Genomic DNA, 57,671 nt, shown 5'->3' with positions numbered 1-57,671 from the left:
GGACAGGAGCTGGCCATTCACGAGAATGTCGAACCGACGTCCTGCATCCGCTTTGGCAAATACGAGGCGCAGTACCTTGGCTTCCTGCTTGGGGTCATTCAACTCGTAGCTGAACCATTTTGTCGCGTGACGCCAGTGGCGGCCGTTATTGATGCCGGCTTCGCTTCCTTCGCCCTTGAAGAAGTGGTCCGACTCCGGCTGCTGCTCGCCCGGCGCCACCTGGTCGATGGTGCGGGCGTCCAGCGCCAGCCGCTCCGCTTCGCGGGCGGCGTTCGCAGCCTGGAGCTGCTGCAAGCCGGCCGGGGTCGAGTGCTGCCAGTACATGGTGTAGCGCGATTCGTGCAGGCGGAAGAAAGGCACGAACTCGGTCTTCGCCCCATCCGCGCCGTGCACCACGCCCGGCGCCGTGAAGGTCAGCGGCTTGCCCTTGACCGGCTTGAACCTCCGGATGAAATCCTTCGAATCGCTGACGAACATCGGCGCCGCCTCGAGCGGGCAAACCTGGCCGTTGGCGATGTGTCCCATGCGCGAGTCGTCGGCCAGGAAGTTGAGTTTTTCGTCGGCGAACAGGCGGGTCTTCGCCGCCAGCACGACCGGACCGTGCAGGACGGCGTAGTAGTTCGATTTGTCCGGCATCTGCTCCAGGCGGGTCGTCATCGGCAGCTGCACGTCGACGCGGTCGCCCTTCTTCCATTCGCGCGCCACGCTCACGTAGCCGCCAGGCTGGCCGTCGACTTTCACCGTCTTGCCGTTGACCTTGACCTGCATGCGGCCGGCAGCTACCCAGGCCGGGTAGCGGATCTTCATCGTGAACTTGCCGCCCTCGTCCACCGTCAGGCGCGTCGTGTCGGCATCGGGGAAGCGCGTGCTCTGGGTGAGCTTGATCCCGCGTTCGCGCCAGTTGAGCGTGGACGGGATGAAGAGGTTGACGAAGAGCGCATCCCCTTCGTGGGCGTAGATGAATTCACCGTATTTGGCGTGGCTCTCGATGCCCGAGCCCACGCAGCACCACATGCCCTGGTCCACCTGCGAATAGACCCGATAGTGGTTTGGGCGCATCGGCGTGAAGTAGACGAAACCGCCGCCTGGCCGCTGGGACGACAGGATGTGGTTGTACAGCGCACGTTCGTAGTAGTCGCCGTAGCTGCCCTTCTGCTCCGACTGGAACAGCATCCCCGTGAGCTTCAGCATGTTATAGGTGTTGCAGGTCTCCGGCCCCTCGACCTCGCTGATCACCGGGCCGAAGTCCTTCTGGTCGTGGAAATGCTCCTTGACGCTGTTGCCGCCGATGGCCACCGTGCGATGTTCCACCACCGTCTGCCAGAAGAATTTCGACGCCTTGTCCAGGTCCTCGCGCCTGGCCAGGTCGGCGATGCGCTTGAAACCGATGACTTTGGGGATTTGCGTGTTGGCGTGCAGGCCGGTCAGCTTGTCCTCGCCCTTCTCCAGCGGGTCGAGAATGGCCTGGTGCGAGAAGCGCAGCGCCAGGTCCATGTATTTGCGCTCGCCCGTCATCTCCGCCACGTCGGCGAAGATCTCGTTCATGCCGCCGTGTTCACTGCGCAGCATCTGCTGCATCTGCTGCTCGGACAGGCGCGAGGTCAAGCCCAGCGCCCAGTCGGATAGCTGGATCAGCATGGCGCGCGCTTCCTCGTTGCCGGCGTAGCGGTAAGCGTCGCGCAGTCCGGCATAGACCTTGTGCAGGTTATACCAGGGCACCCACTTGCCGTTGACGGAGAAGTTGTCCGCCTCCAGCTTGCCCGCCGCGATATCGCGCCAGGCCTGGCGGCCGCCGGGGATGCCGCCGACATAGCCGTCGCCGTTGGCCTGCTGCGCGCGCTTGAGCTCCGCCACGAAGTAGTTCAGGCGGCGCAGCACCTCGCCGTCGCCGGTCGAGGCATGCATCAGGGCCAGCGCAGACAGATAGTGGCCGCCCATGTGGCCATCCAGGCCGGTCGACTCCCAGTTGCCGTAGCTGGGCTTGCGCGGCTCCAGGCCGGCTTCGCGCAGGAAGGGAGCGAGCAGCCGGTCCGGCTCCATCGCCATCAGGTAATTCAGGTCGGTGGTCTGGGCGTCGAGAAAGGGACCGGGCTTGAGCCTGACGTCCGCCAGCGGGAACAGGTCCGCCGCCTGCGCCCATGCGCCGGCGACCAGAAGGCTCAGGGCCGCGATCCGTGTCTTCATTTCTTCTCTACGCTCATGTAGCGATTCAGGTCCTTCTGGTCGACCGTCGGCCAGCCGCCCTGGTCCCACTTCATTTCCAGGACTTTCAGCTTCTGCTTGTACTTGTCCGCGGTCTCGTAGGCGTGCAGCACCATGTAGTCCTTGCCGTCGAAGGTGTAGGCGCTGTTGTGGCCAAGCGCCTTCCAGTCGTTGTCGCCCTGGATCACGAGCGAGCCGCCGCCCTTGGCCATGTCCACGCCATTGCGGTCGAGGTAAGGGCCGGTGACTTTCTTCGAGCGGCCGACGACCACCTTGTAGGTGCTGTTCTTGCCCTGGCAGCACAGGTCCCAGGAGGCGAACAGGTAGTACCAGTCGTTCTTGCGGAAGATAAACGGGGCTTCGATATGGCCCGCACCGGGTTCTTCGTCAGGGGTAAATGCCGGACGGTCGCGGCGCGCGACGGTGTGCCATTCCTGGGGTTCGGCCAGCCTGGTGCGGCTGGCGTCGAGCTTGACCAGCTTGAGGCCCGACCAGAAGGAACCGAAGGACATCCATGGCGTGCCGTTCTCGTCGTCGATGACGTGCGAGTCGATGGCATTCCACAGGTCGCGGCCCGGGATCGATTGCAGGACCATGCCCTGGTCTTCCCACTTGTAGTTCGGTGCGCGCGGGTCGAGCGTGGCGTTGGTGGTCACGCCTATGCCGGAGGTGTTCTTGCCGAAGCCGGAGACCGAGTAGTACAGGTAGTACTTGCCGTCGTGGTGGTAGATGTCCGGGGCCCAGATGTGGTCGTTGAAGGTCGGGGCGGCTTTCTTGGCCCAGGCCGGTTCGCCCGGGAAGACGCGGCCTTCGGGCTTCCAGGTCTTCATGTCGGTGGAGCTGTAGAAGGTGATGCCGGGGCCGGTGCTGAAGAGGTAGTACTTGTTGCCCTCTTTTGCCATGACGGGGTCGTGGACGCCGACTTGGGCGGCGAAGGCGGGGAGCACGGCGGCGAGTGACAGCAGAGCGGCGCTGATGCGAGGAATGAGTGACATCGCGTAATCCTGAGTAGGTGCACGTCGTTCCCGCGAAGGCGGGAACCCAAGTTGCCGCAGCTGTCGAAACGCTACGAACTTGGGTCCCCGCCTGCGCGGGGACGGCGATTTTTAGGCTAACGTTCTTCTATCATGCCTCAGCGGCGACAACAATCACCGCTTTCGCAGGCACCTTCAGCGTCAGCTTGCCATTGGCAGCCTTGGCGCTATACGGCGCCGGCTTGACCGCCTGCGGCTTCTCGAAGGTGTTGTGCGCGTCCATGGCATCGGAAGTCAGGATCTGGCCCGACACGCCCGAGACGTTCTGCCCCGCCACGTTCAGGGTGATCTCGCTGGCGCGGGTCGGATGCGTATTCACCAGGGCGATGTAGGTCTTGCCATCCTTGCCACGCGCTGCCGATGCGCTGATGCCTGGCACGGACTTGCCGTTGCTTGAATAGGCCACGTCGTTGTCCACCGCCACCGGCAGCGAAGTCGCATCCTGGAACGGGATGTACATCTTGTAGGTGTGGTAGGTCGGCGTCAGCAGCATCTTTTCCTTGTCGGTAATGATCATCGCCTGCAGCACGTTGACCATCTGGGCGATCATCGTCATGCGCACGCGCTCTGCATGCGCATGGAAGATGTTGAAGTTCAGCGCCGCCACGACCGCGTCGCGCATGGTGTTACGCTGGAACAGGAAGCCAGGATTGGTGCCCGGTTCCACGTCGTACCAGGTGCCCCATTCGTCGACGTAGAAGCCGATCTGCCTCGAAGGATCGTTCTTGTCCAGGATGGCGACGTTGCGGCGGATATGGCCGTCCATGCGCATGGTCTGCTGCATGGTGGAGAACCATTCGTTTTCCGGGAAGCCGGTGGCGGCGCCCTTCTTCTCCCACACGCCAGTCGGCAGGGTGTAGAAGTGGAAACTGATGCCGTCGGTGCCGCGTGCGGCTTCCTTGCTCAGCACTTCGGTCCACCTGGTGTCGTCATCATTGCCGCCGCTGGCGATCATCTTCGGACGTGCGTTCGGCGGCGTCTTCAGGAAGGTCGCGTAGTGGTTGTACAGGTTGGCGTAATACTCCGGCTTCATGTTGCCGCCGCAGCCCCAGGCTTCGTTGCCGATGCCGAAGAAGGCGACCTTGTACGGCTCCTTGCGGCCGTTCTTGCGGCGCTGCTCGGCCAGGGTCGACTTGGTGTCGGAGGTCATGTATTCGAGCCACTCGGCCATCTCCTGCGGGGTGCCGGAGCCGAGGTTGCCGTTGACGTAGGCTTCGGTGCCCAGGATCTCGACCAGGTCGAAGAACTCGTGGGTACCGACGGCATTGTCTTCCGCCACGCCGCCCCAGTGGGTGTTGACCTTCACCGGACGCTTGTTGCGCGGGCCGATGCCGTCGCGCCAGTGGTACTCGTCGGCGAAGCAGCCGCCCGGCCAGCGCACCAGCGGCACCTTCAGTTCCTTCAGCGCGCCGACCACGTCGTTGCGCCAGCCGCGGGTGTTCGGGATCTTCGATTGAGGACCGACCCACAGGCCCTCGTAGATGCCGGTGCCGAGGTGCTCGGCGAACTGGCCGTACACGTTCTTGTTGATGACCGGGCCGGGCTTCGTGGTGTCGACCGTGACGCTCACCTGGGCGAAAACCGGCAAGGCGGCCATGGCGAATGCGAGGATGGTGGGCTTGAGAAGATTCATGCGTGTGTCTCCTGATTTTTACTTGAATACGGCTACGAAGCCGCCGTGCGGTTTGATGCTGATGCTTGCTTTGCCGCCCCCGATCGGGGCCTGCGTGAAACTGCGCTCGGTGTCGCCGTCGGTGACGATCGTGCCGCTGCGTCCGTCCAGGAAGGACAGGTCGAGGTCCACGCTGCGCTCGACGCCATCGGCGTTGATGCCCGCCACATACCAGCTGTCGCCGCTCCTGCGGGCGATGATGGCGTAGCGGCCCGGGTAGCCGTCGATGAAGCGCACGTCATCCCAGCTGCGCGGCAAGTCCTGCAGCAGCGTTTTCACGTAGGGCGGCACGGTGGCCATGCCTTCCGGGCGTTCGGCGAAGTGCTGGATCCCGGACAGGAACAGCACCGATTCCGCCAGCTCGAAGCCGTTGCGGGTGGCGCGCTTGATGTTGGGGATGTCGCCGAATACCATCGGCGTGAAATCCATCGGGTCGAACAGGTTGCGGGCGAAGGGCAGCATGGCCGCATGGGCCGGCACCGCGTCCTGGTCGACCTGCTCGAAGGTCGTGAACTCCAGGCCGCGAATCGCCTCCACCGTCATCAGGTTCGGGTAGGTGCGCGACCAGCCGCGCGGCAAGGTGGCGCCGTGGAAGTTCACCAGCAGGCCCGCCTTGGCGGCGTCATTCAGGATATCGACGTAGTAGGCGATCATCGACTTGCCGTCGCCGGCGAAGAAGTCGATCTTGACGCCTTTCACGCCGATCTCGCGCAGGCGTGCGAATTCCTTCCGGCGCTGGGCGGGCGCCAGGAGCGCGCCCTTGGGGCTGTATTCGGTCTTGTTCCAGGCGCCGGAGGAGTTGTACCAAACCAGGATGCCGACGCCCTTCCCTTCCGCGTACTGCACCAGCTCGCGCAGCTTCTCAAACCCGATCTTGCGGTCCCAATCGGCGTCGACCAGGGTGTAGTCCCATTTCATGTCGGCGGCGTAGTCGACGAAGCGCTTCTGCACGTCGAACACCGTGGCGTCGTCCTTCAGCAGCGCCCAGCTCCACGAGGCGTGGCCGGGCTGGATACGGGCCTTGTCGAAGGCGACGGCCGGCGCCGCGAGATCGGTGCCGAGGGTGGACTCGACCAGGGTCTTGAGCGAACCCAGGGTGATGATGCGCCATGGGGTGGCCAGCTCGCCCTTCCCTTCAGCCAGCAGCGCGCCCTTGGTAAACACCTCCGGGGCGGCGGGAGGCGCAAGGCGGTAGACGCCGCCTGGCGAATCCGAGGCGAGGCGCGAGGCGTGGAAGCTGCCGTCCATGTTCGCTTCGGTCAGCGCGACCCAGGTGTCGCCAGTGCGGAACAGGGCCGGGAAGGCCCAGCCGGCGCCCAGCTTGGAGGGAGTACCGACCGGGATCTCGCGCTGGTAGTGCTCTTCGTAGGACGGGTTGGTGTTCATCCAGCCGGTCTGGGCGACCGACATCGGCTGCAGCCAGGCGCGGGTGGCAGGATCGAAGGCGAAACTGGTGGATTCGGAGATGAACTGCAGCTTCGGCGCGCGGACGACGTAGCGGAAGGCGACGCCGTCGTTGGAGACGCGGAAGCTCAGGTCCATGGCCTGCCCGGCCGCGTTGCGCACGGTGTGGGTCTGCTCGTTGGCGCTGTAGGTGATGCGGCCCTTCTTGGCGGTGGCAAGTTCGTAGCTGTCGCGCACGAGCTTGACCGGCGAGCTGGCGGAAAGCCGCAGCTTGCTGGACAGGTCGGCGCCCTGCAGCTGGAGGCCCAGCGCAGACGGCAGGATGACGGGTTTGCCGTCGCGGGAGACGGTGTAGGTCAGGTTGCCGTTGTTCGATACGGATACATCGACGCTGATATGGCGGTCGGGGCTGGTCAGGGGTGCGGCGTGTGCCTGTGCGGCGCACAGGGACAGGACTGCCAGCAGGATGCGGCTGCGTGCATTCATGGCGGACTCCGAAGACCCCGTCGTTCCCGCGCAGGCGGGAACCCAAGTTTCCGTGAGCTGCTGGGACACTTGGGTCCCCGCCTGCACGGGGACGACGGAGGTAGGTGGGCGGCAGCGACTACGACAAGGTCACTGCCGGGCGAAGGGAACCTGTCAGATCAGGTCCAGCCCGCATCCACCACGAAATCCTGCGCCGTGCACATCTTGCTATCGTCCGCGCCCAGGAAGAGCACCATGTTGGCGACATCCTCGGGCATCAGCTTGCCCGGCAGGCACTGCGCCTTCTTGATCTCTTCTTCCGCCGCCGCATCGACCCACAGTTCGATCTGGCGCTGGGTCATCACCCAGCCCGGCGTGACGGTATTCACGCGCACGCCGAACGGGCCGAGGTCGCGCGCCAGGCTGCGGGTCAGGCCGATCACGGCCGCCTTGGTGGTGGCGTAGACCGGATAACCCGCCCCCTTGGCATGCCAGGACATGGAGCTGAAGTTGATGATCGAGCCGCCGCCCTTTTTCTTCATGCCTTCCAGGACCGCCTGGATGGTGAAGAACATCGGACGCTGGTTGATGGCGATGCGCTCGTTCCAGTAGTCGAGCGAGACCTCCTGGATATCGTGGCGCTGGTCGTTGGCGGCATTGTTGACCAGGATGTCGAAGTCGCCCAGCTGTTGCGCCAGCTCGGCAATCGTGCGCTGCAGCGACGGGATGTCGGTGATGTCGCAATAGCGGAACACCGGTGCGCTGTGGCCTGCCTGGGCCAGCTTCGCGCACAGCGCCTCGCTGGCCTGCTTCGCGATGTCCACGAACGCGACCACCGCGCCCTGCTCCACGAACGCCGTCACGATCGCTTCACCGATACCGGTGCCGCCGCCCGTGACGAACACGCGCTTGCCCTGCAAACTGGGATACTTCGCCATTTGATCCATAACTGTCTCCATCTGTTCTTATTGTGCGGCCGTTTTTACTCTTTGGTCAACGCGCCGTCGCGGCGGCGCCAGGTGCCCAGCGGGTTACCGTCGCGCAGGACTTCCGGCAGCAGCTCGGCCGGCATGTTCTGGTAGCAGACCGGGCGCAGGAAGCGGCTGATCGCGCCGGTGCCCACCGAGGTGCTGCGGCCGTCGGCCGTCGACGGGAACGGCCCGCCGTGCACCATCGCGGTCGAGACTTCGACGCCGGTCGGGTAGCCGTTGGCCAGGATACGGCCGACCTTGCGCTCGAGGACCGGCAGCAGCGCCTTCGCGGCGGCGTAGTCTTCCGCATCGATCTGCAGGGTCGCGGTCAGCTGGCCTTCCAGCACTTCCGCCACCTCGCGCAGCTGGGCCGCGTCCTGGCAGACCACCAGCACCGAGGCCGGGCCGAAGACTTCCTCGTGCAATTCCTGGCGCTTCAGGAACTCTTCCGCACTCACGCGGAACAGCGCGGCGCCGCCCTTGCCCTCTTCGTGTTCCAGGCGCGCCAGGGTGGACACGGCCTCGTTCTTCGCCAGCGCATCGACGCCCTTGCGGTAGCTGTCGGCGATGTTCTGGTTCAGCATGACCGCGGCTTGCGTGGCGTGCAGGGCCTCGGTCGCGGCCTTGCAGAAGGTCGACAATCCCGGACCGTCGACCGCCAGCACCAGGCCGGGGTTGGTGCAGAACTGGCCGACGCCCAGGGTGAGCGAGGCGGCGAAGCCCTTGCCGATTTCCTCGGCGCGGTGCTCCAGCGCGTGCGGCATCAGGAACACCGGGTTAATGCTGCTCATCTCGGCATACACCGGAATCGGCTGCTTGCGCGCCGCGGCGACGGCCATCAGCGCGGTGCCGCCCGAACGCGAGCCGGTGAAGCCGACCGCCTGGATGGCCGGGTGGCCGACCAGCGCCTGGCCGATGCCGTTGCCGGTGCCGGTCAGCAGCGCGAACACGCCCGCCGGCAGTCCGCACAGCGCGACCGCCTTGGCGACGGCGCGCGCCACCAGTTCCGAGGTGCCCGGGTGGGCCGAGTGGGCTTTGAGGACCACCGGGCAGCCCGCGGCGAAAGCCGACGCGGTATCGCCGCCGGCGACCGAGAACGCGAGCGGGAAGTTACTGGCCGCGAACACGGCGACCGGGCCCAGGCCGATCATGCGCATGCGCAGGTCGGGGCGCGGCGGGGTGCGTTCCGGCAGCGGCGTGTCCAGGCGGGCGTCGGCCCAGGAGCCTTCGCGCAGCAGGGTGGCGAACATGCGCAGCTGGTTCACGGTGCGCATGCGCTCCCCTTCCAGGCGCACGCGCGGCAGGCCGGATTCCGCAATGCCGCGTTCGATCAGCTCGTCGCCGACGGCCAGGATCTGCTCGGCCACGGTGTCGAGGAAGGTCGCGCGTTCCTGGTCCGAGGTGGCGCGGAAGGTGTCGAAAGCTCCGCCCGCCAGGCGGCAGGCGCGGTCGATCTGGTCTGGCGAGACCATGTGGAAGCTGGGCTCCAGGTACTCGCGGCGGGTCGGGTCCCAGGCCTTGAACGAACCCGCGGCGCCGCGCTCCTGCACGCCGCCGATAATGGCTTCTCCGGTGATGCTCATAAGGTCTTCACTTTCGCAAATGGGGTGGCATGGACGGCCAGCTTGTTGCGCAGGGCCGGGCCGAAGGCCGGGGACGCGACTTCGAAGGTCTCGCCGGCTTCGACGACGATGTTGTCGGCCACGCTCAGGGTGGCGGTGCCGAAGAAGTGGATGTGCACGTCGCCGGGACGGTTGAACAGGCCGTACTTGAAGTGGTGGTATTCGAGGTTGCCGATGGTGTGCGACATGTTCTGCTCGCCGCTCACGAAGGCCTTCTGCCAGCGCACCTTGCCCTCCTTGTCCAGGATGCGCGACACGCCCTCCACGTGGGCCGGCAGCTCGCCGACCAGCAGCGCCGGGCCAAGGCCGCAGTTGCGCAGCTTCGAGTGGGCCAGGTACAGGTAGTTCTGGCGCTCGGTGACGTGGTCGGAGAACTCGTTGCCGATCGCGAAACCGAGGCGGTAAGGCTGGCCGTCGTCGCCGATCACGTACAGGCCGGCGATCTCCGGCTCTTCGCCGCCGTCGAGCGAGAAGTCCGGCATCTCGAGGTCCTGGCCGGTGGCGCGCACGATCGAGCCGTCGCCCTTGTAGAACCATTCCGGCTGCACGCCGGCGGTGCCCGGCGCCGGCTTGCCGCCTTCGACGCCCATGCGGAACATCTTCATCGAGTCGCTCAGGGTCTCGACATCGCCGCCGATCTTCTTGTGCATGGCGTCGCGGGTGTCGGCGCTGCCCAGGTGGGTCAGGCCGGTGCCGGTGACATAGCAGTGGGCCGCGTCCGGATGGTCGAGCGGCGGCAGGATGCGGCCGGCCCTGGCCACGTCCTCGTAGTTGAAGGTCTCGAGACCGGCCGAAGTGTCGGCCAGTTGCGCCAGCCCTGCTTGGGTAGCGATCGCGGCGCGCGCCAGGTCCAGGGTGGTGGCGTAGCCGTTGACGACGCGGATGATGTTGTCGTGCAGGATGCCGACGCGGCGTTCCTGCGATTCGGTCAGAAATTGTACGAGCAGCATGGCCCGGTCTCCTATCGGTGTGTGAGGTCGGGATATGCATCGAACGCGCGGCCGGGCAGCCCGGCGACGCGTTCGGCTCCCGCTGGATCAGTGAGAATGCTTGGGTACGGCCGAACCGCGGCTGCCCACGAGGAAGTCGAAGTCGCAGCCTTCGTCCGCCTGCAGCACGTGGTCGAGGTAGAGGCGCTGGTAGCCGCTGTGCTGGACCGGCTTGTTCTTCTCGGCGCGGTCGGCCAGGCGGGCCTTGATCTCTTCGTCGGAGAGTTCGACGTTCAGCGAGCCGCTGTAGCAGTCCAGCTGGATCATGTCGCCGTCCTGCACGATGCCCAGCGGGCCGCCGGCCATGGCTTCCGGCGCCACGTGCAGCACCACGGTGCCGTAGGCGGTGCCGCTCATGCGGGCGTCGGAGATGCGCACCATGTCGGTGATGCCCTTGGCCAGCAGCTTGGGCGGCAGGCCCATGTTGCCCACTTCGGCCATGCCCGGGTAGCCCTTCGGGCCGCAGTTCTTCATGAGCAGGACCGAGTTCTCGTCAACGTCCAGGTCCGGGTCATTGATGCGCTGCTTGTAGTGATCGAAGTCCTCGAATACGACGGCCTTGCCGCGGTGCTTCATCAGGTGCGGCGACGCGGCCGACGGCTTCAGTACCGCGCCGCGCGGCGCCAGGTTGCCGCGCAGGATGCAGATGCCGCCGTCGGCGATCAAGGGGTTGTCCAGCTTGCGGATCACTTCGTCGTTGTAGATAGGCGCGTCCTGGCAGTTCTCCCACAGGGTCTTGCCGTTGACGGTCAACGCGTCCTTGTGCGGAATCAGGTCGCCCTCGCCCAGGCGGCGGATCACGGCCGGCAGGCCGCCCGCGTAGTAGAACTCTTCCATCAGGAAGCGCCCGGAAGGCAGCAGGTCGACCACGGTCGGGGTGCCCTTGCCGATCCTGGTCCAGTCTTCCAGCTCGAGCGGCACGCCAACGCGTCCGGCGATGGCCTTCAGGTGGATCACGGCGTTGGTCGAACCGCCAATCGCCGCGTTCATGCGGATCGCGTTCTCGAAGTTCTCGCGCTTGAGGATTTTGGAGAGGCGCAGGTCTTCGTGCACCATCTCGACGATGCGGATGCCGGACATGTGGGCCAGCACGTAGCGGCGCGCGTCCACCGCCGGAATCGCGGCGTTGTGCGGCAGCGAGGTGCCCAGCGACTCGGCCATGCAGGCCATGGTCGATGCGGTGCCCATGGTGTTGCAGGTGCCGGCCGAGCGCGAGTGGCCGGCTTCGGCGGACAGGAATTCGTGCATCGTGATCTGGCCAGCCTTGGCCTGCTCGTGCAGCTGCCAGACGGCGGTGCCGGAACCGATGTCTTTGCCGTTCAGCTTACCGTTGAGCATGGGGCCGCCGGTGACGACGATGGTCGGCAGGTCGACGCTGGCCGCGCCCATCAGCAGGGCCGGCGTGGTCTTGTCGCAGCCCACCAGCAGGACCACGGCGTCCATCGGATTGCCGCGGATGGATTCTTCGACGTCCATGGCGGCCAGATTACGGGTCAGCATGGCGGTCGGGCGCAGGTTTGATTCGCCGTTCGAGAAGACCGGGAATTCGACCGGGAAACCGCCGGCTTCCAGGATGCCGCGCTTGACGTGCTCGGCGAGCTTGCGGAAGTGGGCGTTGCAGGGGGTGAGTTCGGACCAGGTGTTGCAGATGCCAATGATCGGCTTGCCCTGGAATTCGTGGTCGGGAATGCCCTGGTTCTTCATCCAGCTCCGGTACATGAAGCCGTTCTTGTCCTGGGTTCCGAACCACGCGGCGGAACGCAGTGTGGTCTTTTTCTTTTGCTCGGACATTCGTGTTTCTCCTCGTTTTTTTACGGCCTAGGGCTTTGCCACCACCCTGGTGTCTCCCGATCAGCGATGAAGAAGTCTAAAATGCGAGCAGATAACTTTCCAATCAATTTTTAGCCAACATCGATATCGTATTTGATATCAATACAGCCTGTTATGCGAGTAGGGTGGACGGGTTTCCCGTCCACGCGGTGATAGTTAGCGCTTGAACAGGCGAGCGAGCCGATCTGGCTGAGTTTGAACGCATGGACGGGAGACCCGTCCGCCCTACCGGTGGAGGAAGCGGTTCTCGGGCAGGCCGCGGACGTCGAGCGACTGGCTGAACAGCGCCCCCGAGAGTGGCGCATTGGCGCGGTCCCCGGCCGTCATGCCCAGGTGGGCCGAGGTGACATACAAGGTGGACAGGCCCGGTCCGCCAAAGGCCGGACAGCTCGGCTGCGGCGCCGCCAGTTCCAGCGTCCGGTCCAGGCGGCCGTCCGGCGCGAAGCGCATCACCTTCCCCGCGCCCCAGCGCGTGGTCCACAGGTAGCCATCGGCGTCGATGCACGAGCCGTCCGGCTCCCCGGGCGCGGCGTCGGCCGGCACGAAGCTGTGCGTGGCCCCGACTTCCCCGCTGCAGGGGTTGTAGTCGGCGAAGCGGATCTCGCGCGTGGCCGAATCCGCGAAATACATGCGGCGTCCATTGGGACTGAAGCAGATCGAGTTGGCGATCGCCGCGTTCCCGATCGGCAGGCGTTCCAGCGTCAGGTCGAGGTTCAGACGGTAGAAGCCGCCCAGGGCCAGCTTGGGGTTATCAATCTGGTTGAACATGCCGAACACGAAGCGGCCTTGCCGGTCGCAGCGGCCGTCGTTCAGGCGCGTGGATGGAATGTCCGCCTCGACGTCGCAGATGCGCGTCACCTTCCCGGTCGAGAAAGTGAAGAAGGCCAGGCCCGACGCCAGCCCCAGCAGCAGGCGGTCGTCGCTGCCGGTGAGCGCGAAGGAGCACAGGCGCTCCGGCATCTTCCAGCTGGTGGTGCGGCCGGTGGAGGGCGAATGCGACCACAGGGTGGCGGCCGGGATGTCGGTCCACAGCAGCCGCCCGGTGCGTTCGCACCACAGCACGCATTCGCCCAGCTCGTGTTCCGCCTCGATGAACGCCTGCATCGCGCTCATTGGTCCACCGAGAAGCGGAAGCGCGACTCGGTCTCGTACACCTGGCCCGGGCGCAGGATCACGTTCGGGAAGTGCGGATGATTGGGCGAATCCGGGAAGTGCTGGGGCTCCAGGCAGAAGCCCGTGCGGTGCTCGTAGCTGTGGCCCTTGCCCTTGAGCGAGCCGTCGAGGAAGTTCCCGCTGTAGAACTGCACGCCAGGTTCCTCGGTCCACAGTTCCAGCACCCGGCCCGACACCGGCTCTACCACGCGCGCGGCGCGCGTCAGCGCCTTGCCGTCCGGCTTGTTGAGCACGAAGTTGTGATCGTAGCCCTGGCCGTGGCGCAGCTGCTTGTCCGGCTGGCCGATGCGCTCGCCGATGGGGCGCGGCATGCGGAAGTCGAAAGGCGTGCCGGTCACCGGGGTCAGCTCGCCGGTCGGGATCGATTCGGCGTCGATCGCGACGAAGGCGTCGGCGTCGATCACGAGTTCATGGCCCAGGATGTCGCCCTCGCCCGCCAGGTTGAAGTAGCTGTGCTGGGTGAGGTTGACCGGGGTCGGCGCGTCCGTCACCGCGTGGAAGCGCACCACCAGCTCGTTGTCGTCGTTGAGCTGGTAGACCACGGTGGCGTCCAGGTTGCCCGGATAGCCCTCCTCGCCGTCCACGCTGCGGTAAGCCAGGCGCAGGCTGTCGCCCTCCACCGCGGCGTTCCACTTGACCACGTGGAAGCCCTTGGGCCCGCCATGCAGGTGGTTGTTGCCGTTGTTGGTGGGCAGCTGGACTTCGCGGCCGTCGAGCATGAAGCGGCCCTTGGCGATGCGGTTGCCGTAGCGGCCGACCAGCGCGCCGAAGTAAGGGCTGTCGCCGCGGTAGGGCTCGAGCGTGTCGAAGCCGAGCACCACGTCGGCCATCTTGCCGTCGCGGTCAGGGGCCGTCAGCTCGGTGATGATGCCGCCGAAGTCGATGATCTTCGCCACCATGCCCTGGGCATTGGTCAGCGTAAACTGGGTGATGGTCGTGCCGTCGGGCAGCTGGCCGAACGGCGCTTGCGTAATACCGGTTTGCACGTTGTTCTTGTCCTCAGTAAGTGGATGGCCGGCCAAAGACAGGCATGCCCGATTCATCCCAGCGCAGCGGTTTCACGAAGGTGTGGCGGTCCGGATTCCACAGCGGATCGCCGACGATCTCGGTGTACGTGCGCGCATGGTAGACCAGCATGACGGTGTCGTTGTCTTCGGCATAGGTGAAGCTGTTGTGGCCCGGGCCGTAGATGCCATGATCGTAGCAGGTTCGCAAAACCGGCTCGCGCGATTTGGTCCAGGAAGCGGGGTCGAGCAGGTTGGCGTCCTCGTCGGCCCAGAGCAGGCCCATCGCGTAGTTGTGGTCGGTGGCGCTGGCCGAATAGCTGATGAAGATCTTGCCGTTGCGGCGGATGACGGATGGGCCTTCGTTGACCCAGAAGCCGATGGTTTCCCAGTCGTATTCCGGCTTGCTCAGCAGAATCGGCTTGCCCTCGATCTGCCACGGGGTCTTCATCGGGGCGATGTAGAGGTTGGAGTTGCCTTCGATTTCATAGTCCTTCTGCGCCCACAGGTAGTAGAGCTGGCCCTTGTGGGTGAAGGTGGTGGCGTCCAGGCAGAAGCTGTCGATGCCGGTGTCGACCTGGCCCATGAATTCCCATTCGCCTTCGAGCGGGTTGGCGTTGGTGGTGCGGATCGCGTACATGCGGTGCTGGAAGAGCTTGTGCTTGATCTCGCGGCTCGGGGCGGCGGCGAAGTAGACGTACCAGGCGCCCTGGTTGAAGTGGATCTCGGGGGCCCAGATCAGTTCCGAGTAGGGACCGGTGTCGGGCTTGGTCCAGGCCGTGACCGTCTCCGCGGTGGCCAGGCCGGCGATGGTGCGGGCGCGGCGCAGTTCGATCCGGTCGTACAGGGGGACCGAGGCGGTGAAGTAGTAGAAGCCGTCGGTGTGCTTGTAGATGTAGGGGTCGGCGCGTTGTTCGATCAGGGGTTTGAGGACGGTTTCTTGCATGGTCGGTCTCGATTCAATTTCGCGGTGTGCGGGCAAACTTGGGTCCTTGCCTGCGCGGGGAGTCGTTACCGCCGGTGGCGGTAACGACGGTCTTTGAGCTAACGGTCTTCAGGTGGCGACGTAGCCGTGGGCGCGCATGTCTTGCTTGACGGTGTCGTAGTACGAGTCGCTGATGCGGTACTTGAACATCAGGGCGCCCATCAGGAAGTGGAAGAAGCCCGGGATCACGGACAGCATCAGGGCGATGCCCTGCAGCGCCAGGGCCGACTGCTCCTGGTTCGGCTGGTACTCGAAGTAGTTCAGCAGGATGCCCACCATGCCGCCGGCGACCGCCATGCCGGCCTTCTGGCAGACCGAGATGCCGCCGAAGGCGAAGCCGGAGACGCGCTTGCCGGTCTTGACCTGGCCGTAGTCGATGGTCTCGGCGATCGCCGACCAGAACACCGGCGCATGCAGGTCCACCACCAGCGACAGCACGAAGTAGAGGACGAAGGCCAGCAGGATGTCGCCCGGCTGCACCAGGAAGTAGATCATCACGCTCAGCACCGCCACCGCCAGCTGGGTGTAGCGGAACAGCTTGACCTTGCAGTAGAACTTGGTGGTCCAGGTGGACACCACCATGGCCAGGATGGCGGCCGCCACGCCGGTCGACAGGAAGGCCGAGACGGTGGCGGTGTCGCCGTGCAGGTAGTACTTGGCGTAGTAGATCGCCACCGAGCCGCGGATCACGTAGCCGATGGTGCCGGTCACGCACACGCCGCACAGGATCAGCCACTGGTCGTTCTGCAGCAGCACCCTTACCTGTTCCATCAGCGGCTGCTTTTCCACCTTGTGCACCACGCGCTCGGTGGTGGTGAAGAAGCAGAACAGGAACAGGCCCACGCCCATCGCCGCCATCACCGCCATCGCGGCCTGGTAGCCGGCGGCCGGGTTGGCGCCGTCCCACCAGCTGGCCAGCACCGGCACGATGATGGTCACCATGAAGGCGCCGATCTTGGCGAAGAACAGGCGGTAGCCGTTGGCCGACAGGCGCTCCTGCGGGTCCGAGGTCAGGCCGCTGATCAGGGAGATGTAGGGAATGCCCACGCCCGCCGTCATCAGGGTCATCAGGATATAGGTCGAATAGGCCCAGAGCAGCTTGGCGTCGTAGTTCCAGTCCGGCGTCGAGAACACCAGGAACACGCTCAAGCCATAGGGCACGGCGAGCAGCAGCAGCCAGGGACGGTAGCGCCCCCAGCGCGTCAGGACGCCATCGGTGATCTGTCCCATGATCAGGTCGGCGATCGCCCCCACCACCTTCACCGCCACAAACAGGGCGGCCAGGTCCGCGGTCCGGAGTCCGTAGATGTCGGTGTAGAAGAAGGTAATGATCAGCATCATCGACGAGATCACCACGTTGAGCGCCATGTCGCCTGCGCCGAAACCCACTTTTTCGAGGGTGGAGAGTTTTTGTGTTTGCATATAGCCTTCCCTTCCGAACGACCCGGGGGCACTGCCGGATACCTCCGTGCAGTGCCCCCCTTCCACTTAGGCGCCCCTGTCGGGGCTTACATCTTCCACCGCAAGGCGACCGAGACCGAACGTCCGACCTGGACCGTACCGAAATTGGTCAACTGCTGGTTACCCGCTTCGCCGAAGTGGTAGTACTGCCGCTGCATTTCGTTCGTCAAGTTGATCGCAGCGATATCGACCGAGGTCCTGTCGTTGATTTTGTAGGAAACCTGCATGTCCACGCTCTTTTCCGGGTGACGCCAGATACCGATCGGATTGGCGAACAAGGCGGCTTCGTTGGCGGCCAGGAAGCCGGAACGCCAGACATAGGACATGCGCGCGCTGACCGGGCCCTTCTCGTACGCCAGGGTGGCGTTGTAGGAACGGTCGGACACCCCGAAGAACGGCGTCTCGAGCTGAGCGATGATCTCGCCGGCACTATTCGCCTCGGGAACGTTCTGCGACGAGCTGAGTCGGGTATAACTGCCCTGGAAGCCCAGGCCGTCCAGCGGGCCCGGCAGCCATTTCGGGAAGTAGATCAAACCAATCTCGACGCCTTTGATCGTGCCGTCGGAAGCGTTGACCGGCGAGTTGATGACGTAGTCATAGCCGTTCGTATGGTCGCCGCCCGAGGTCGAGTTGCGGAACGGGTCGTCCGCCGGGTCGACGTGAATCTTGCGGCGCAGGGGCACGACCAGGCCGTCGATCTTGCGCTTGAACACAGTGCCGTAGAGTGCGCTGTCTTTCTGGAAATACCACTCACCCGTCAGATCGAAGTTCGTCGAGAGCGTCGGTTTCAGGTCCGGATTGCCGCCGGTGCCCGAGCCATAACCCACCCGCGACACGTCGTCGGCGAGTTGCAGGACAGGATTCAGGTCACCGAAGTTTGGACGGCGCAGGGTTTTACCAAAATTGAAGCGCGTCACGACGTCCTTGGCCGGGTCGTAGGTCAGCGTCAGGCTGGGCAGGAACTTGCTGGTCGACTTGCTGGCGCCGGACGCAGTGACCGCCTTGGTGGTGGCATCGACCTTATAGAAGGTCATGTCGGTATCGACTTTGGTGTAGCGCACGCCGGCATTGGCGCGCAGGCGATTGCCGAACAGCTCGCTTTGGAAGTTCCCCATCAGGTAGAGATTGCTCGTCTTTTCCTCGATCTCGAAGGTCTTCTGCAGGCTCAGTTTGTCCGTGGTCAGGAAGTTGCTGTTGACCGAGTTATAGAGCTTGCGCCACTCGTCGATATTGTCGCGGATATAGTAGGCGTTGGGCTCCACCCACGAGCGCGGAACGTCCGAGATGTCCGTGCCGAAGTTCGAGTTGGTAATGGCATACTCAGGCCCCAGCGAGGCGAGGTTGCGGCCCAGGAAGGCCGATTGCGTCCGGTTGGCTTCCGACGCCTTGCGTATGTCGTGGCGCACGCCGAAGTTAAGCGTTTCCAGCGGACCCCAGCCGGCATCGAAGACGCCCGCCAGCGTGGCCGTCGCGGCGCTGCCCTTGTTGCGGTTGGCGTTATCGTAGAACTCCGCCACATTCCACTTGCTCGGGTCGGCCAGCTCGGCATTGTCGTTGAAACGGAAGGCCGTATCGCCGCCGGCATTGAAGTCGACGTCGATAGACGGGGCGACGCGATCGATCCGGGTGGCGGTGAATTGCGTGTCGAACTCGCTCGTCTGGTAGGACAGATCACCGTCCAGCTTCAGGCGGTCGCCAATATTCCACTTGCCGTTCAGGGCATACACGAAGGAATCGGTTTTCGACGTGGTGTAGTCGCCGCTGTTGAAGCCATAGACGTTATTGACCGAGCGGCTCTTGATGACGTTCGTTCCCGGGAAGGTCGTAATCGTCCCCGCCGGGTTGCTGCCGAGGTCGCCCCACCAGTCGACAAAGCTGAACAGCAGCTGATTGAAGGCCTTGTCGCGATAACCGTTGTACATCGATTCGAAGGTGTAGACCGCATCGCTGTTCGGTTTCCACTGCAGGGCGATATTGGCGGCGGGACGCTTCCGTTCACCCTGGACATCGCTCTGGAAGACGGCGTCGCGCGCCAGGTAGTAAGGATAGGCCTGGCCGTTGAAATTCAGCGTCGAACCCGCTGCCATCGGCAGGCCGGTACGGGTACCGGGCGCCCAGATATTGTTGTCGAAGATGCGCTGCAGGGGCACGTAACCTGGTGGAACTTCGGCAGCATTGGGGCTGGTGAACGGCACCATGGCGCCCGGCGTCACGCTTTCGTTGCGGTATTTCGTCTGGGTACCCGCCAGATTGACCAGGGCGCCGACTTCGCCGATGCCGGTTTCCCAGCGGTTGCTGAACATGGCGCTGAGCTGCGGGTTCCACCTTTTCGCCGGATCCAGATAGGTCTCGCGCGCCGAAATCGACACTTGCGAACCCTTGAAATCGAAGGGGCGCAGCGACTTCACGTCGATCTGGCCTGCAATGCCGGTTTCCAGCTGGCTGGCGTCGCGCGTCTTGTAAACGTCGATCTGGCGAACCAGGGTCGAGGGAATGTCCTGAAGCGCGACCTGCGTGCCCGACGCGGTAAAGATATTGCGGCCGTTCCAGGTGGTCTGGACGTCGGGGAGGCCACGGATGGACAAGGTTCCGACTTCGCCGCCGGCGCGGTTGGTGACCTGGATGCCCGTCACGCGCTGCAGCGCTTCGACGACATTGTTATCGGGGAGCTTGCCGATGTCTTCGGCAACGACCGATTCCACGACCTGGTCGTTGAGGCGCTTGTTCGTCAGGCTCTTGATGAGCGATGCCTTGACGCCCGTGACGACCACGGTCTGCGTGTCGCCCGGCGCCGTCGTTTCGGCGGCCGCGGCGGGGGAGATTTCCTGGGCGCCGACCGTGGCGGCGCTCATCAGTCCGGCGCCGGCGAGTGCGGCGACGGTGGCGCGCAACATGAAGGTACGGGTGGGCGCAGCTTGGCCCGATGCTAAGCGTTTCATACGTCTCCTCTGTCGTTATTTTGGTGCGCCGGCGCTGGCTGCTCGCGGCTGCTTTTTTACATGCTCGAGAGGAATGGTAGGCGCTGCACTGAGAACGATCCAATCAATTTTTCCGCCGTTCCGATACCGATTTTAGTATCGACAAAGCAGTATAAATATGTTAGCGCTATCGTATTAAAGACAAGACTAGCGGAAATTGTGTACAATTCGCAACGCTCATTTTGCGAAGACACAATCAGCATAAGTATAGTGCTAAGGGTTATTGGTAAAGCAAGTGCTCACCTGTTATGGTACGGGGCAGCGATGTTTCCTTTTCGCAACTAATCCTGCCTTTCTCCCGGGCGGGGCAATGACAAACCGCTATCCTTCGTGTAATGATGGATTGGCATTTCAAATTAACTACTGGAGAGACTCATCCATGAATAAGAAGATCCTGGCAGCTGCCCTCGTTTCGAGCCTGCCCCTGTTCGCGCAAGCCCAGACCTCGGTCACCATGTATGGCGTGGTTGACGCGTCGTTCGGCATCGAAGACCGCGACATCGCCGGCGAAGACCACGCAGTGGTGGTTCAGTCGGGCACCCAATCGACCAGCCGTATCGGTTTCCGTGGCACCGAAGAGCTGGGCAACGGCCTGAAGGCTCTGTTCAACCTGGAAGCTGGCGTCGCTGTCGACTCCGGCGCCGGCGATTCGACCCTGTTCCAGCGCCGCGCAGTCGTCGGCCTGCAGGGCAACTTCGGTACCGTGACCGTGGGCCGTGAATACAGCCCGATCGCTGCAATCGCTCAAGCGACCGACGCACTGGGCCATGGCTTCTACGGCAGCAGCCTGGCAGCCTTCGCTACCCCGGCCGGCGCACTGCCGCGCGCTACCCGCCGCCTGTCGAACTCGGTCAACTACAAGAGCAACCCGTGGAACGGCGTTGTGATCGGCGCAGCCTACGGCGCCGGCGAGCGCCAGAGCGGTCCGTCGAACGACGTGCTGGGCATCTCGCTGGAAGCTACCCAAGGCAACCTGTACCTGGGCGCCGCCTACCAGGAAGTCGAGCGCCTGGCCGCCGGCAACGACAAGGAATACGCATCGGGCATCGGCTACAAGTTCGGCGCCTTCGAAGCGCGCGCTGGCTACCTGGTCGCTGACCCGACCGGCGCCAACAACGCCTACGAGCAGATCAACGTCGGCGGAACCTGGACCACCGGCCCGAACAAGTTCTTCCTGCAATTCCAGCGCCAGGAACTGGGCAACGGCGGCAAGGGCAACGGCTTCACCCTGGCCTACACCTACACCCTGTCGAAGCGTACCAACCTGTACGGCACCTTCGCCACCCTGCGCAACAACGACGTCGGCAACTTCGGCCTGACCTCGGCTGGCGGCACCCTGCTGTCGCCGCTCGTCGGCGCGGATCCGAAAGCCATCAACGTGGGCGTGCGTCACTCGTTCTAATCGACGCGCTCCAACGAAAAACGGCAAGCCCTCGGGCTTGCCGTTTTTTTTAGTCCTCGCCGGACGCCTGGATCAGAACTCTTCCCAGTCCCCGGCGGTGGCGCTTGCCCTGGCCTTCGCCGGCGCACGCGCAGGCACAGGCGCCGCAGCAGGCTTCGGCAGCGCCGGCGTCTTCACCTGAGCCGCGACCGGCGCCGCCTGGGCCGCGCCGATCTGGAACACGGCCACCGCCTTGGCCAGTATCGCGGCCTGCTCCTGCATCTGGCTCGACGCGGCCGCCGCCTCCTCCACCAGGGCCGCGTTCTGCTGCGTGGTCTCGTCCATCTGCACCACCGCCTGGTTGATCTGCTCGATGCCCGAGGTCTGCTCCATGCTGGCGCTCGAAATCTCGGCCATGATGTCGGTCACGCGGCGCACGCTGTCCACGATCTCCTGCATCGTCGCGCCGGCTTCGGCCACCAGCTTGCTGCCGCTGGCCACCTTGTCGGTCGACGCGCCGATCAGGGCCTTGATCTCCTTGGCCGCGTTGGCCGAGCGCTGCGCCAGGTTGCGCACCTCGCCCGCCACCACCGCGAAGCCGCGGCCCTGCTCGCCGGCGCGCGCCGCTTCCACCGCCGCATTCAAGGCCAGGATATTGGTCTGGAAGGCGATGCCGTCGATGACGCCGATGATGTCGTTGATCTTGTTGGCCGAGTCGTTGATCTCGCCCATGGTGCCGACTACCTGGCCGATCACCTGGCCGCCGCGCGCGGCGACGTTAGCCGCCGCTTCGGCCAGCACGTTGGCCTGGCGCGCGTTGTCGGCGTTTTGCCTGACGGTCGAGGTCAGCTCTTCCATCGAAGACGCGGTCTCCTCCAGCGCGCCAGCCTGCTGCTCGGTGCGCGAAGACAGGTCCTGGCTGCCCGCCGCCACCTGGGCCGCGGCCACCGCGATGGTGTCGGTGCCGGTGCGGACCACGCCCACGGTGCGCGCCAGGTTCTCGTTCATGGCCTTGAGCGCCTGCAGCAGCTGGCCCATCTCGTCGCGGGTGTCGACCTCGATGCGGCTGGTCAGGTCGCCGGCGGCGACGGTGTTCGCCACCTCCAGCGCCTTGGCCACCGGACGCGTGATCGAGCGCGTGATCGACCAGGCCACTGCCGCGGCCAGCGCCAGCGCGCCAAAGCCCAGGCCCCACATCAGGATGCTGGTGCTGCGGTAGGTGCGGGCCGCCTCGGCGGCGGCGTCCATGGCGATCTGCTTCTGCAGCGCGCTCTGCTCGGCGGTGGCCTTCTTCAGGCGCACCAGCAGCGGGCGCAGCTCGCTCTTGAGCAGCGAGCGCGCGGCGTCCAGCTCGTCGAGATTGATCAGGCGGATCAGCTTGTCCTGGCCGCTCACGTAACCGGCGGTTTCCTGCTTCATCTGCGCCAGCAGTTCCTTGCCGCGCGCGCTCACGAGCGACTTGTCCAGCTCAGCGAGGATCGCATTCATGCTGCGGCGGTGCTCGATGACTTCCTCGGCCAGCTTCTGGCGGTCGGCCGGGTCGTCGGTCAGCATCATGTTGCGGATCGCGATGGCGATGTCGTTGATGTCGGCCTGCATCTGGCCGGTCATTTCGATCTTCGGCATGCGCCCGTTGACGATTTCGTCGGTGCCGGCGTTGACGCGCGCCAGCATGGCATTGCTCAGTGCGACCATCAGCACCAGCATGGCGCAGACGATGCCAAAGCCCAGCGCCAGGCGCTTGCCGATCTTGAGGTTGGCGAGTTTCATGTTCTTGTTTCCTCCGTGGCTTCAGGCGGCGTGCGGCAGCGACGCTACCAGCCCCAGTTCGTCGGACTGCATCAGCTTGTCGATGTCGAGCAGGATCAGCATGCGCTCGCCCACCGTGCCCAGGCCGAGCAGGCAGTTGGTCTCGACGCTGGCGCCCATGTCGGGGGCCGGGCGGATCTGGTCGCTCGCCAGCGTGACCACGTCCGAGACGCTGTCGACCACCATCCCGATCACATGCTGCGCGATGTTCAGGATGATCACCACCGTGAACGAGTCGTACACCGGCTCGCCCAGGCCGAACTTGATGCGCATGTCGACGATCGGCACGATCGCGCCGCGCAGGTTGATGATGCCCTTGAGGTAGGCCGGCGCGCTGGCCAGCCGGGTCGGCGCGTCATAGCCGCGGATCTCCTGCACCTTGAGGATGCTGATTGCGTATTCTTCTTTTGCAAGGCGGAACGACAGGACTTCCTGTTCTTCCGCCGTCTTTACCGATTCCATGTGGGCTCCAGATGCGTCAATGTTAAGTCTTGCTACTCAGCAAGATACATTACGGCCAAGCGGGCGCAAATTCGATGGAGAAATCACAATTTCGGGAAAATATTTCACGTTCGGGCTGCGCGCTATGGCGCGCCTGCAACGGATGAGCGTCCGCGCGCCCCAGGTGCAGGCGCACCTGGGGCCGTCCATGCAAGTGGCGCGTACTGAAATCGGCGTCTTGTCGGATTGCACGTAGAATTCCGCTGTCCAGCCCACCCCGGAAAACAATGTGAACGGTGACGATGTGTCGACCATCCGCAGACCGCTGCGGGCCTACCTGCTGTGGCTGGTGCTGGCCACCCTGCTGCCGGGGATCGTCGGGGCCTCGCTGCTGTTCGTCCACCAGTACCAAAAGGCGCGCGCCCAGTTCGAAAAGAACACCATGCAGACGGTGCGCGCCCTGGTCCATACCGTCGAGAGCAAGCTGCTGCGCGGCCAGGCCATCGCCCAGCCCCTGTCGACCGCCGAAGCCCTCGAGCGGGAGGACTTCGCACGCGTGCACCGTCAGGCGCGCGAGGCCCTGTCGCTCACCGGCGCCAGCATGAACGCGGTCCTGCGCGACCGGCGCGGCCAGCAGGTCATGAACACCGCGGTCGACTTCGGCGCCGCGCTGCCGCTCGACCATTCGCCGCAGATCGACAAGGTGTTCTCGACCGGCAGGCCCTCGGTGGCGAACGTATTCACCGGCGCCGTGCGGCGCCGCCCGACGGTGAGCGTGGACGTGCCGGTGCTGGTGCGCGGCGAGATCGCCTACGTGCTGAGCATCGGCCTGCGCCCGGACTACTTCGACGACGTATTGACGCCCAAGTCGGTGCCGGAGGGCTCGGTCGCCTCGATCTTCGACGCCGCCGGCGTGATCTTCGGGCGCAACGTGAATGCCGACGTTTTCATCGGCAGGCGCGTGACCGAAAGCCTGTTCAAGACCATCCAGCGCTCGCGCGAAGGCGTGTTCGGCGCCACCACCCAGGAAGGCGTGGACGTGCTCACCTTTTATTCGCGCTCGGAGCTGACCGGCTGGGGCGTGGCGGTCGGGGTGCCGCGCGCCGCCCTGATCCAGTCGCTGCTGCAGCCGCTGGCGGTGCTGCTCACCGGCCTGGCGCTCTTGTTCGCCATCGGCTTGTGGCTGGCCTGGCAGATCGGCGGCCGCCTGGCGCGCTCGGTGCGCGGCCTGCACGAGGGCGCGGTCGCCCTCGGCCGGGGCGAGCCGGCCCCGCCCTTCCGCGAAGCCTATGTCAGGGAAGCCGCCGAAGTGGCCGAATCGATCGGCACCGCCTCGCGCCTGCTGGCCGAGCGCGCCCAGGCGCTGGCGGCCAAGGAGAGGAGCTGCGCGAATCGCACCTGTTGGCGCGCTTCGGCACCTGGCACTGGAACCTGGCCGACGACAGCATCGAGACCTCCGATTCGGTGCCGGCCATCTTCGGACGCCCGGTGCCGCCCTTCCCCCGGCTGCGCGGCTCCCTGCTGCCCGAGGCATCGTGGCAGCGCATGGACGGCCTGCGCCGCGAGCTCGAACGCAAGGGAGGCAGCGGGCGGCTCGAACTCGAGGTCAACCACGCCGACGGCCGGCACATCTGGATCGACTGGCGCGCCGACAGCATCGCCGCGCCCGATGGCCGCGTGAGCGCATTGCGCGGCACCCTGCAGGACATCACCGAGCGGGTCAAGGCCGAGCAGGCGCTGCGCCAGGCGGACACCCGCAAGAACGAATTCCTGGCCATGCTGGCGCACGAGCTGCGCAACCCGCTGGCGCCGATCGCCTCCGGCGCCCAGCTGCTCGGCCAGGGACGGCTGGAAGCCGCGCGCATCAAGCAGATCAGCGAGATCATCGCGCGCCAGGCGCGCCACATGGCCGGGCTGGTGGACGACCTGCTCGACGTCTCGCGCGTCACGCGCGGCCTGGTGACCATCGCCAAGCAGCGCCTCGACATCAACGAGGTCGTGGCCGACGCCGCCGAGCAGGTGCAGGAAGCCGTGCGCCGCAAGGGCCACCGGCTCGAAGTCCGGCTGCTGCCCGAGCCGGCCTGGGTGCTGGGCGACCGCAAGCGCCTGGTGCAGGTGGCGGGCAACCTGCTGCACAACGCCGTCAAGTTCACCGCCGACGGCGGACGCATCGAGGCCGCGCTGAGCGCCGATCCTGAATCCGTCCGGCTGCGCGTGAGCGACAACGGGATCGGCATGTCGCCGCCCGAGCTGGAACGCGCCTTCGACATGTTCGTGCAGGGCGAGCGCACGCCGGACCGCGCCTTGGGCGGACTGGGCATCGGCCTGGCCCTGGTGCGCAGCCTGGTGCAGCTGCATGGCGGAACGGTGGCGGTGGAGAGCGCCGGCGCGGGGCTGGGGAGCAGTTTCACGGTCACCCTGCCGCGCTGCGCCGAACGCGGCGCCCAGGGACCGGACGCGGGCGCGGATGCCGGCGCCGCCGCCGAGGCGCGCCGGCTCAGGGTGATGGTGGTGGACGACAACCAGGACGCGGCCGAGGTGCTGTCCATGTACGTGGCCGCCAACGGCCACGAGGTGCTGGCCGAGAATGCCTCGCCGCGCGCCCTCGAGCTGGCGCCCGGCTTCGGCCCGGAAGTCTGCCTGCTCGACATCGGCCTGCCCGACATCGACGGCCACGAGCTGGCGCGCAGCCTGCGCGCGGACCCGAGGACGCGCGGCGCGATCCTGGTCGCCGTCACCGGCTACGGCCAGGACCAGGACCGGCGCGCCAGCGCGGCGGCCGGCTTCGACCATCACCTGGTCAAGCCGGTCGACATGGCGAACCTGGGCCGCATCCTGGAGCAGGCCGCGGCCCGCACGGTCAGCGTTTGACTTGACCGAAGCTGTCGCCCTTCTTCCACGTAGGCATGGCCGGCGCGTTGGCCACGGCGTAGCCGAGGTTGAGCGTGAACTGGGCCTGCTGCACCATGCCCGACAAGTCCCAGTCCGGGCGGTATTCGTCGCTGATCTGGTGGTAGTGCTGCTTGAAGCCCACCATCTTCTGGCTGGACGTATCCTGGCCGTGCTCGAACTCGAAGTGGCCGTCGCCCGAGAACACGGCCGAGCCGACATTAAAGGCCGGCACGCCGGCCTTGGCGAAGTTGAAGTGGTCGGCGCGGAAGTAGGCGCCGGACAGGTCGGGAATGGTCGGCGCCAGCTTCAGGCCCATCTTCCGCGCCACCGCCTTCGCCGTGTCGTACAGGCTGCTGCGTTCGGCGCCGGGCACGCCGATGTCCCTGGTGCGGCCGACGAAGTTCAGGCTGTCCAGGTTCAGGTCGGCGGCGGTGCGCGCCAGCGGCACTACCGGATTCCTGACGTAGGCGGCGCTGCCCAGCAGGCCCTGCTCTTCCGCCGCCGGCCACAGGAAGACCTGGGTGCGTCGGGTGGGCTTCTTCACCGCCTCGGTGGCCATCGCCAGCAGCGCCGCCGTACCCGAGGCGTTGTCGATGGCGCCGTTGTAGATGCGGTCTTTCTTGCGTTCGGCGGCGGGACCTTCGTCCATGCCCAGGTGGTCCCAGTGCGAGGAATACACCACCGCCTGTTCCTTCAGCCTGGGGTCGGTGCCGGGCACGATACCGACCACGTTGAACTGCTCGACCTGGCGGATCGCCGACTTGAGCTCGACGTGGGCGCCGATCTTCAGGTCCACCGGGCGGAAGTCGCGCCTTTCGGCTTGCGCGCGCAGCTGGTCGAGGTCGTGGCCGGCCGCCGCGAACAGCGCGCGCGCGGTATCCTCGTGCAGCCAGCCTTCGACGGGATTGCCGGCGCCGGCCAGGTGGAAGCGCTCGTGCGAGAAGCCGTTGGCCGGCACGCTCCACGGATAGGAGGACGACGGCAGGGTGTGGATCAGGAGCGCGCCGGCCGCGCCCTGGCGCACCGCTTCCTCGAACTTGTACAGCCAGCGGCCGTACCAGGTGTAGGCCTTGCCGGCGAAGCGGTTCGGTTCCTCGCTGGTGGGCTGCGGGTCGTTGACCATCATGACCAGGATCTTGCCCTTCATGTCCTGGCCCTTGTAGTCGTTCCACTGCTCTTCCCCGGCCGTGACGCCGTAGCCGACGAAGACCAGCGGCGCGTCGAAGGCCAGCGCGGTCTTGCCGCTGGCGGTGCCGAACACGATGCCCTTGCCGATCTCCGGGCTGATGCGCTTGCCGCCGGCCTCGAAGCTCACGCTGCTGCCCGGCAGCAGCCGGGTGCCCTCGATCCTGACCGGCTGGCGGTAGCCGTCCCCCTGGATCGGTTGTAGGCCTATCAGGGCCGCCTGGGTCTCGAGGTAGCGCACCGTGAGGTCGCCGCCGCGCTGGCCGGTGCCGCGGCCTTCCAGCAGGTCGTCGGCCAGGAAGGACAGGTGGGCGCGCAGCGCCGTCTCGGAGATCGCGGGAGCGGCCTGCTGGGCGTGAAGGGAATTGGACAGGGCGGCGGCGCCGGCGGCCAGGGCAAGGGAAGAAAGTCGCATCGCGGATTCGCAAGGGTTCGAAAAAATGCATCTTACTCCAGCATGCATATGTTCGCGAAAGCGCTTGGCCACGCGTGCGCCGCGTCCTATACTCCACCTTCACCTTCACCTTTCCACAAGGACGCGCCATGGCTGTTTCCCGACGCACCGCGGTGGCCGCACTGGCCGCCCTGCCGCTGGCGGCGCCAGCCGCCCTGGCCGCTCCCGCCACCAAGGACACGCCTCGCATGTACGGATTGATCGGAAAAATGCGCGCCCAGCCGGGCCAGCGCGACGCGCTCATCGCCATCCTCCTCGAAGGCACGGCCGCCATGCCGGGCTGCCTGAGCTATGTCGTCGCCAAGGACCTGGCCGACGCGGATGCGCTGTGGATCACCGAGACCTGGGACAGCCGCGAAAACCATAAGGCTTCGCTCTCGCTGCATTCGGTGCAGCAGGCGATCGCCAAGGGGCGGCCGCTGATCGCGGGCTTCGGCGAGCGCTTCGAGACCGAGCCGGTCGGCGGCCAGGGACTGATGGGTAAATCGACAGCCTAGGCGGCCGTCGGCGCGCCTGCGAAGGGGCGCGCGTCGGTGGGGACGTCGATGACGAAGCTGGTGCCCTCTTCCTCGGAACTGGACATCAGGACGCTGCCGCCGTGGGCTTCGGCCACGCGCCGCACGTAAGGCAGGCCGACGCCCCAGCCTTCGCCCGCTTCCTGGTTGCCGGCGCGCCGGAACAGCTGGAAGATGCTTTCGCTGTCTTCGGGCGCGATCGGCTTGCCCTGGTTGTGCACCAGCACCTGCACGCGTTCCGTGGTGGTGGTGACGGCCAGGCGGATCGGCGCGTTCGAGCCGTACTTGATCGCGTTGTTGACCAGGTTCTCGATGGCGCGCTGCATTGCTTCACGGGACCACCAGCCCGTGACCGGTTCGACTTCGAGCTCCAGTTCCACTGCATGAAAATTCTGGGCGTATTGCGCCACTTCGCGCGCCACGTCGGCCATGTCGACGTGGGAGATGTCCAGCGTGAAGGGGCCGGTCTTGCAGAACGAGATCCGGTCCAGCAGCTCGCGCGTCATGACATCGATGCGCTGGGTGCTGGCGACGATCTTGTCCGCGTAGCGCTTGACCGTCTCGTCGTTCGAGGTATGTTCGATCATCTGGGCCGCCATTTGCGCGGTCGAGAGCGGCGTGCGCAGGTCGTGCGCGACCGCGGCCACGTACTGCTCGCGCAGCGCGGCCTGCACCACGGCGAAGGAATTGGCGCTTTCGCGGATGGTGGCGTCGATGCTGGCCACCAGGTTGGCGCGCTCGTCCTGGGTCAGCGCCACGCCGGCCTGCTCCAGCGCCGCGAACAGGGTATCGCGGAAGATCTGCAGCTCGTGGATCAGGGCGGTGGCGTCGTAGACCGTCATGCGGGCGCGCTCGCCTCCGTGCTCGCTGGCCACCGCGCCCAGGTCGTTGTGGGCGCGCGCCGAATAGCCCGGCGTGAGCAGCGCGGCCAGGGTGTCGTAGTAGGCCGGCAGCGTGTTCTCCAGGATCGGCACCGCCAGGGAGCGCGCCTGCAGCACGGTCTTGCGCACGTTCGCCATCCATTGTTCCATCACCTGGGCGCGCAGGGACAGCATGGCACGGGTGGAGGGAGACAGGTCTTCCTGGTCAGGCGACAGGTGTCCGGTCAGGTTGGCATTCACGCAGTGCTTCCTTAGTTAAAAAATGAACAACGAAGGTGAGCAGAGTCTACACGAGGGAGTGCGCGCACGGCGCGTGACTGGGCTTGAGGGTGGAATGCTGGGATGCAACTATTTGTGGGGAGAAGGCGAAAAAAAAGCCGCCCTCAGGCGGCCCTCCACGAAGATCAGCGCACCGGCTGCCCCTTCAACCACTCCATATACTTCGCCACCCCGCCCGCCACGTCGGTGAAGGTCTCCGCATACCCCGCCTCGCGCAGCGCGGAAATGTCGGCCTGGGTGAAGCTCTGGTACTTCCCTTTGAGCTTGTCCGGGAACGGCAGGTACTCCAGCAGCCCCTTCTCCACGATCTGTTCGAGCGACATGGGCGCCCCGCCCTCGTTGGCGAGCGCGTTGACGGTGGCCACCGCCAGGTCGTTGAAGGGCTGCGCGCGGCCGGTGCCCAGGTTGAAGATGCCGCGCTGTTCCGGGTGGTCCAGGAAGAACAGGTTCACCTTGACCACGTCCTCGATGAAGATGAAGTCGCGCATCTGGGTGCCCGCCTCGTAGCCTTCGTTGGCGCCGAACAGCTTGACCTTGCCCTCTTTCTGAAACTGGTGGAACTGGTGGAAAGGCACCGAGGCCATCGTGCCCTTGTGGCCTTCCAGCGGGCCGTAGACGTTGAAGTAGCGCAGGCCCACCACCTGCGGGCCGGTGTCCTTGCCGCGGCTGCGGCCCAGCCAGTGGCGGCGCACGTACTGGTCGAACAGGAACTTGGAATAGCCGTAGACGTTCAGCGGGCGCTCGTGCGGGCGCTCTTCCTTGAACACCGTGCCGCCGCCGTACACCGCCGCCGACGAGGCGTAGATGAAGGGGATGTTCTGGCGCTGGCAGAACTCGAACAGCTCGATGGTGTACTCGTAGTTGTTCGCCATCATGTAGCGGCCGTCGGTCTCCATGGTGTTGGAGCAGGCGCCCTGGTGCAGCACGGCGGTGAACTTGCGGTCGAACTGGCCGGACCGCAGGCGCGCGATGAAGTCTTCCTTGTCGAGGTAGTCCGCGATCTCGGCGTCGACGATGTTGTGGAACTTCTCCGGGCGCGACATGTTGTCGACGCCGAAGACGGAAAACGGCTGGCGTGCCGACAATGCGTGCACCAGGTTCGCGCCGATGAAGCCTGCTGCGCCTGTAACCAGAATCATGGTGGGTCCTTTTAAGTAGTCGTGACGCCCGCGCCGGCGAGCATGGGTTGCAAAGGCTGCCACACGGCGGCCGGCGGGATCTGCTTCATGCAGTTCTGGTGCCCCAGCGGGCACTCGCGCTGCTGGCAGGGCGAGCATTCGATGTGCAGCCACAGCACCTTGGCCAGCTCGGACAGCGGCGGCGTGTGGCGCGGGTCGGTCGGGCCGTAGATCGCCACCACCGGGCGGCGCAGCGCGGCGCCGATGTGCATCAGGCCCGAGTCGTTGGTCACCACCGCGGCCGCGCGCGAGATCAGGGCGATCGCTTCGCTCAGCGAGGTGGAGCCGGCCAGGTTGTGCGCCTCCGGCACCACGGCCGTGATCTCCTCGCACACCGCGCGGTCTTTCGGAGAACCCATCAGCAGGATGCCGACGTCAGGGCGCTTGGCGCGGATGGTCTGGGCCAGCTCGGCGAAATAGGCGGACGGCCAGCGCTTGGCCGGGCCGAATTCGGCGCCCGGCGCGAAGGCGACGTAGGGACCCGCCGGCAGGTTCAGGCGCGCCAGCGCGGCTTCGGCCTGGGCGCCGTCGACCCACATCACGGGCTCGGGCAGCTTGTCAGGGCGCGGCAGGTGGCGCACCGGCTCGTCCGCCAGCGCGGCGTAGAACTGGGCCATGGGACGCGGCGCGGCCTTGTCGTCGTGGTGCATGACATTCACCAGGCCGTAGCGCATCTCGCCCTTGTAGCCGACCCGCTTCGGGATGCCGGCCAGCCACGGGATCAGGGCGAATTTCAGGGTGTTGGGCAGCACGTAGGAATCGGCATAGCCGCGCGCCTTCAGCATCCCGGCAAAGGCGCGGCGCTCGCCGAGCTGGAGCTTGCCGTGCTTGAACGGCGCCTCGAGCACCGAGTCGACTTCGCGCATGGCCTGCCATACCGGCGCCACCCAGGTGGGCGCCAGCACGTCGATGGGCCGGTCCGGATGCAGCTCTTTCAGCCGGCGCAGCAGGGGCTGCGCCATCACGGCGTCGCCGATCCAGTTGGGGGAAATGACAAGGGTGCGCAACATCGTCGTTCTTCGTGGGAATTCGTAACCCCGGATTATAGCAATCGCCAGCCATCCGGCGCGGCCCGCAGGCGCTGCGTCAGTCCAATGCGCTCCAGGAAGACGGCATCGTGCGACACCACCGCCAGCGCGCCCTGGTAGGCGTTCAGCATCGCTTCCAGCGCGGCCAGCGAAGGCAGGTCGAGGTGGTTGCCCGGTTCGTCGAGCAGCAGCAGTTCCGGCGGCTCGTCCGCGTACAGCACGCAGGCCAGGGCCGCCTTCAGGCGCTCGCCGCCGCTGAGCAGGCCGGACGGACGGCGCATGGCGTCGGCGTCCAGTCCCAGCTGGACCAGCCAGGTGCGCAGCATGTCCTCCCCTACACTGCGCTTGCGCTCCAGCAGCTGGTCCAGGGTCGAACGCGCCGGAGCGAGGATGCCGAGCTGCTGGTCGAGCCAGGCCACGCGCGCCGGCAGGCTGACTTCACCGGCCAGCGGGGCGAGCACGCCGCCCAGCACCTTCAGCAGGGTCGACTTGCCGCAGCCGTTCGGGCCTTCGATGCCGATGCGCTGGCGGCCCGTCACGCCCAGGCTGACGCGGTCCAGGGGCGCGCGTGCGAACGGCAGCACCACGTCCTCCAGCAGGGCCACGCGGCGCTGGGCGGGCGCCGCGCCGCCCGCCGCATGGATGCGCACCGCCGCGTCCTCGCGCAGCTGCAGGGCGGCCTCGCGCAGCGCCCGCGCCCCCTCCTCGCGCGCGGCCTCGTGCTGCACGCGCAGCCGGCCGGTGCTGCCTTCGCTGCGCTCCTTGCGTCCGCCCAGCAGGATGGCGGCCTGGTTGGCCGTCTTGCCTTCGCGCTTGCCCTGGGCCTGGCGGCGCGCCTGGCGCTCGCGCTGCTCGCGCCGCTCCTGCTCGTCGCGCCGCAGGGCCAGGCGCGCGTGTTCGAGCTGGCGCGCGGCGCTGTCCTGTTCCTGGCGCCGGACGGCTTCGTAGAAGGCGTAGTCGCCGCCGTAGCTGCGCAAACCCTGCTCGGACAGCTCGACGATGCGCTCCATGATGCCCAGCAGTTCGCGGTCGTGGCTGATCACGATCAGGCCCTTGCGCCATGCCAGCAGCTGTGTGGCGAGCGCCTGCCGGCCCGCCCGGTCGAGGTGGTTGCTGGGTTCATCCAGGATCAGGACATCCGGGTCGCGCAGGGCGGCGCCGGCCAGCGCCACCCGCATCGCCTGGCCGCCGCTCAGCGAGGCCACCGGCGTGCTTGGTGCAAGATGGCCCAGGCCGGCGCGCTTCAGTTCCTGCGCCAGGCGCTGGCGGATGTCCCAGCCCTCTCCCACCGCCTCGAAGTCGCCGGGCTCCAGGCTGCCGGCCTCGATGCGTTCCAGCGCCGCCAGCACCGGGCCGGCGCCGGCCAGTTCGGCCACAGTGCGCGCGCCGCCCTGCCCCGCGTGCTGGGCCAGGTAGTAGACGGAGCCCGGACGCAGGCAGCGTCCCGCCGCCGGTTCCAGTTCGCCCGCGAGCAGGCGCGCCAGCACGCTCTTGCCGGCGCCGTTGCGCCCGACCAGGCCGGTGCGGCGGGTGTCGAATTGTTCGGTGAGATCGGAAAACAGGTTCCTGCCGTCGGGCAGGACGAAGGATGCGCGGTCGAGCGCGAGTACGGTAGTCGTCATGGATGCTCCAGGATGCCGGCGAACTTCCCTGCGCGAGCGGGAAGGCGAAGAACGGGCCGTCAACTGACGGCGGCATCAATGGCGCATTGGACGAGTACCTCCTGGATGGAATGGATGCGATGTTAGCAGAGCGCGGCGGCCGCGCCAACCGGATCAGGGACGGACGTCGTAGGCGGCGAAGACCTCGACCGCCCAGTCGACGAACACGCGCGCCTTGCCGTGCAGGTGGCGGTTGGGCGGATACATGATGTAGAGCGGATGGCGCGGCTGGCGCCACTCGGGCAGTACCCGTACCAGTTCCCCGCTGTCGAGCTGATGCCGCACCGAGAATTCGAAACACTGGCCGATGCCCAGGCCCGCGACCAAGGCCCCGACCAGGGCCGTGCTTTCGTTGACGGCCATGTGGGCGCCGCCCTGGACCTCGATGCTCTCCCCGCCGCGGGTGAACACCAGCGGGAAGGGCTTGCCGGTGAGCGAAGAGAAGTAGCTTACCAGCGCGTGACCGGATTCCAGCTCGCCCGGATGCGTTGGCAGGCCGCGCCCTTGCGCATACGCGCGGTGGGCGCAGACCAGCATCTCCAGCTCGCACAGCTTGCGCGCGACCAGCGAGGTGTCGGGCAGCGCGCCGCCACGGATCACGCAGTCGATGCCCTCGCCCACCATGTCGGCCGGACGGTCGCTCACGCCCAGGAACAGCTCGATGTCGGGATAGCGCTCGCGGAAGGCCGGCAGCGCCGGAATCAGGATCAGGTTGGCCAGCACCGAGCCGACGTCCACCCGCAGCCGCCCCTTGGGCTGGGCGCGGCTGCGGCGCGCCTCGGCGTCCATGTCTTCCAGCTCGGCCACCAGCTTGAGCGCGCGCTCGTAGTATTGCGCGCCTTCCGGCGTGACCGTGATGCGGCGCGTGGTGCGGTGGATCAGCTTGGTGCCCAGGTGCTCTTCGAGATCCTGGATGATCTTGCTGGCCGTCGAGCGCGGAAGGTTCAGCTGGTCGGCAGCCTTGGAGAAGTTGCCGGCCTCGGCAATACGCACGAAGGTCTTGAGCGCGAGTAATTGGTCCATGCACCGATTGTACAGATTGATGGATAGTCATTCCATCGAAACCGGATTTATCTACGCATATGGAGAATCTACACTTCTTCCATCAACCCACCACATGGAGGAAGTCATGAAGAAACTCGAAGGCAAAATCGCACTCGTCACCGGCGGCTCGGCGGGCATCGGCCTGGCAACGGCCCAGCTGTTCGCACAGGAAGGCGCACGCGTCTTCATCACCGGCCGCCGCCAGGCCGAGCTGGACGCCGCGGTCGACAAGATCGGCCCCAACGCCACTGCGATCCAGGCCGATTCCACCAGCATGGCCGACCTGGACCGCGTGTACGCCACCGTTGAGGACGCCGCCGGCCGCCTGGACGTGCTGTTCGCGAACGCCGGCGGCGGCGACATGATGCCGCTCGGCCAGATCACCGAGCAGCACGTGGACGACGCCTTCGGCCGCAACGTCAAGGCGGTGCTGTTCACGGTGCAGAAGGCGCTGCCGCTGCTGTCCCAGGGCGCATCGGTGGTGCTGAGCAGTTCCGTCACCGGCGTGACCGGCACCCCGGCCTTCAGCGTCTACAGCGCCACCAAGGCGGCGGTGCGCAACTTCGCGCGCAGCTGGATCCTGGACCTGAAGGAGCGCCGGATCCGCGTCAACGTGGTGAGCCCGGGACCGGTGCGTACGCCGGGGCTGGTGGAACTGGCCGGCGACGATGCCGCCGCCCAGCGAGGCCTGCTGGACGCGCTGGCCAGCCAGGTGCCGCTGGGCCGCGTGGCCGAGCCGGAAGAGATTGCGAAGGCCGTGCTGTTCCTGGCCTCGAGCGACGCTAGCTACGTCAACGGCGCCGAACTGTTCGTCGACGGCGGCATGGCCCAGGCCTAAGGCTTACAGCGCCATGACCCAGTGATCGGCCAGCAGCGCCGCGAACAGCAAGGCCAGGTAGACGATGGACCAGCCGAAGGCCTTGCGCGCTACCTGGTCGCTGTAGCGGCGGTGCACCAGCCAGGCGTGGCGCAGGAACACCGCATCGAGCGCCGCCGCGGCCAGCAGGTAGAGCAGGCCGCTCATCCCCACCACCCAGGGCAAGGCCGTGCCCAGCGCCAGCGCGATGCTGTAGCGCCACACCATGCGGCCCGTGTGCGCCATGCCGTGCGTGACCGGCAGCATCGGCAGCCCGGAGCGCGCATAGTCCTCGCGCCGGTACATGGCCAGCGCCCAGAAGTGCGGCGGGGTCCACAGAAAGATGATCAGGACCAGCAGCCAGGCCTGCAGCGGTGTCTCCCCCGCCACGGCCGCCCAGCCCAGGGCCGGCGGCATCGCCCCGGCCAGCCCGCCGATCACGATGTTCTGCGGCGTGTTCGGCTTGAGCAGGAGGGTGTAGACGAAGGCATAGCCGACAAAGGTCGCCAGGGTCAGCCACATGGTGAGCGGATTGACCATCCAGTACAGCGCGGCCATGCCGGCGCCGCCGATCAGGCTGGAAAACGCGATGGTGTGCAAGGGCGTCAGTTCGCCGCGCGCGGTGGCCCGGCGGGCGGTGCGCGCCATGCGCGCGTCGACCTTGGCCTCCAGCAGGCAGTTGACCGCGAAAGCGGCGCCGGCCAGCAGCCAGATGCCGGCCGCGCTCCAGAACAGCACGCCCCAGCCGGGGAAGCCGTCGGCGGCGAGCAGGCTGCCGATGACGGCGCAGAACACGGTCATCAGGGTGACGCGCGGCTTGGTCAGGGTCCAGTACTGGGCCAGGCGGCCGGGCTGCGTGGAGACGCGGGCGCAATCGGCGTCCGCAAGGGCGATTTCGAGATTCGGCATGGTGTTCGGTGGAAGGCGCCGCAGCCGTCGCTGGCGGCGAAGCTGCCATGCTATCGCAATCCGCAGCACGTTTGAGGTGGGCAAATCGTCCCAGTTGACGGACCGGCAAGCCGCACCAGCCCCTGAACCGCTTTCGAACCGGCCTCGCCAATCGTGACACAGTCTCGCCGGCAAGCTTCCATGTAGGATGCAAAACGAACAATGCACCAGGCAGGCTTCTGTCGGCATTTGCATCAAACAGGTAAGAAAATTGTCTGTTTAGCCGGCAAGACCAGATTTACAACAGCCCGCGCGCATTTACATGCATTAACGTTTTTTCAAGATTGTTTCAGGTAAGATCGGCTGGACGACCGTCCGGTTCCCTCTCCCAGCACTCTGCAAAGGAATGGCGCATGACAACTCAGACAAGGCGGTTCGGCGGCCCGGACAGGGACCCACGCGACGAGCTCGCAGGCATGCGCCAGGAACTCGAGGAACGCATCGCCTTCCTGCTGGCCGATGGCGAGCACCGCGGCCACGCCGACATGCTGAGCCTGGCCATGCGGGCGGGCGCGCTCAGCGCCGGCAAGCGCATGCGTCCCCTGCTCCTGATGCTGGTGGCGCGCGACCTGGGCTGCGCCTCGCCGGCCGTGATCGACGTCGCCTGCGCGGTCGAACTGGTGCACGCGGCCTCGCTCATGCTCGACGACATGCCCTGCATGGACAACGCCATGCTCCGGCGCGGCAAGCCGGCCGTCCACGTGCAGTACGGCGAGGACGTCACCATCCTGGCGTCCATCGCCCTGCTCAGCCGGGCCTTTTCCATCCTCGCCTCGATCCAGGACGTCGCCCCGCTCACCCGCACCCGGCTCGTGAACCGGCTGGCCGAGACGATCGGCGCGCAAGGCCTGGTGCGCGGCCAGTTCATGGACCTGCGCGGCGGCGCCCATTCGGTGGCCGAGATCGCGGCCACCAATGAACTCAAGACCGGCGTGCTGCTGGGCGTCGCAGTCGACATGGCGGCCATCCTGGCCCAGACCGACGACAGCGTCGGCGACGCCCTGCGCGCCTTCGCGCTGGCGGCGGGCCAGGCCTTCCAGATCCGCGACGACTTCCAGGACGGCGCCGACAGCAGCCTGACCGGCAAGGACACCGGCAAGGATGAAGGCAAGAGCACCTTCGTCAATGCGCTCGGCAGGGACGAAGCCAGGCGCCGCCTGAGCATCCACCTGATGGAAGCCGACCGCCACCTGGGCGCCGCCCTCAAGGGCAGGCAGCGCACCCGCGGCTTCGTGCGCGCGCTGTTCTCGCAGGGCGTGCCGGATGCCTTCCACGCGCCCGGCATCGGCGCCCTGGTCCATGCCGAGGCCGGATCGACGCGCGACGCACGCATCGGCTGACCATGGCGCACTTCGCAGTCGTCACTCCTGCGTTCTATAGCCACTTCAACGCCATGTCGGCGCTCGCCGTCGAGCTGATCGACCGCGGACACCGCGTGAGCTTCCTGCACCGCCCGGACGCCGCGCAATGGGTGGCGGACGAGCGCATCGGCTTCCACGCCGTGGGCCTCGACACCCATCCGCCCGGATCGGTACAGGCGGCGCTGCGGCGCGCGGCCAATCCCGGGGGGCCGCTCGGGCTGCGGCGCGTGATCGAGGACATGGCCGACAGCACCGCCATGCTGTGCCGCGAACTGCCGGCCGCGCTGGACACCCTGGGCATCGACGCCATCCTCGCCGACCAGATGGAAGCGGCCGGCGGCCTGGTGGCCGAGGCGCTGCGCATCCCCTTCGTTTCGGTGGCCTGCGCCCTGCCCGTCAACCGCGAGCCGGGCGTGCCGCTGCCGGTGATGCCCTTCGAGTACGGCCAGAGCGAACGCCACCTCAAGATGGCCGAGGGCAGCACCCGCGTCTACGACTGGATGATGAGTCCGCACCGCCGCGCCATCGCCCTGCAGGCGCGCCTGCTCGGCCTGGGCGAGCGCGACAACCTGCAACACTGCCTGTCGCCGCTGGCGCAAATCAGCCAGACCACCTCGGCCTTCGATTTCCCGCGCCGCGCGTTGCCCGCGCATTTCCACCACGTGGGACCGCTGCGCTTCACGAAGCGCGCCGCCAGCGCCAGGGACCGCGACTACTTCCTGCCCGAGATCGCGAGCGATCGTCCCTTTGTATTCACCTCGCTGGGCAGCATGCAGGGCGCGCGCTTCGGCCTGTTCCGGCGCATCGTGCGCGCCTGCCGCGCGCTCGACGTGCAGCTGCTGGTGGCCCATTGCGGCGGCCTGGATGCTCACCAGGAGCAGGTCTTGCGGGGCGAAGGCGCCACCTGGGTGTGCGCCTTCGCCCGCCAGGAAGCGGTGCTGGCGCGCGCCGACGCCGTGGTCTCGCATGCGGGCGTGAACACGGTGATGGACGCGATCGCGGCGCGCACGCCGATGCTGGCGCTGCCGATCGCCTTCGACCATCCCGGAGCGGCGGCCAGGGTGGTCCATGCCGGCATCGGCCTGCGCATGTCGCCGCGCTTCGCCCGCGCCTCGGCCATCCGCCGTCAGGTGCGCAGGCTGCTGGACGAACCGGGCTTCCGCCAGCGCCTCGAACCGCTGGCCGCGAACCTGGCCCAGGCCGGCGGCACGCCGCGCGCGGCCGATATCGTCGAAGCGGCGCTGCACCTGCGGCGCACACCGGACAGCGTGGCCTGCCTTGGATAAGTCCTACGACCTGATCCTGGTGGGCGGTGGGCTGGCGAATGGCCTGATCGCCTGGCGCCTGCTGGCCCGGCGCCCGGAGCTGCGCATCCTGCTGCTGGAACAGGATGCGCAGATCGGCGGCAACCACACCTGGTCCTTCCATGACGGCGACCTGGATGCGGCCCAGCGCCAATGGATCGCGCCCCTGGTCTCGGCGCGCTGGCCGCGCTACGACGTGGTGTTTCCGCTGTACGCGCGCACGCTCGACAGCGGCTATGCCAGCATCGCCTCGCAGGATTTCGCGCGCGTGATCGCCCCGGCGCTGGGCGCATCGCTGCGCCTGAATGCGCGCATCGAGAGCCTGAATCCGACGCAAGTCGGCCTGGCCGACGGTTCCACCCTGCGTGCGAAGGCCGTCATCGACGGCCGCGGCATGCGCGCCAGCAGCCGCCTCAGGCTCGGCTACCAGACCTTCCTCGGCCAGGAAGTGCGCCTGAACTGGCCGCACGGCCTCAAGGCCCCGGTCATCATGGACGCCAGCGTCGCCCAGCAAGGCGGCTACCGCTTCGTCTACGTGCTGCCCTTCGGGCCCGACCGGCTGCTGATCGAGGACACCCATTACGTCGACACCCAGGTCTGGGAACCCGAGCGCCTGCGCGCCAATATCGCGGCCTACGCGCGCGAGCAGTGCTGGGACATCGCCGAGGTCCTGCGCGAGGAACAGGGTTCGCTGCCCATCGTGCTGGCGGGCGACTTCGAGGCCTACTGGAACGACCTGCAGGGCCAGCCCTGCGCCGGCCTGCGCGCCGGGCTGTTCCACTCCACCACCGGCTATTCGCTGCCGCATGCGGTGCGGCTGGCCGAGCGCATCGCCGGTTTGCGCGAGCTCGACGCGCCGCAGCTGTTCGCCGCCATCCGCGACGAAGCGCGGCAGGAATGGCGCCGCCAGCGCTTCTTCCGCATGCTCAACCGCATGCTGTTCCTGGCCGGCAGTCCGGACAGCCGCTGGCGCGTGATGCAGCGCTTCTATCGGCTGCCGGCGCCGCTGATCGCCAATTTCTACGCCGGCCGCCTGAGCCTCGGGGACAAGGCGCGCCTGCTGTCGGGCAAGCCGCCGGTTCCCGTGCTGCAGGCCTTGTCGGCCGTGTGCAAGACCCACCCTCGCCAATTCGGGAAGCAAGAATGAACGCCACCAAAAAAGCAGTCGTCGTGGGCGCCGGCTTCGGCGGCCTCGCGCTGGCCATCCGCCTGCAGGCCCGGGGCGTGCAGACCACCCTGCTGGAGAAGCGCGACAAGCCGGGCGGACGCGCCTACGTGTACGAAGACCAGGGCTTCGTGTTCGACGCCGGGCCGACCGTCATCACCGACCCTTCCGCCATCGAGGAATTGTTCACTGTGGCCGGCAAGCGCATGCGCGACTATGTCGAGCTGCTGGAAGTCGCACCCTTCTACCGCCTGTGCTGGGAAGACGGCAGCCATTTCGACTACGCCAACGACCAGGACGCGCTCGACCGCCAGATCCACGCGCGCAATCCGGCCGACGTGGCGGGCTATCACCGCTTCCTGGCCTATTCGAAGGCCGTGTTCGAGGAAGGCTACGTCAAGCTGGGCGCGGTTCCTTTCCTTTCCTTCCGCGACATGATCCAGGCCGGTCCGCAGTTGGCGCGCCTGCAGGCCTGGCGCAGCGTGTACGGCATCGTGTCGCGCTTCATCCAGGACGAGCACCTGCGCCAGGCCTTCTCCTTCCACTCGCTGCTGGTGGGCGGAAACCCCTTCGCCACCTCGTCGATCTACACCTTGATCCACGCGCTGGAGCGGCGCTGGGGCGTGTGGTTCCCGCGCGGCGGCACCGGGGCGCTGGTCAGGGGACTGGTGCGGCTGTTCGAAGACCTCGGCGGGCGCATCGAGCTGAACGCGCCGGTGGCGCGCATCGAAACGGCAGGTGCGCGCGTGAGCGGCGTGCGCCTGGAGGACGGCCGCCTGTTCGCCGCCGACGCGGTGGCCTCGAACGCGGACGTGGTCCACACCTACGGCTCCCTGCTGGGCCAGCATCCGCGCGGCAGCGCCGAAGCGGACAGCCTGCGCAAGAAGCGCTTCAGTAATTCGCTGTTCGTGCTCTACTTCGGGCTCGATCGTCACCACCAGCAGCTGCGGCACCACACGGTCTGCTTCGGGCCGCGCTACCGGGAACTCATCAGGGACATCTTCCAGGGCGATGCGCTGGCCGAGGATTTCTCGCTTTACCTGCATGCGCCCTGCGTGACCGACCCGTCGCTGGCGCCGCCCGGCTGCGGCAGCCACTACGTGCTGGCGCCGGTGCCGCACCTGGGCAATGCTCCGATCGACTGGGAAGTCGAAGGACCGCTGTACCGCGACCGCATCTTCGATTACCTGGAACGGCGCTACATGCCGGGCCTGCGCAGCCAGCTGGTCACCAGCCGCATCTTCACGCCGCTCGACTTCCGCGAGCAGCTCAACGCCCACCTGGGCTCGGCCTTCTCGCTGGAGCCCATCCTGACTCAGAGCGCCTGGTTCCGGCCGCACAACCGCGATGCGGTGCTGCCCAACCTCTACCTGGTGGGCGCCGGCACCCATCCCGGCGCCGGCGTGCCGGGCGTGATCGGCTCGGCCAAGGCGACGGCGGGCCTGATGCTGGACGAGGTGGCGCCATGAGCGAAGCCCTGTTCGAGCACGCGACCCGGACCATCGAGGCCGGTTCGAAGAGCTTCGCGGCCGCCGCCAGGCTGTTCTCGCCGGGAACGCGGCGCAGCGTGCTGATGCTGTATGCTTGGTGCCGCCACTGCGACGACGTGGTGGACGGCCAGGAACTCGGCTTCCACGCCGCCGCGCAAACGCCGCACGACGCCAGGCGCGAGCTGGCCGAACTGGTCGAGCAGACCCGGCGCGCCTACGCGGGCGAACCGATGCGCGATCCCGCCTTCGCCGCCTTCCAGGAAGTGGCGCTGCGCCACGCCATGCCGCAGCGCTTCGCCTTCGACCACCTGGCGGGCTTCGCGATGGATGTCGGGGAAACGCGCTACGAGACCATCGAGGACACGCTGCGCTACTGCTACCACGTGGCCGGCGTGGTCGGGCTGATGATGGCGTCGATCATGGGCATGAAGGATGCGGCGGTGCTGGACCGCGCCTGCGACCTGGGCCTGGCCTTCCAGCTGACGAACATCGCGCGCGACATCGTCGAGGATGCGCAGAATGGCCGCTGCTACCTGCCGGCCGCATGGCTGCGCGAGGCCGGCATCCCGCCGGCGGAGGTGGCGCTACCCAGGCACCGCGAAGCGCTGGCGCGGGTGGCGGCGCGCCTGGTCGACTACGCGGAACCCTATTACGACTCGGCCAACGCGGGCATCCGCGACCTGCCCCTGCGCTCGGCCTGGGCCATCGCGACCGCGCGCAACGTGTACCGGCAGATCGGGATCGAAGTGAAGCGGCGCGGCGCGCGCGCCTGGGACGAGCGCTGCGGCACCTCGAAGGCGGAGAAGCTTTGGCTGCTGGGGAAAGGCGGCGTGGCCGCGCTTACTTCGCGTCTCGGCTCTGCGCCGCCACGTCCGCCTGGCTTGTGGCAGCGGCCTGGCGCGGCGCACGCAGCGGTCCCGGATGCCGCGCTTGCAGTTGACGCTTGAGGGTCTCGACCGGCGGCGCGTACAGGAAGCCGAAGGACACCGCGCCGTCCTTGCCCTCCACCGCGTGGTGCATGCGGTGCGCCTGGTAGAGCCGCTTCAGGTAGCCGCTCTTCGGCACGTAGCGGAAAGGCCAGCGGCGGTGCACCAGACCGTCGTGGGCGACGAAGTAGAGGAAACCGTAGGCGGTCATGCCCGCGCCGATCCATTCGAGCGGATGGGCGCCCTCGGTGCCGAACCAGATCAGGGCGATGGCGACGCCGGCGAAGACCACGGCGTACAAGTCGTTCTTCTCGAACCAGCCGGTGCGCGGTTCATGGTGCGAACGGTGCCAGCCCCAGCCGAAACCGTGCATGATGTACTTGTGCGCGACGATGGAAAACACTTCCATCATTACGACGGTGAGCACGACGATGAAGGCATTCCAGAGCATGGTGGCTAGTGGCGGATCGGCAGGCAATGGCGGAACTCCAGCCTACCATAAGCCCTTGGGCGCACGGCTCCCTCTGCATGACAAACACGGTTCACCACTAGACAGGAGACGTATGACCCGCTATCTACTTGCCCTGCTCCTGCTGCCTGCCGCTTCGGCGGCCGCGGCGGCCACCATCGAAGTGCGCGTCTCGAACGTCGCCGGCGGCAAGGGAACCGTCAACGTGGCGGTCTGCGACAAGGAGCGTTTTCTCAAGCAGTGCGCCTACAGCGCTTCCGTGCCCGCACAGGCGGGAGAAACCGTCGTGCTGGTCGAGGGCGTGCCGCCCGGGACCTGGGCGGTGCTGGCCTACCAGGACGCGAACGGAAACAAGGAACTGGACCGCAATGTGATCGGCATCCCGAAGGAGAACTACGGCTTCAGCCGCGACGCCAAGGGCGCCTTCGGTCCCCCTTCGTTCGAGGCGGCGGCCATCCAGGTGGACGGCGAGCGCGCGGTCGCCGCCATCCGGCTGCATTAAGGCTGGGCGAGGAAGGGCAAGGCGCGCTCGAGCAAGGCGTCCGGCGCTTCCTCCGGGATGTAGTGGCCGCAAGGCAGCGCCTCGCCGCGCACGTCGTCGGCGATCCGGCGCCATTCCTTGAGCGGGTCGAAGCAGCGGTGGACCACGCCGTCTCCTCCCCAGAGCACCATCAGCGGCGTGGCCAGGCGCTTGCCGGCGTCGCGGTCGGCGCGGTCGTGCTCCAGGTCGATGGTGGCGGAGGCGCGGTAATCCTCGCAGATGCCGCGCGCGGTGTCGGGCAGCGCCAGGCAGCGCTGGTATTCCGCCAGCGCGCGCGGATCGAAAGGCGCCAGGCCGCTGCTGCGCCGGCCCATGACATCGGTGACGTAGGCGCGCGGATCGGCCTCGATCAGGCGTTCCGGCAGCGGCGCGGGCTGGATCAGGAAGAACCAGTGCCAGTAGGCGCGTGCGAAGGCTTCGCTGGTCTGTTCGTACATCGCCAGGGTCGGGGCGATGTCGAGCAGCACCATGCGCCGTACGGCGTCCGGATGATCGGCCGCAAGGCGGTGCGCCACGCGGGCGCCGCGGTCGTGGGCCAGGACACTGAAATTGTCGAAGCCGAGCGACTGCATGACGGCCAGCATGTCGGCGGCCATGCTGCGCTTGCTGTAGTTGCTGTGCGCTTCGTCGGCCGGCGGCTTGGACGAGTCGCCGTAGCCGCGCAGGTCGCAGGCGACGACCGTGAACTGCCGGGCCAGCCTTGGAACAACGCGGTGCCAGATCGCATGGGTCTGGGGATGGCCGTGGAGCAATAAGAGCGGTGCGCCGCTTCCCCCGATGGCCGCGCGAATCCGTATGCCCGGCGCGGTATCGACGTCACGTGGTTCGAAATCGGGAAGAAGCGTTGTTGTCATGCGCGAAGTTCCGGTTGGCAAGTTTAAGAAAAAACGTCCCAAACGGAACGCCATTCCTGTGTGAACGAGGCATACTGCCATCATGCGGCGTCACTGCCTTCGCTCGGCTTTCGCCACCATCATACCGTGCCTCCCCGAAGCAAGCATGTGATGAACAGCCCTGACCACTCCCTCGCCGTATCGCCGGATTTCGAGCTGCTGTTCCAGGCGACGCCGATGCCTTACCTGATCCTGCGGCCGGACCTGACGATCGTGGCCGTCAACGACGCCTACCTGAACGCCACGCTCACCACACGCTCGCACTTGATCGGGCGCTACATGTTCGACGCCTTCCCCGACAACCCTTCCGATCCGAAAGCCACGGGCGTCAACAACCTGCGCGCATCGCTCAACTGGGTGCTCGAGCACAAGACGCCGCATCGGATGGCGATCCAGAAGTACGACATTCCCATCCGCGACTCGCCGCATGGGGAATGGGAAGAGCGCTATTGGTGTCCGCTCAACAGCCCGGTGCTGTCCAGGTCGGGAGAACTCGCCTATATCATCCACCAGGTGGAAGACGTGACCGAGCAAACCCGCAGGCAGCAGGTGGCCGAAGCGGGGGAAGCCTGGTTCCGCCAGGTGGCCGACGCCATGCCGCAGATCGTCTGGTCCACGCTGCCGGACGGCTATCACGACTATTTCAACCGCCAATGGTTCGACTTCGTCGGGGTCGCCGAAGGCAGCACCTTGGGGAATGCATGGAGCGAGCTGTTTCATCCAGCCGACATGGAGGAAGCTTGGAAACGCTGGGCGCACAGCCTCGCCACCGGCGATCCTTATGAAGTCGAATACCGGCTGCGGCACCGGTCCGGCCAGTACCGGTGGGTGCTCGGACGCGCCCTGCCCATCCGTAACGAGGCCGGCCAGATCACCCGCTGGATGGGAACCTGCACCGATATCCATGAGTGGAAGCTGACCCAGGCCGAGCTGGAGGATGTGCGATACCGGCTGGAAGCGGCGCTGACCGCCGCCGAGATCGGCACCTGGACCTGGGACGTCCGGGAAGACCGGGTCTATGCCGACTGCAATTTTGCGCGGCTCTTCGAAATGAGCGCCGGCGACGCGAACGGCGGGCCGATTTCGGCCTACCTGAACAAGATACATCCGGACGACGTGGAGGAAGTGCGGGCGGAGATTTCTTCCATCCTCGCCAGCGGCGGGCCTTATCAGCGCGCCTATCGCCTGGTGCGCGCCGACGGAGGCGTACGTTACGTGCAGGCGCGCGGCAAGGTCCACCTCGACGCCGACGGCAAGCCGGCCTGGCTGCCTGGCGTGGTCCTGGACATCACCGAGCAGAAGCTGGCGGAAGAAGCCCGCGCCAAGACCGAATCGAAGTTCAGGACGATTGCGGAATCGAATACCATCGGCATCGTCCAGCACCGCGAGGACGGCAGCCTCGCCGAGCCGAACGAGGCCTTCCTGCAGATGGTCGGACTGACACGACAAGGCTTCGAGGACAGTCACCTGTCCTGGACCGCATTGACCTCCTGCCAGCCGGAGGTATTCCAGCGCAAGTGGGCCGAACTGCGCTGCAAGGGACTGATCGAAGCCTTCGAGGCCGAGTTCTGCCGGCCCGACGGAACGCGCCTGCCGGTCTACATCGGGGCGGCGAACTTCGACCGCACGCGGGGCGAAGGCATCGCCTATATCCTCGACATCAGCGAAGTGAAGCAAGCCCAGCAGGCGGTGGCGGAAAGCGAGACCAAATTCCGCACCCTGGCCGACAATATTCCCCAGCTGGCGTGGATGGCGGCGACCGACGGCCGGATCTTCTGGTTCAACAGCCGCTGGACCGCCTATACCGGCAAGGGCATCGACGAGATGCGCGACTGGGGCTGGGAGACGGTGCACCACCCCGACCATGTGGACTCGGTGAAGGCCAGGTATGTCGACATGATCGTGAACCGGCAGGTGGTGTGGGAAGACACCTTCCCCTTGCGCAGCGCGAGCGGCGAGTACCACTGGTTCCTGTCGCGGGCGGTGCCGGTGCACAATCCGCAGGACGAGATCCTGTACTGGCTCGGCACGAATACCGACGTCACCGTGCAGCGCGAAGCCGAAGCCGCGCTGGAGCGGGCCAACCGGCGCAAGGACGACTTCCTGGCGATGCTCGCGCACGAGCTGCGCAATCCCCTTGCGCCGATCAGCACGGCGGCCCAGCTGCTCAAGCTGCCGGGACAGGATGAAAAGATGGTCAAGCGCGCCAGCGAGATGATCGGGCGCCAGGTCAAGCACCTGACCGAACTGGTGGACGACCTGCTGGACGTGTCGCGGGTCACGCGCGGCCTGGTGTCGATCGACAAGAAGGACGTCGATATCAAGACGGTCGTCAACAATGCGGTCGAGCAGGCTTCGCCGGTGATCGAGTCGCGCCAGCACACCCTGATCATGCGGCTGGCCTCGGCCCATCCCTATGTGCTGGGCGATGACACGCGCCTGGTGCAGGTGCTGACGAATCTGCTGAACAATGCGGCCAAGTACACGCCGCAAGGTGGCGAGATCCAGCTGTCCGTGGAGATCCAGGGGCTGCAGGTGTGCATCTGCGTGAGCGACAACGGGATCGGCATGGATGCGGCCTTGCTGCCGACCGTGTTCGATCTGTTCACGCAGGCGGAACGCACGCCCGACCGGTCCCAGGGCGGGCTGGGGCTCGGGCTGGCGCTGGTCAAGAGCATCGTTCACTTGCATGGCGGCGAAGTGACGGCGCACAGCGATGGGCCGGGAAAAGGGAGTACGTTCACAGTGTGCCTGCCTTTGCTGGACCGGCAGCTGGCCGACAGCGGGCCGGCGGCGCGTGAGCATGGCCCGAGCGATGGAGCGCCCTTGCATATCCTGCTGGTCGACGACAACCAGGATGCGGCGCAGTCGTTGGCGGCGGTGCTGCAATCGTACGGACACGAGGTGACGGTGAAGTCGGATGCCAACGATGCGCTGGAGGAAGCGCATGCCGCGCCTCCGGATGTGTTTCTGCTGGATATCGGTTTGCCGGATATGGATGGGTATGAGCTGTCGCGGCAGCTGCATGCCCGGCCGGAGAACAAGGATGCGACCTATGTGGCGGTCACGGGGTATGGGCAGGCGCACGACAAGGTGCTGGCAAAGCAGGCGGGGTTCGATCATTACTTTGTCAAGCCGGTGGACTTGCCGGCATTGCAAAGTGTTCTGGCGGCGAAACATCATCGCCCCTGACAGCACTGAGCTGTGCAAAAAAGAAAAGGCCCTTGTAAACAAGGGCCTTGGAATTTTGGCGGAGAGAGGGGGATTCGAACCCCCGATAGGCTATGAACCTATACACGCTTTCCAGGCGTGCGACTTAAACCACTCATCCATCTCTCCTGATGGGGTTTCGTGGGTATCCCACGAAGCCGCCTATTATAGCAAGGATTTCCAGCTCTACAAGGCCTGTCACGCGCCAGGAGCAACTTGCCAGCGCCGGCGCCACGGGCGCAGGACGTGGCGGACCGGGTTGACCTGGGTGCCGACCTCCTCTTCCCCGATCAAACCGCGGCGCTTCAGGTGGCGCAGGGCGACCTGGACGGCCGATTTCGACAGGCCCGTTTTGACGGCGATCGTCTGCAGGCTGGCCGGTACCTGGTCGCGGTCCAGGGCGTGCGCACTGTGCAGCAGGTAGAGGTAGACGACAAAGGCAGCCGGACGGCGGTCGTGGCCGACCAGGTCGGGCATCAGCACGTCGAAGACGTAGGCGTCCATCTCGGACTGGCGGGTAGTCATGGATACTATAGTTCTTAGAATCACACAGCCAGTGATGGTGCCACGATAATGGTGCATCTCGCAACTACGGCAGGCATGCCTACTCATGATTACTCAACTGAAATTCGTCAGCGTCCCGGTGGCAGACCAGGACCGCGCCCTCGCCTTCTATACCGAAAAACTGGGCTTCGACATCGCGACCGACCAGCCGATGGGGCCGGGCAAGCGCTGGATCGAGCTGCGGATTGCGAACTCGGGGACGCGGGTGGTGCTGTTCACCATGGATGGGCAGGAGGACCGGATCGGGACCTTCTTCAATGGGGCGTTTGCCTGCGATAACGTGGAGGCGACGTATCGGCAGCTGAGCCAGCGGGGGGTGGAGTTCCTGGAGCCGCCGACCTCGCAGCCGTGGGGGTCGTTTGCGAAGTTTAAGGATTCGGAGGGGAATACCTTCGTGTTGTCGTCGTCCTGAGCGCTGCTCGGCACTGCTGGCGTTACGGCTGTGCTGAGAACATAAAAAATGCCCACCCCTCTTGCGAGGGCGCGGGCATTTTTCCGCCGAATGCGGCGAACGAAGCTTAAGCGCTTTCCTTCAACTGCTCCAGAATCGCCGGATTCTCGAGCGTCGACACGTCCTGGGTGATCGTCTCGCCCTTGGCCAGCACGCGCAGCAGGCGGCGCATGATCTTGCCGGAGCGGGTCTTCGGCAGGTTGTCGCCGAAACGGATCTCCTTCGGCTTGGCGATCGGACCGATCTCCTTGGCCACCCAGTTGCGCAGTTCGGCCGCCAGCTTCTTGGCTTCCTCGCCGGTCGGGCGCGCCTGCTTCAGCACCACGAAGGCGCAGATCGATTCGCCGGTGGTCTCGTCCGGCTTGCCGACCACCGCGGCTTCCGCCACGATCGGGTTCGCCACCAGCGCCGACTCGATCTCCATCGTGCCCATGCGGTGGCCCGACACGTTCAGCACGTCGTCGATGCGGCCGGTAATCGTGAAGTAACCCGTGTCCTTGTTGCGGATCGCACCGTCACCGGCCAGGTAATACTTGCCGCCCAGTTCTTCCGGGAAGTAGCTGGTGCGGAAGCGGTCCGGGTTGTTCCAGATGGTGCGGATCATCGATGGCCATGGACGCTTGACCACCAGGATGCCGCCCTGCCCGTTCGGCACGTCGGCGCCCGCTTCGTCCACGATCGCGGCCATGATGCCCGGCAGCGGCAGGGTGCAGGAACCCGGCACCAGCGGGGTCGCGCCCGGCAGCGGGGTGATCATGTGGCCGCCGGTCTCGGTCTGCCAGAAGGTGTCGACGATCGGGCAGCGTTCCTGGCCGACATTCTTGTGGTACCACATCCAGGCTTCCGGATTGATTGGCTCGCCGACCGAACCCAGCAGGCGCAGGCTGGACAGGTCGAAGCTCTTCGGGTGCACCTTGGCGTCCGCATCCGAAGCCTTGATCAGCGAACGGATCGCGGTCGGCGCGGTGTAGAAGATCGAGACCTTGTGCTTGGCGATGGTTTCCCAGAAGCGGCCGGCGTTCGGATAGGTCGGCACGCCTTCGAACACGATCTGGGTCGCGCCCACGGCCAGCGGACCGTAGGCGATGTAGCTGTGGCCGGTCACCCAGCCGATGTCGGCGGTGCACCAGTAGACGTCGTCGGGCTTGATGTCGAAGGTCCATTTCATCGTCATCGCGGCCCACAGCAGGAAGCCGCCGGTCGAGTGCTGCACGCCCTTCGGGGTGCCGGTCGAACCGGAGGTATAGAGGATGAACAGCGGATGCTCGGCATCGACCCATTCCGGCTCGCATTCCGCGCTCTGGCCTTCCAGCACCTCGTGCAGCCAGATATCGCGGCCTTCCTTGAAGGCGATGTTGCCGCCGGTGCGCTTGTAGACGATCACGTCCTTGATGGTGTCGCAGCCGCCCAGCGCCAGCGCTTCGTCGACGATGGCTTTCAAAGGCAACGATTTGCCACCACGCAGTTGTTCGTCGGCGGTGATGACAGCCACGGCGCCGGCGTCGATGATGCGTTCCTGCAGCGACTTGGCCGAGAAACCGCCGAACACCACCGAGTGGGTGGCGCCGATGCGGGCGCAGGCCTGCATGGCGGTCACGCCTTCGATCGACATCGACATGTAGATGACGACGCGGTCGCCCTTCTTGATGCCGCGCGATTTCAGCGCATTGGCGAACTTGCAGACGCGCTCGTGCAGCTCGCGGTAGCTGGCCTTGGTGACGGTGCCGTCGTCCGCCTCGAAGATGATGGCGGTCTTGTCGGCGTTGCCGTTCTTCAGGTTGCGGTCCAGGCAGTTGTACGAGGCGTTCAGCTGGCCGTCGGGGAACCACTTGTAGAATGGTGCGTTGGATTCGTCGAGGACGGTGTTGAAGGGCTTGTGCCACTCGATATGCTCGCGGCCCTGGCGGCCCCAGAAACCTTCGTAGTCGCTTTCCGCCTCGGCGCACAGCTTCTCGTACTCGGCCATGCCCTTGATCGCCGCCTTCTCGGTAAACGCCGCCGGCGGCGGGAACACACGGTTTTCCTGAAGCGTGAATTCTTCGTGATTCGTCTCGTGCTCAGCCATTCCAGTCTCCATAGTTAGTAGTAAGTTTTATCAGACACCTTAGAGGTGCTCGCTTACTGAGCCCTTACAGGCCCTTCGTCCACTGTCATTCTACCAACGCCCGCCGGGAACAGATCAAGACCCGGCAAAAGAGCCCAGCTTTACGAGCGCGCCGCTTCCATGTCCCGGCGCAACAAAGCCTCTAACTGATCCGCCGGCACCGGACGGCTGTACAGGTAGCCCTGCATCTCGTCGCAGCCGTAGCCTTGCAGGATGTGCGCCTGCTCGCGGGTTTCGACCCCTTCCGCCACTACCGAGAAATTGAAGGCGCGCGCCAGCCGCGTGATCGCGTCGACGATGGCCGATTCGGTGTTACTCTCCTTTAATGCGCGCACGAAGGACTGGTCGATCTTGATCGCGTCGAAGGGAAAGCGCTGCAGGTAGCCCAGGCTCGAATAGCCGGTGCCGAAGTCGTCGATCGCCACCTTGACGCCCAGCGCGTTGATGCCGCGGATCAGGGTTTCGAACAATTCGGTATCGTGCAGCATCTGGCTTTCGGTCAGCTCGATCTGCAGGTAGCCTGGCGCCAGCCCGGTGCGCCGCAGCACGCTCGCCAGGTAAGCCGGGAACTGCTCGATCTGGGCATTCGCCGCCGACAGGTTGACCGCCACCGGCACCGCGGGCAGGCCGGCATCCTGCCAGGCGCGGTTCTGGCGGCAGGCGGTCTCCAGCACCCAGCGGTCGATGCGGCCGATCAGGCCGCTGTCCTCGGCCACTTCGATGAACTCGCCCGGCATGACCAGGCGGCCGCCCGGCTGCTGCCAGCGCACCAGCGCCTCCATGCCGGTCAGCGCGCCGGTACTCGGCGCCACCTTGGGCTGGTAATGCAGCACCAGTTCGTCGTTGCGCAAGGCCTGGTGCAGCGCGCTCTCGATCGCCAGGCGGCGGTCGGCGCGCTCGCTGATCTCGCGGGTGAAGAAGTGATAATGGTTGCGCCCGCTCAGCTTGGCGCGGTGCATGGCCGCGTCGGCATGCTTGAGCAGCACGCCGGCTTCGGCGCCGTCGGCCGGATACAGGGCGATGCCGACGCTGGCCGTCAGGTTCAGTTCCGCGTCGCCGATGTGGAAAGGCTGGCCGACCGCCTGCAGGATGTGCTCGGCCACCCGCACCGCGTCGCTGCTGCTGCGGATCTCCGGTTGCAGCACGGTGAATTCGTCGCCACCCTGGCGGCTGACCGTGTCGACCGAGCGCACGCTGTCCAGCAGGCGCTGCGTGACTTCCTGCAGCAGCAGGTCGCCCACCTCGTGGCCGAGCGAGTCGTTGATGTGCTTGAAACCGTCGAGGTCGATGTACAGCAGGGCTAGTTCGCCGTGCCGGTCGCGCGCCTGGCCGATGGCGTGCGCCAGGCGCTCGTGCAGCAAGGCCCGGTTGGGCAGGCCGGTCAGGTGGTCGTGGCGGGTCAGGTGCGACATCTTCATGTGCATGGCGCGCGACTCGCTGACGTCGTGGAACACCACCACGCCGCCAACCACCTCCCCTGCCCGGTCGTGCACCGGCGCGGCGGCATCCTCGACCGCGCGCCGCGCGCCGTCGCGCCGCACCAGTTCGGTGTCGATGCCCAGCCCGACCCGGCGGTTGCCCTGGATCGCCAGGGTCAGCGGACAAGGCAGCGGCGCGCCGCTGGAATGGGCAACCAGCCGGAACACGTCCGTGACCGGCTTCCCTTCGGCCTGCATCAGGTACCACCCGGTCAGGACCGAAGCGGCCGGATTGAGATAGGTGACCCGCCCCGCGGTATCCGTGACGATCACCCCGTCGCCGATCGAGTTGAGCGTGACCTGGGCGCGCTCCTTTTCTTCGAACAGCGCCGCTTCCGCACGGCGCCGCGCCACGAACTGGCCGAGCAGGCTGCCGACGGTCTCCATCATCTTCAGCAGGCCCTCGTCCGGCTCGGCGACCCGGCGCGAGAAGAATTCGACCACGCCCAGAAGGTCGCCGCCGGCCGTCACCGGGAAGGCGAAGGCCGCGTGCAGGTCCGCGCCCAGGGCCTCGCGCACGCGCGGGAAGCCGCCGTCGGTCGCGATGTCGGTGATCCACTCGGGCTGCCGGCTGTTCCATACCCGGCCGGGCAGCCCTTCGCCGCGGGCCATGCGGCGCACCCGCGAGACGCCTTCGAAGGCCGCGGTCTCGTGCTCGCGGCTCCAGAACTCGCAGCAATGCAGGTCGTCGCGCTCGGTGTCGAGCATCCAGATCGCCCCCACGCACCAGCCGATCGCCTCGCAGATGGCCTGCAGCACCTTGGGTCCCGCTTCGGCCAGGTTGTCCGATGCGACCAGCGCGGCGGCGGCGGCTTCCTGCGCGGCCAGGCGCCGCATGGCCGCGCGGCGGCTGCTGATGTCGTGCAGGAAGGCGTGGAAACGCCGCTCCTGCCCGTGCCCGGTGGTCCAGACGGTGAGCTCCACCGGCAGCTGCTGCCCGTCGCGGTGCCGCACCATGGTTTCGATGCGGCGGTTGAGGAAGCGCGTGCGCCCGCTGGCGAGCTGGCGGATCAGGCGGCCGGCGCGCGGGCGGTGAGGACGCGCCGGCAGAAGCAGCTCGGGCAGGTTGCGGCCGATCGCCTCCTCGCGCGGCCAGCCGAAGGTGGCCTCGGCCTCGCGGTTCCAGGCGACCACCGTGCCCTTCACATCCATTGCGATATAGGCGTCGCGCGCGGTCTCCAGGACGCTGCGGGCCTCTTCCTCGCTCTGGCGCAAGGCCTGCTCGCTGCGTTCCAGGTCGGCGTTCAGGCCTTTCAGCGCGGCGTTGCTGTCGCGCAGTTCGGCGGTGCGCTCGCGCACCTGCCGTTCGATGGTGACGGTGCGCCCGACCATGACCAGCAAGAAGGTGCTGAGCAGGCCGGTGAACATCAGCGCCACCACCCGTGCGCTCCAGGCCATCGGCGAGCGGTAAGGCAGCGGGTTGTTGCTGTCGAGCGTAAAGGTGAATTCCCAGGGCCGGCCGCCGACCCCCATGGTGACGCGGTGGACCATGCCGACACGCTCGGCGGCGAGCTCGGTATAACCGGAGGAGGAAGCGCCCGCGGACGGGCGCGGGGTTTCGACCAGCAGGCGCCCGCCGGGCGTGCCGCGGTCGGTGAGGCGGATCCGGATCCCGGTCAGGTCGATGCCGCGCAACAGGCCGCTCAACATCTGCTCGACGCGCAGCGCGGCGCATACATAGCCGCGCAGCGCCGCGCGGCGCTCCTCGACGGTGGCAAGCGGTTCGCCGGCCAGGTAGGCGGGCGCCAGGATCAGCACGCCGCTGCGTTCGCTGGCCAGGTCCACCAGGCCGATGCTGACGCTGGCCGTCGCGCGGCCGCTGTCCCGCGCCTGCTGCAGGGCCGCCAGGCGCGCCGGGTCGGAAGACAGGTCGAAACCAAGGACGCTGTTGCGGACCGGCTCCATGAAGGTGACCGGCGTGTACTCCGCACGCCAGTCCGCCAGCACCAGCGCTCCCTGCGGGCCGAGCACCCGGATGCCGGCCGGCGCGTAGCCCTGCATGCGCATCGAGGCTTCGTAGTCCGGGCGCTGCGCGGCCGTGATGCGCGGGACCCAGGAAATGGCGTGCAGGTTCGGGTGGCGCCTGAGCAGGTCGCCCACCAGGCGGCGGAAGCTGTCGCGGTCGAGCGGCGCCTCGCTGAGCGTCAGGAAGCCAGCCACCGCATGCAGGGCCTCGGTGTATTCGGTCAGCTTCTGCTCGAGGTTGTTCGCGATCAGTTCGCTGCGCCGGGAGAATTCCGCCTGGGCCTGCTCGCGCTCGAGCGCGCTGGTGCGCGTGAACAGCAGCGAGATCACGGCCAGCAGCACCAGCATCGGCAAGGTGGCCAGCATGCGGCTGCGCGGGGTGATCGAGCGCGGATCGGCGGTCCAGAGCAGGTACAGGGGCAGCCCGATCAGCACGCCGATGGCGTCCGCCACCCACCAGGTGAACCAGTTGAAGCCGGCGTCGCCGCGCGCCAGGACGCCGGTCGCCCACAGGGTGGCGATGCCGGCCGAGGCGCCGATCAGGCAGGCGAAGGGCCCGCCGAGCGCAAGCATGGCCGCGATGCGCCCCACTCCCGCCGCCTCGCCCCCCAGGCTGCAGCGGCGCACCAGCGCCGCCCCGGCCAGCGCCTGGACGGTGGCGCCGGCCGCGATGCCGGCCGCGGTGAGCGCCGCGGGGACCAGGTCGCCGGTGGTACCGAAGGTGACTTGCAGGCTGAGGAGGAAAGAGCCGAGCGCGACGCCCGGCCAGGCGCGGTAGCCGAAATGCAACAGACCGACAAGCGCGATCCCCGCGGACGGCCAGACCGATGCCGCGTAGCTCGGCGGAACCGCCGACAGCAGCGCCAACCACCCGAGCAGGTAGTATTCCGCTGCCAACATCACGATGGCAGCGATCCGCTGCGGGGTCGAGGAGGCCATGGCCTTTCGATTGCGTGAAGGTGACAGCCAGTATAACGCTCCCGCTTAGGAAGGATGATTTGTTTGCAAATCGCTATCGTGCGGGCACCTCTCCCTCGCCGCGCCCCGGCGAAGGCCCTCGTTCGACGTTGCTAAGCAGCAATAAGCACTTTCCGAAGCCGGGGAAACGGGTCCCGGCCCCGGACATGAATGCACTTGCCGGTGTAGAATGCTCAGCTGTTTTGTCGCATTCCTGGAGTCCTTGCCTCGATGTCCCAGCTTTCACCGAACAACCAAGCCCCCAAGCTGACCCCGCTGAACAACCTGATCTTCGCCAGCCGCTGGCTGCAGCTGCCGCTGTACCTGGGCCTGATCCTGGCGCAGTGCGTCTACGTGTTCCATTTCTGGGTCGAGCTGGTCGACCTGATCGGCGCGGCCATGGGCAACGCCGCTTCGCTCCAGCACATCCTGGACGCGGTCAGCGTGCCGAACGGCCCGCGCCCGACCAAGCTCACCGAAGTGACCATCATGCTGGTCGTGCTCGGCCTGATCGACGTAGTCATGATCTCGAACCTGCTGATCATGGTGATCGTGGGCGGCTACGAGACCTTCGTGTCGCGCATGCACCTGCATCTGCACCCCGACCAGCCGGAATGGCTGTCGCACGTCAACGCCTCGGTCCTGAAGACCAAGCTGGCGATGGCGATCATCGGCATTTCGTCGATCCACCTGCTGAAGACCTTCATCAATGCCTCGGCCTACGACGAGAAGACGCTGATGTGGCAGACCATCATCCATTGCGCCTTCCTGGTGTCGGCGCTGGCGATCTCTTACACCGACCGCATCACGACGATCACGCATCACCAGCAAAAGCATTAATCCTTTACTAGAGAACCAACATGGCAACCGTCATCAAACAGGAAGACCTGATCGAATCCGTCGCTGCCGCGCTGCAGTACATCAGCTACTACCACCCGGCCGACTACATCCAGCATTTGGCCCGCGCCTATGAAGCCGAGCAGAGCCCGGCCGCCAAGGACGCGATCGCCCAGATCCTGACCAACTCGCGCATGTGCGCCGAAGGCAAGCGCCCGATCTGCCAGGACACCGGCATCGTCAACGTGTTCCTGAAGGTCGGCATGGGCGTGCGCTTCGAGGGCTTCACCGGTTCGGTGACCGACGCCGTCAACGAAGGCGTGCGCCGCGCCTACAACTTCGCGGACAACAAGCTGCGCGCCTCGATCGTGGCCGACCCGCACTTCGAGCGCAAGAACACCAAGGACAACACCCCGGCCGTGGTCCACATGGAACTGGTCGAGGGCGACACCGTCGACGTCAAGCTGGCTGCCAAGGGCGGCGGCTCGGAGAACAAGACCAAGTTCGTCATGCTGAACCCGTCCGACTCGCTGGTCGACTGGGTCATCAAGACCGTGCCGCTGATGGGCGCCGGCTGGTGCCCGCCGGGCATGCTGGGCATCGGCATCGGCGGCACCGCCGAGAAGGCGATGCTGATGGCGAAAGAGTCGTTGATGGAAGACATCGACATGTACGAGCTCAAGCAGCGCGGCCCGCAGAACAAGCTGGAAGAACTGCGTATCGAACTGTGCGACAAGATCAACGCGCTGGGCATCGGCGCCCAGGGCCTGGGCGGCCTGACCACCGTGCTGGACGTGAAGATCAACATGTACCCGACCCACGCGGCCTCGAAGCCGGTGGCGATGATCCCGAACTGCGCCGCCACCCGCCACGCCCACTTCGTGCTGGACGGCTCGGGCCCGGCCTATATCGAACCGCCGGCGCTGTCGACCTGGCCGGACGTGCACTGGACCCCGGACACCGAGAAGTCCAAGCGCGTCGACCTCAACACCCTCACCAAGGAGGAAGTCGCTTCGTGGCAGCCGGGCCAGACCCTGCTCCTGAACGGCAAGATGCTGACCGGCCGCGACGCCGCGCACAAGCGCATCCAGGACATGCTGGCCAAGGGCGAGTCCCTGCCGGTGGACTTCACCAACCGCGTGATCTACTACGTCGGCCCGGTCGATCCGGTGCGCGAGGAAGTCGTCGGCCCGGCAGGCCCGACCACCGCGACCCGCATGGACAAGTTCACCGACATGATGCTGGAGAAGACCGGCCTGATCGCGATGATCGGCAAGGCCGAGCGCGGCCCGGCGGCGATCGAATCGATCCAGAAGCACAAGTCGGCCTACCTGATGGCGGTGGGCGGCTCGGCCTACCTGGTGTCGAAGGCGATCAAGTCGGCGAAAGTGGTGGGCTTCGAGGACCTGGGCATGGAAGCGATCTACGAGTTCGAAGTCACCGACATGCCGGTGACCGTGGCCGTCGATTCGACCGGCACCTCGGTGCACGTCACCGGTCCGAAGGAATGGGCCGCCAAGATCGAGTCGCTGAAAGGCATCCCGGTCGCCACCGTGTAATGTAGGGTGGGCGGCGGGGCCCGCCCCCCGGGCCACAGGACGTTGGGGCCCCCCC

41 protein-coding genes and 1 tRNA gene (1 of these 42 running past the window's edge) are annotated in these 57,671 nt (G+C 66.4%); 14 read left to right on the top strand and 28 right to left on the bottom strand.

Features of this window, described 5'->3' with window-relative positions; translation table 11 throughout:
* The 13 genes from J8847_RS16000 to J8847_RS15940 form a co-directional block, all read right to left on the bottom strand.
* Positions 1-2,184, bottom strand: the 5' portion of a protein-coding gene (locus tag J8847_RS16000) for a glycoside hydrolase family 127 protein (RefSeq protein WP_211525710.1). It extends 162 nt beyond the left edge of the window; the window shows 2,184 of its 2,346 coding nt (coding positions 1-2,184); it begins with the start codon at positions 2,182-2,184; its stop codon lies beyond the left edge, outside the window.
* A complete protein-coding gene (locus J8847_RS15995) occupies positions 2,181-3,197 on the bottom strand; it encodes an arabinan endo-1,5-alpha-L-arabinosidase (RefSeq protein WP_211525709.1) in 1,017 nt (338 codons plus the stop codon). The genes J8847_RS16000 and J8847_RS15995 overlap by 4 nt, the downstream gene beginning before the upstream one ends.
* A gap of 130 nt (positions 3,198-3,327) precedes the next feature.
* Positions 3,328-4,869 carry an alpha-N-arabinofuranosidase gene (locus J8847_RS15990; protein ID WP_211525708.1) on the bottom strand — a complete coding sequence of 514 codons (1,542 nt, stop codon included), beginning with the start codon at positions 4,867-4,869 and terminating at the stop codon, positions 3,328-3,330.
* Between the two features lie 18 nt (positions 4,870-4,887).
* Positions 4,888-6,798 carry a glycoside hydrolase family 97 protein gene (locus J8847_RS15985; RefSeq protein ID WP_211525707.1) on the bottom strand — a complete coding sequence of 637 codons (1,911 nt, stop codon included), beginning with the start codon at positions 6,796-6,798 and terminating at the stop codon, positions 4,888-4,890.
* A 158-nt stretch (positions 6,799-6,956) separates the two neighbouring features.
* Positions 6,957-7,724, bottom strand: coding sequence for an SDR family NAD(P)-dependent oxidoreductase (locus J8847_RS15980; RefSeq protein WP_211525706.1), 768 nt, complete (start codon positions 7,722-7,724; stop codon positions 6,957-6,959).
* 35 nt (positions 7,725-7,759) lie between these two features.
* Positions 7,760-9,331 carry an aldehyde dehydrogenase (NADP(+)) gene (locus J8847_RS15975; protein ID WP_211525705.1) on the bottom strand — a complete coding sequence of 524 codons (1,572 nt, stop codon included), beginning with the start codon at positions 9,329-9,331 and terminating at the stop codon, positions 7,760-7,762.
* Positions 9,328-10,320 (bottom strand): AraD1 family protein, encoded by a 993-nt coding sequence (gene araD1, locus J8847_RS15970; protein WP_211525704.1) that lies wholly within the window; start codon positions 10,318-10,320, stop codon positions 9,328-9,330. The genes J8847_RS15975 and araD1 overlap by 4 nt, the downstream gene beginning before the upstream one ends.
* Before the next feature lie 87 nt (positions 10,321-10,407).
* Entirely contained in the window at positions 10,408-12,150 is a 1,743-nt protein-coding gene (locus tag J8847_RS15965) for an IlvD/Edd family dehydratase (RefSeq protein ID WP_211525703.1), read from the bottom strand.
* A gap of 264 nt (positions 12,151-12,414) precedes the next feature.
* Positions 12,415-13,293 (bottom strand): SMP-30/gluconolactonase/LRE family protein, encoded by an 879-nt coding sequence (locus tag J8847_RS15960; RefSeq protein ID WP_373888799.1) that lies wholly within the window; start codon positions 13,291-13,293, stop codon positions 12,415-12,417.
* Positions 13,294-13,298: 5 nt separating this feature from the next.
* Positions 13,299-14,348 (bottom strand): aldose epimerase family protein, encoded by a 1,050-nt coding sequence (locus J8847_RS15955; protein WP_373888798.1) that lies wholly within the window; start codon positions 14,346-14,348, stop codon positions 13,299-13,301.
* A gap of 13 nt (positions 14,349-14,361) precedes the next feature.
* Complete coding sequence (locus J8847_RS15950; protein WP_211525700.1) at positions 14,362-15,312, bottom strand: family 43 glycosylhydrolase; 951 nt, start codon at positions 15,310-15,312, stop codon at positions 14,362-14,364.
* Positions 15,313-15,420: 108 nt separating this feature from the next.
* On the bottom strand, positions 15,421-16,773 hold the full coding sequence (locus J8847_RS15945; protein ID WP_211525699.1) for an MFS transporter: 1,353 nt from the start codon (positions 16,771-16,773) through the stop codon (positions 15,421-15,423).
* Positions 16,774-16,859: 86 nt separating this feature from the next.
* The gene (locus J8847_RS15940; protein ID WP_211525698.1) at positions 16,860-19,751 is read right to left on the bottom strand and encodes a TonB-dependent receptor; all 2,892 of its coding nucleotides are present in this window, start codon (positions 19,749-19,751) and stop codon (positions 16,860-16,862) included.
* Between the two features lie 418 nt (positions 19,752-20,169).
* On the opposite strand from J8847_RS15940, the gene J8847_RS15935 reads away from it, so the two are divergent.
* Positions 20,170-21,192 carry a porin gene (locus tag J8847_RS15935; protein ID WP_211525697.1) on the top strand — a complete coding sequence of 341 codons (1,023 nt, stop codon included), beginning with the start codon at positions 20,170-20,172 and terminating at the stop codon, positions 21,190-21,192.
* Positions 21,193-21,264: 72 nt separating this feature from the next.
* Here J8847_RS15935 and J8847_RS15930 read toward each other — a convergent pair whose 3' ends face one another.
* Positions 21,265-22,941 carry a methyl-accepting chemotaxis protein gene (locus J8847_RS15930; RefSeq protein WP_211525696.1) on the bottom strand — a complete coding sequence of 559 codons (1,677 nt, stop codon included), beginning with the start codon at positions 22,939-22,941 and terminating at the stop codon, positions 21,265-21,267.
* A gap of 21 nt (positions 22,942-22,962) precedes the next feature.
* A complete protein-coding gene (locus J8847_RS15925; protein ID WP_211525695.1) occupies positions 22,963-23,442 on the bottom strand; it encodes a chemotaxis protein CheW in 480 nt (159 codons plus the stop codon).
* Between the two features lie 1,380 nt (positions 23,443-24,822).
* On the opposite strand from J8847_RS15925, the gene J8847_RS24195 reads away from it, so the two are divergent.
* Complete coding sequence (locus J8847_RS24195) at positions 24,823-26,292, top strand: ATP-binding protein (protein ID WP_229429733.1); 1,470 nt, start codon at positions 24,823-24,825, stop codon at positions 26,290-26,292.
* On the opposite strand, the gene J8847_RS15915 is transcribed toward J8847_RS24195, so the two are convergent.
* Positions 26,282-27,913: a M28 family peptidase gene (locus J8847_RS15915; protein ID WP_211525694.1), complete on the bottom strand. Its 1,632-nt coding sequence runs from the start codon at positions 27,911-27,913 to the stop codon at positions 26,282-26,284. The genes J8847_RS24195 and J8847_RS15915 overlap by 11 nt on opposite strands.
* A gap of 128 nt (positions 27,914-28,041) precedes the next feature.
* Here J8847_RS15915 and J8847_RS15910 point away from each other — a divergent pair, with 128 nt between their 5' ends.
* Entirely contained in the window at positions 28,042-28,449 is a 408-nt protein-coding gene (locus tag J8847_RS15910; protein ID WP_211525693.1) for a putative quinol monooxygenase, read from the top strand.
* Here J8847_RS15910 and J8847_RS24190 read toward each other — a convergent pair.
* The 5 genes from J8847_RS24190 to J8847_RS15885 all read right to left on the bottom strand — a co-directional run bounded on the left by J8847_RS24190 (position 28,446) and on the right by J8847_RS15885 (position 34,517).
* Positions 28,446-29,588 carry a HAMP domain-containing sensor histidine kinase gene (locus J8847_RS24190; RefSeq protein ID WP_211525692.1) on the bottom strand — a complete coding sequence of 381 codons (1,143 nt, stop codon included), beginning with the start codon at positions 29,586-29,588 and terminating at the stop codon, positions 28,446-28,448. The two genes, J8847_RS15910 and J8847_RS24190, sit on opposite strands and share 4 nt — an antisense overlap.
* A gap of 164 nt (positions 29,589-29,752) precedes the next feature.
* The gene (gene rfaD, locus J8847_RS15900; protein WP_211525691.1) at positions 29,753-30,766 is read right to left on the bottom strand and encodes an ADP-glyceromanno-heptose 6-epimerase; all 1,014 of its coding nucleotides are present in this window, start codon (positions 30,764-30,766) and stop codon (positions 29,753-29,755) included.
* A gap of 11 nt (positions 30,767-30,777) precedes the next feature.
* Complete coding sequence (gene waaF / locus J8847_RS15895) at positions 30,778-31,815, bottom strand: lipopolysaccharide heptosyltransferase II (RefSeq protein WP_211525690.1); 1,038 nt, start codon at positions 31,813-31,815, stop codon at positions 30,778-30,780.
* A 32-nt stretch (positions 31,816-31,847) separates the two neighbouring features.
* Positions 31,848-33,455, bottom strand: a complete 1,608-nt coding sequence (locus J8847_RS15890) for an ABC-F family ATP-binding cassette domain-containing protein (protein WP_211525689.1) — start codon at positions 33,453-33,455, stop codon at positions 31,848-31,850.
* A 153-nt stretch (positions 33,456-33,608) separates the two neighbouring features.
* The gene (locus tag J8847_RS15885; RefSeq protein WP_211525688.1) at positions 33,609-34,517 is read right to left on the bottom strand and encodes a LysR family transcriptional regulator; all 909 of its coding nucleotides are present in this window, start codon (positions 34,515-34,517) and stop codon (positions 33,609-33,611) included.
* Positions 34,518-34,623: 106 nt separating this feature from the next.
* Between J8847_RS15885 and J8847_RS15880 the strand changes: the two genes are divergently transcribed.
* Positions 34,624-35,376, top strand: a complete 753-nt coding sequence (locus J8847_RS15880; RefSeq protein ID WP_373999918.1) for an SDR family oxidoreductase — start codon at positions 34,624-34,626, stop codon at positions 35,374-35,376.
* A gap of 3 nt (positions 35,377-35,379) precedes the next feature.
* On the opposite strand, the gene cyoE is transcribed toward J8847_RS15880, so the two are convergent.
* On the bottom strand, positions 35,380-36,303 hold the full coding sequence (gene cyoE, locus J8847_RS15875) for a heme o synthase (RefSeq protein ID WP_211525686.1): 924 nt from the start codon (positions 36,301-36,303) through the stop codon (positions 35,380-35,382).
* Between the two features lie 392 nt (positions 36,304-36,695).
* Between cyoE and J8847_RS15870 the strand changes: the two genes are divergently transcribed.
* From J8847_RS15870 to crtB, 5 genes are read left to right on the top strand one after another with little or no spacing between them, the layout of a single operon-like run.
* Positions 36,696-37,682 (top strand): polyprenyl synthetase family protein, encoded by a 987-nt coding sequence (locus tag J8847_RS15870; RefSeq protein WP_211525685.1) that lies wholly within the window; start codon positions 36,696-36,698, stop codon positions 37,680-37,682.
* 2 nt (positions 37,683-37,684) lie between these two features.
* Positions 37,685-38,989, top strand: a complete 1,305-nt coding sequence (locus tag J8847_RS15865) for a glycosyltransferase (RefSeq protein ID WP_211525684.1) — start codon at positions 37,685-37,687, stop codon at positions 38,987-38,989.
* Positions 38,982-40,154: a lycopene beta-cyclase CrtY gene (crtY, locus tag J8847_RS15860; protein WP_211525683.1), complete on the top strand. Its 1,173-nt coding sequence runs from the start codon at positions 38,982-38,984 to the stop codon at positions 40,152-40,154. The genes J8847_RS15865 and crtY overlap by 8 nt, the downstream gene beginning before the upstream one ends.
* The gene (locus J8847_RS15855) at positions 40,151-41,641 is read left to right on the top strand and encodes a phytoene desaturase (protein ID WP_211525682.1); all 1,491 of its coding nucleotides are present in this window, start codon (positions 40,151-40,153) and stop codon (positions 41,639-41,641) included. The genes crtY and J8847_RS15855 overlap by 4 nt, the downstream gene beginning before the upstream one ends.
* Complete coding sequence (gene crtB / locus J8847_RS15850; protein WP_211525681.1) at positions 41,638-42,609, top strand: 15-cis-phytoene synthase CrtB; 972 nt, start codon at positions 41,638-41,640, stop codon at positions 42,607-42,609. Before J8847_RS15855 ends, crtB begins: the two co-directional genes overlap by 4 nt.
* Here crtB and J8847_RS15845 read toward each other — a convergent pair.
* Positions 42,503-43,039 (bottom strand): sterol desaturase family protein, encoded by a 537-nt coding sequence (locus J8847_RS15845; protein ID WP_211525680.1) that lies wholly within the window; start codon positions 43,037-43,039, stop codon positions 42,503-42,505. The genes crtB and J8847_RS15845 overlap by 107 nt on opposite strands.
* A gap of 112 nt (positions 43,040-43,151) precedes the next feature.
* On the opposite strand from J8847_RS15845, the gene J8847_RS15840 reads away from it, so the two are divergent.
* Positions 43,152-43,559, top strand: a complete 408-nt coding sequence (locus tag J8847_RS15840) for a DUF2141 domain-containing protein (RefSeq protein ID WP_211525679.1) — start codon at positions 43,152-43,154, stop codon at positions 43,557-43,559.
* Here J8847_RS15840 and J8847_RS15835 read toward each other — a convergent pair.
* Positions 43,556-44,452 (bottom strand): alpha/beta fold hydrolase, encoded by an 897-nt coding sequence (locus J8847_RS15835; protein WP_211525678.1) that lies wholly within the window; start codon positions 44,450-44,452, stop codon positions 43,556-43,558. The genes J8847_RS15840 and J8847_RS15835 overlap by 4 nt on opposite strands.
* Positions 44,453-44,602: 150 nt before the next feature.
* Here J8847_RS15835 and J8847_RS15830 point away from each other — a divergent pair, with 150 nt between their 5' ends.
* Positions 44,603-47,683 carry a PAS domain S-box protein gene (locus J8847_RS15830; RefSeq protein ID WP_211525677.1) on the top strand — a complete coding sequence of 1,027 codons (3,081 nt, stop codon included), beginning with the start codon at positions 44,603-44,605 and terminating at the stop codon, positions 47,681-47,683.
* Between the two features lie 56 nt (positions 47,684-47,739).
* Here the strand turns inward: J8847_RS15830 and J8847_RS15825 are convergent.
* A tRNA-Ser gene (locus J8847_RS15825) sits at positions 47,740-47,830 on the bottom strand.
* A gap of 69 nt (positions 47,831-47,899) precedes the next feature.
* The gene (locus tag J8847_RS15820) at positions 47,900-48,226 is read right to left on the bottom strand and encodes a helix-turn-helix domain-containing protein (RefSeq protein WP_211525676.1); all 327 of its coding nucleotides are present in this window, start codon (positions 48,224-48,226) and stop codon (positions 47,900-47,902) included.
* A gap of 85 nt (positions 48,227-48,311) precedes the next feature.
* On the opposite strand from J8847_RS15820, the gene J8847_RS15815 reads away from it, so the two are divergent.
* A complete protein-coding gene (locus J8847_RS15815; RefSeq protein WP_211525675.1) occupies positions 48,312-48,677 on the top strand; it encodes a VOC family protein in 366 nt (121 codons plus the stop codon).
* Between the two features lie 106 nt (positions 48,678-48,783).
* Here the strand turns inward: J8847_RS15815 and acs are convergent, their stop codons facing one another.
* Together acs and J8847_RS15805 are read right to left on the bottom strand one after the other, a co-directional pair.
* Complete coding sequence (gene acs, locus J8847_RS15810) at positions 48,784-50,781, bottom strand: acetate--CoA ligase (protein WP_211525674.1); 1,998 nt, start codon at positions 50,779-50,781, stop codon at positions 48,784-48,786.
* 140 nt (positions 50,782-50,921) lie between these two features.
* A complete protein-coding gene (locus tag J8847_RS15805; protein ID WP_211525673.1) occupies positions 50,922-55,202 on the bottom strand; it encodes an EAL domain-containing protein in 4,281 nt (1,426 codons plus the stop codon).
* 249 nt (positions 55,203-55,451) lie between these two features.
* Here J8847_RS15805 and J8847_RS15800 point away from each other — a divergent pair, with 249 nt between their 5' ends.
* Positions 55,452-56,060 (top strand): TIGR00645 family protein, encoded by a 609-nt coding sequence (locus J8847_RS15800; RefSeq protein ID WP_211525672.1) that lies wholly within the window; start codon positions 55,452-55,454, stop codon positions 56,058-56,060.
* Positions 56,061-56,080: 20 nt separating this feature from the next.
* Positions 56,081-57,616 carry a fumarate hydratase gene (locus J8847_RS15795; protein WP_211525671.1) on the top strand — a complete coding sequence of 512 codons (1,536 nt, stop codon included), beginning with the start codon at positions 56,081-56,083 and terminating at the stop codon, positions 57,614-57,616.
* Positions 57,617-57,671 lie beyond the last annotated feature (55 nt).

Source organism: Massilia sp. AB1 (assembly GCF_018119385.1).
GTDB lineage: Bacteria > Pseudomonadota > Gammaproteobacteria > Burkholderiales > Burkholderiaceae_D > Telluria.
This window is presented reverse-complemented; position numbering and strand designations above follow the sequence as displayed.

Bases quoted from the DNA above. Each gene is read 5' to 3' on its own strand.
- J8847_RS15995 (WP_211525709.1), bottom strand. From the start codon at position 3,197: ATGTCACTCATTCCTCGCATCAGCGCCGCTCTGCTGTCACTCGCCGCC.
- J8847_RS15990 (WP_211525708.1), bottom strand. From the start codon at position 4,869: ATGAATCTTCTCAAGCCCACCATCCTCGCATTCGCCATGGCCGCCTTG.
- J8847_RS15985 (WP_211525707.1), bottom strand. From the start codon at position 6,798: ATGAATGCACGCAGCCGCATCCTGCTGGCAGTCCTGTCCCTGTGCGCC.
- J8847_RS15980 (WP_211525706.1), bottom strand. From the start codon at position 7,724: ATGGATCAAATGGCGAAGTATCCCAGTTTGCAGGGCAAGCGCGTGTTC.
- J8847_RS15975 (WP_211525705.1), bottom strand. From the start codon at position 9,331: ATGAGCATCACCGGAGAAGCCATTATCGGCGGCGTGCAGGAGCGCGGC.
- araD1 (WP_211525704.1), bottom strand. From the start codon at position 10,320: ATGCTGCTCGTACAATTTCTGACCGAATCGCAGGAACGCCGCGTCGGC.
- J8847_RS15965 (WP_211525703.1), bottom strand. From the start codon at position 12,150: ATGTCCGAGCAAAAGAAAAAGACCACACTGCGTTCCGCCGCGTGGTTC.
- J8847_RS15960 (WP_373888799.1), bottom strand. From the start codon at position 13,293: ATGCAGGCGTTCATCGAGGCGGAACACGAGCTGGGCGAATGCGTGCTG.
- J8847_RS15950 (WP_211525700.1), bottom strand. From the start codon at position 15,312: ATGCAAGAAACCGTCCTCAAACCCCTGATCGAACAACGCGCCGACCCC.
- J8847_RS15945 (WP_211525699.1), bottom strand. From the start codon at position 16,773: ATGCAAACACAAAAACTCTCCACCCTCGAAAAAGTGGGTTTCGGCGCA.
- J8847_RS15940 (WP_211525698.1), bottom strand. From the start codon at position 19,751: ATGAAACGCTTAGCATCGGGCCAAGCTGCGCCCACCCGTACCTTCATG.
- J8847_RS15935 (WP_211525697.1), top strand. From the start codon at position 20,170: ATGAATAAGAAGATCCTGGCAGCTGCCCTCGTTTCGAGCCTGCCCCTG.
- J8847_RS15930 (WP_211525696.1), bottom strand. From the start codon at position 22,941: ATGAAACTCGCCAACCTCAAGATCGGCAAGCGCCTGGCGCTGGGCTTT.
- J8847_RS15925 (WP_211525695.1), bottom strand. From the start codon at position 23,442: ATGGAATCGGTAAAGACGGCGGAAGAACAGGAAGTCCTGTCGTTCCGC.
- J8847_RS15915 (WP_211525694.1), bottom strand. From the start codon at position 27,913: ATGCGACTTTCTTCCCTTGCCCTGGCCGCCGGCGCCGCCGCCCTGTCC.
- J8847_RS15910 (WP_211525693.1), top strand. From the start codon at position 28,042: ATGGCTGTTTCCCGACGCACCGCGGTGGCCGCACTGGCCGCCCTGCCG.
- rfaD (WP_211525691.1), bottom strand. From the start codon at position 30,766: ATGATTCTGGTTACAGGCGCAGCAGGCTTCATCGGCGCGAACCTGGTG.
- waaF (WP_211525690.1), bottom strand. From the start codon at position 31,815: ATGTTGCGCACCCTTGTCATTTCCCCCAACTGGATCGGCGACGCCGTG.
- J8847_RS15890 (WP_211525689.1), bottom strand. From the start codon at position 33,455: ATGACGACTACCGTACTCGCGCTCGACCGCGCATCCTTCGTCCTGCCC.
- J8847_RS15885 (WP_211525688.1), bottom strand. From the start codon at position 34,517: ATGGACCAATTACTCGCGCTCAAGACCTTCGTGCGTATTGCCGAGGCC.
- J8847_RS15880 (WP_373999918.1), top strand. From the start codon at position 34,624: ATGAAGAAACTCGAAGGCAAAATCGCACTCGTCACCGGCGGCTCGGCG.
- cyoE (WP_211525686.1), bottom strand. From the start codon at position 36,303: ATGCCGAATCTCGAAATCGCCCTTGCGGACGCCGATTGCGCCCGCGTC.
- J8847_RS15870 (WP_211525685.1), top strand. From the start codon at position 36,696: ATGACAACTCAGACAAGGCGGTTCGGCGGCCCGGACAGGGACCCACGC.
- J8847_RS15865 (WP_211525684.1), top strand. From the start codon at position 37,685: ATGGCGCACTTCGCAGTCGTCACTCCTGCGTTCTATAGCCACTTCAAC.
- J8847_RS15855 (WP_211525682.1), top strand. From the start codon at position 40,151: ATGAACGCCACCAAAAAAGCAGTCGTCGTGGGCGCCGGCTTCGGCGGC.
- crtB (WP_211525681.1), top strand. From the start codon at position 41,638: ATGAGCGAAGCCCTGTTCGAGCACGCGACCCGGACCATCGAGGCCGGT.
- J8847_RS15845 (WP_211525680.1), bottom strand. From the start codon at position 43,039: ATGCTCTGGAATGCCTTCATCGTCGTGCTCACCGTCGTAATGATGGAA.
- J8847_RS15840 (WP_211525679.1), top strand. From the start codon at position 43,152: ATGACCCGCTATCTACTTGCCCTGCTCCTGCTGCCTGCCGCTTCGGCG.
- J8847_RS15835 (WP_211525678.1), bottom strand. From the start codon at position 44,452: ATGACAACAACGCTTCTTCCCGATTTCGAACCACGTGACGTCGATACC.
- J8847_RS15830 (WP_211525677.1), top strand. From the start codon at position 44,603: ATGAACAGCCCTGACCACTCCCTCGCCGTATCGCCGGATTTCGAGCTG.
- J8847_RS15820 (WP_211525676.1), bottom strand. From the start codon at position 48,226: ATGACTACCCGCCAGTCCGAGATGGACGCCTACGTCTTCGACGTGCTG.
- J8847_RS15815 (WP_211525675.1), top strand. From the start codon at position 48,312: ATGATTACTCAACTGAAATTCGTCAGCGTCCCGGTGGCAGACCAGGAC.
- acs (WP_211525674.1), bottom strand. From the start codon at position 50,781: ATGGCTGAGCACGAGACGAATCACGAAGAATTCACGCTTCAGGAAAAC.
- J8847_RS15805 (WP_211525673.1), bottom strand. From the start codon at position 55,202: ATGGCCTCCTCGACCCCGCAGCGGATCGCTGCCATCGTGATGTTGGCA.
- J8847_RS15800 (WP_211525672.1), top strand. From the start codon at position 55,452: ATGTCCCAGCTTTCACCGAACAACCAAGCCCCCAAGCTGACCCCGCTG.
- J8847_RS15795 (WP_211525671.1), top strand. From the start codon at position 56,081: ATGGCAACCGTCATCAAACAGGAAGACCTGATCGAATCCGTCGCTGCC.